Raw genomic sequence first — 57,671 nt, forward strand, 5'->3', positions numbered from 1 at the left:
ATCGGAATTGTATGGCTTGTTTTATGTTGCGCTATTGAATCATTTAAAAATGCGAAGTCAAACTCTCCCATATCCTCATCGTCTATTACAACTGGTGGCTTCCCTCCTTTTGGGCTTGCTACATCCACTTCAAAACCATTGGCGGTAAAGATGTAATACGCTCGAGCCAACTCTGTTAGTTCATAACCTGTACTTTTATCGCTGGTTCCCATGATATCCGTGCTTGTTACCACGGCCAATATCTTTCCCCTGTGAGGAACTATGTTTTCCGACAAATAAGGCAAATCTTTTACCGTTGCCACTTCATCATCATGATTTATAGGTGGCAATAGACTTTTAAACCAAAAGCCAAAGCAAACTACTGCAACAACTAAAAAAAGAATAAAGAGTGATGTCCATTTAAGGACCCGATATTTTTTAAACATAACCTTTCATTTATAATTATCAGCTAAATAAGCGCAGGAAGCCAATAAAAGCTGTCGAAATGATAATTCCGTCAGAGTAAAAGATTATTTCGTAAAAGGTAAATTAGGCTAAACTCAAATTGTTTTGCCTGTATCGATTAGGAGTGCATTTTTCATGTTTTTTAAAAACTGAAGAAAAATACTGGCTTGTGGTAAAGCCGCATCGGTACGCCACTTCGGTCACGGTAAGATTGATATCTTCCAAAAGCATTTTTTTTGCCATTTCGAGACGTCTCATCATCAAATAACGCATAGGTGTAAGATTTGTAATTTGCTTGCAATGATATGTAAATCGAGTTACCCCTACTCCAGCAGACTGCGACATGGATTCTATGGTCCAATTTTCAGTTAAGCTATTCTCCAATTCTTTCAAGAAGAAATTCACACTTCTAGAACTTTCGGTGAGGGATTCGTTCAAAATCATGTCATCCGTATCCAACAGGTCCAAAAGCAATATCAATAAATGATTAATGTGCAGTCTTATTTTGGAGGCATTGCTTCCAGATCTGTCCAGGTCTATTGCCCTACCAATATTTATAAAGCAATTCCGCACCTCTTTATTGGTTTTCAGAATTGACTTTTCATTCTGCCTTAGAATCGTGGTCAGCTTGAACAAATCCCTTTGGGTCATTGTAATCCAATCAGGCCACTTCCAGTCTTGATGGGGTCTTCGTATACCTAAATCGATGATGACCCAATAGAATTTTCCCATTCCAACATATGGATTTCCTACTTTGTGCACTTCCCAAGGTCTTGTAATTGTCAAATAGTCCGGTTTTAGTATGACTTCTTTGTTTTCTTGAGAATAAGGCATGGTTCCAGATTCTAAAAAATGAAATTCGATTCCCTCATTTCTGTGCCAATCCAACCCCCAATCCTGTGGCTCATGAGCATCCCAATAGCCGATGCTATTAAGCCCTAAGGTGTTATCATCCAATCTATCACCGGGATAGGTATGCCTCGACAGCATTTTGGATTTGATTTTTTTACGCTGGGCAGCATCCACCAAGGGCAGGCATTTATCCGCTCTATACACAATCCCTTCAGCTCGATATGGTTGAATTTCCTGTATAGTACCTTTCATTGAAATTTTTTACACAAAATAGATTGAAAAGTAATTAAATTTATAGGTGCAACCAAATACCCATCCTCCGAAGGGTAAAATTGAATTTATGAAAACCCAGAATACATCTTTCTCCATGAAAAAATCCATAAACACCCTGTTATTTATCATTTTTTCGTTGTTTGCCGCTCTTCAATTAAATGATAAAGATGGATGGATTTGGTTTATCGTTTACGGAATTGTAGCCATAGTTCATCTATACGCTGCATTTAAAACCCTAAATCAGATGCTAATTTGGGTATTGGTTTTGGGCCTTTCAATCTATTGCATATTCCATATTCCTTATCTTTTAGAATGGATGCAAGTAGAGGACAAATCAGAGATTTTTGGCGAAATGGTTTATGAAAAACCCTATTTGGAAGGTACCCGCGAATTCCTGGGACTACTGATAGCTATCATCGCATTGTCCTTCAAACTAAAACGCAAAAAATAACCGCCAAAATTCTAGTTGCTTCTTTGTAAGACTGAAACTTATTTTAAAGTGAGAATTCCATAGTGATTGTATAAAATATTTCACTGACCTAATCTACACAATTGGAATTCATTAAATATGTAACTTCCAGTCCCATAGTCCAATCCATTTAGTTATACAACCATGAAATCTGTACAATACCTGTCTATACTTCTGCTATTAATCACAGTGGTTTCCTGTGGAAAAAGTCAAAAAGAAATCTTGGTTTTCAGTAAAACTGAAGGCTTCAGGCATGAATCGATTGAATCTGGACTAATTGCCCTGAAAAAATTAGGACAGGAAAATGATTTCAAGGTCGTAACCACCGAAGATGCCTCATACATCGTTGAAGATTCGCTTCAAAATTATTCTGCAGTTGTATTTCTTAATACGACTGGAAATATCCTGGATGCCATTCAGCAAGCAGATTTTGAACGCTATATACAAGCAGGAGGTGGTTTTGTTGGAATTCATGCTGCTACGGACACAGAGTACGATTGGCCATGGTACAATCAGTTGGTAGGCGCCTATTTTAAAAACCATCCCGAAGTGCAACCTGCTACATTAAATATTGTAAACAAAACCCATTCTACTACTAAAATGTTGGACAGCACCTGGGTTAAAGAGGATGAGTGGTACAATTTTAATAGCATCAATCCTGATATTAACGTACTCATAGAAATTGACGAAAACAGTTATGAAGGCGGCGAGAATGGTGAGCATCACCCCGTTTCATGGCATCACAATTTTGACGGAGGCAAGTCCTTTTATACCAGTATGGGACATACCAACGAAACCTTTATCGATGAGAACTTTTTAAAACATCTATTAGCAGGTATAAATTATGCGTCAAACGGCTCACTTGATTATGACAAGGTCAAAACGGATAGAGTACCCCCAGAGCACAGGTTTACTAAAAAAATTCTGGATTTTAATTTGGATGAACCTATGGAATTGGCCGAATTACCGGGAAGAGGAATTTTATTTATAGAAAGAAGAGGATTACTCAAACTTTATGATTTTAAGACTTCCAAGACCAAAGAAATCTCACAGTTAAATTTGTTTTATGGAAACGAAGATGGTCTTCTTGGGTTGGCGGTTGACCCCAATTACATAGAAAATAATTGGATCTATCTTTTTTATTCGGCGGCAGATAAGGAAGAACAACATATTTCAAGATTCACCCTTAAGGGTGACCAGCTGGATTTTGATTCAGAAAAAATCCTAGTTACCATTCCCCTATTGCGTGAATGCTGCCATAGTGGAGGTGCTCTAGAATTTGGGCCAAATGGCAATTTATTTATAGCAACTGGTGATAATACTAATCCATTTGAATCGCAAGGTTTTGCTCCCATTGACGAGCAAGAAGGCAGAGCACTTTGGGATGCTCAGAAGTCTGCAGCCAACACCAATGATCTTCGCGGAAAAATACTTCGAATAAAACCGGAAGATGACGGTACGTACTCAATTCCAGAAGGAAATTTGTTTGCTGAAGGCACGCCCAATACTAGACCTGAAATTTATATCATGGGCTGTCGTAACCCATTCAGATTCTCAATCGATTCCAAAACTGGCTATGTGTATTGGGGTGATGTTGGTCCAGATGCAGGCAAGGGTGATGAAAATAGGGGACCTAAAGGAATGGGCGAAATTGACCAGGCCAGAAAGGCGGGTTTTTGGGGATGGCCGTATACTCGAGGTAACAATCAACTATACAACGATTACGATTTTGCTAAGGAGCAGCATGGACCCAAATTCGACCCGAACCGTTTAATCAATGATTCACCCAACAACACTGGGATAAAAGAACTTCCGCCGGCACAGGAATCACTTATTTGGTATTCCTACGATCGGTCAGAAGAATTTCCTTGGTTGGGAGAAGGTGGTGTTAATCCAATGGCTGGTATAGTTTTTCATTCTTCAGATTATCCAAATGCACAAGATGGAACGTTCCCTGATTATTTTGAGAACAAGTTTTTTGTGTATGAATGGATGCGGGATTGGATCTATGTTGTTACGCTAGATGAAAATCACAACTATGTAAAATCGGATCCCTTTATGCCAAATACCGAGTTTTCTCATCCCATGGACATGATTTTTGGTTCTGATGGTAAAATGTACATGTTGGAATATGGACAAAAGTGGGTCTCCAGAAACTTGGATGCAAGATTAAGTCAAATATCGTATATAGAAGGAAACCTAAAACCCGTGGCGCAGATTGCGGCAAATACCGAGGTAGGTCCTGCTCCCCTTACTGTTGAATTTTCGGCTTTATCCTCTATAGATTACGATGGTGACAAATTAAGTTACGAATGGTCTTTTTCCAATAACGGCCAAGTTGAATCAACCGACGTTACACCAAGTCATACATTCGAAAAAGCTGGTGTCTATAACGTTCGATTAAAAGTATTAGACCCAGCCGGAAACTTTAGCACAGTACGGACAAAGATTTTGGTAGGAAATACACCTCCAGAACTTCAAATTCAAATTGAACCCAAGGATTCAATATACTTCAATAATAAAAAAGTTACCTATAAGGTCATGGTTACCGATGCCGAGGATGGTAGTTCAGAAAGTGGAACCATTCCTCCAGACAAGGTCAAGGTTACATTTAGTTATATTCCAGAGGGTGAGGATATGATAAAAGCCACTATCGGCCATCAGCAAAATGTGGTTCCCGAAGGGAAAAAACTCATTGATGCCACAGACTGTGCAGCTTGCCACGCTTTGGATGTAAAAGTAAACGGCCCGAGTTATATGGAGATTGCGGAAAAATATTCCAAGGAAAACCGGAATTATCTTATAGATAGGGTCAAAAAAGGAGGTTCTGGCGTTTGGGGAGAATCATTAATGTCTGCCCACCCGCAATTGGAAATTGAGGAAATAGGTAAAATGGTGGATTATATTCTATCGTTAAGCCCGGATGAAAAAGTAGAGGAACAATTATTACCTCTTTCTGGAAAAGTTGAATTTACAGAACATATAAATGGTAATACTGGTGGAAAATATGTGTTGATGGCTTCCTATTTGGATAACGGGCATCCCAAGGTTCCCAACTCTGAATTGGCCTCAAGCTCACAGGTAATTTTTAAAGCTTCAAAACTTGAGGCGGAAAATGCTGATGATAGGAGTGATGATGTTGGGGATTGGAGTAACGAAGGCTTTGAACTCGTAAGCTCCATAAAACATAACAGTTACATCGGGTTCAACAATGTTAATTTCAACGGCTTAAAAAGTATTAGTTTTTCCACTTTCTACATTGCCAACTATGAGTATAAAGGCATACTCGAAGTCAGGGAAGGTTCTCCAACAGGCACACGCATTGGCAGTGCGCCCTTGGGCTATTTCCATAAAACCGAGCAAAGTTTGAAGAGTTATCAGATTCCTGTCCAACCCACAGTGGACCAAAGCTCGCTTTATCTGGTATTTAAGAATACAGCAGACGAAAAGCAATTTATAGCCAATGCCAACTGGATAATTCTAAATTATCAATAGGGACCTGAAGATATATATGGTTCGTCTAGCTCTTTGAAATCAACAGAAATAACCGTTGAAAATTGGGCATTCTTGGCCATGGCACCAGCCAGACAATTATCCCAAGAATATCAGGAGTAAAATATTGGACACTGGATAACTTTCAGCATATATTGAGTATTATATTATTTCTTTTCTTACAAGATTGCAAGATAATTCGTATTTATTGTTAACTTACTGACAATTAACTTCTAACAACACTTCATGTCTAGCACTACTGAATTATCCGACCAACTCACCAAAGATCTTTTGAGCATAGACCAAACAGTTCCTATCGCTGATAACCCACTTCAATCCGATTGGGTTTTTCTTAAAGAAAGTGAGATTCGATTTATCGACTTTATGAAAGACAGGCCATTACCTTCAGATGGTAATCTTGAATATGGCCCCGCACTCTATCTATTACATCAATTTCCCAAGGGTGTTGTGGACATTCTAAAATGGATGGGAATGCCCAATACCGACATCCATAAAACAGATTGGGACATTTGGATGAAAAACGTAACCAATGGCCCCGGTGTTGTGGCCCCCGATGGCACCCTCTATCTGGAAACACTGTACGCACAGCTGGATTATCATTGGACAGAATCCTTGGTGTATTACCTGTATTATAGATGGGACAGAAAAGCGGATGCAACATTTGGCACAACTCCCGTGACCACCAAGATTACGGGTCAAGACCAACTTACCATTGCCATTATGGGAGATTGGGGTACGGGAATCTATAATGATCAAGGATTTCCATCGCCCTCTTCTTTGGTGGGCAATGCCATTAAAAATCTGCCTCCTGAGGAGAAAGCAGACATAACCCTGCACCTTGGCGATGTTTATTACGCAGGCCTGGGCAAAGAAGAGATGAACAAGCTTCTAAAACATTTCCCTAGAAGTAAAATGGCCAATTTCACATTGAACTCCAACCATGAAATGTATGATGGGGCCAACGGATATTTTGATGTTGCATTGGCCAACCCTTTGTTTCTTAAAGACCAGAACAACACAAGTTACTTTGCCATCACCTTTGGTAATTGGGTCGTTATAGGGTTGGACACCGCTTTTTATGATAGTAGTAAAATGTATATGGATGGAGCTTTATACGATACCAATCAAATAAATTTCATCAAAAGTTTGAACATTGGTGCCACGCAAAAAATCATCTTAATGACCCACCATACGGGTATGACCGCCGATGGAAAAGACCTTACCCCACCAACCTATGATGGTACCAACATAAAAAAGCCATTGTTCACCCAGGTAGTCAATGCTCTTGGGCGCGCTCCGGATTACTGGTACTATGGCCATATCCATAATGGTATTGTGTATAACGACCAATCTGTGGCGGGCAAATACAAATGTCCGTCGGGTGAAATCCCTAAACTGCGTTGTGTGGGGCATGGCGCCATACCCTTTGGAAAAGGAACATCATTGCACACCGGTGGCAAGACCAATCCAGAGATAGACTATTTTTCCCAAACGCCAATGCCCAATAGCACTCCCCCAACCAAATTGTTGGAGTTTAGGGTGCTTAATGGCTTTGCCACCATAACACTTGGCCCTAACGGGATCAAGGAACAATTTTATGAAGTTTCGGCCATAACCGGCACCTCCAAAGTTTGGAACAATGGATAGTGGATAATTTTAGGATACTTCTTTTGGGCCTGCCCCACCCTATTGCCCACAAATTGTATATTTGAAATATGAACGTCCGTCTTACCAAGGAACAGAAAATTAAGGTCTTAAATTCTGTTGATATCTACTTTGTAATGCAGCAGATATTGCTGCGCGAAAACAAGATCCGCCGCAACCAAGAACATTTTTGGGTGGTGGGGCTCGATACCAAGAATAAGGTGCTTTTTATAGAACTTATTGGCCTTGGTGCGGTAAACCGGGTAAATGCCGACCCGCCAGATGTATTCCGTATGGCCATTTACAAACTGGCCGTAAAGGTGATCTTGGTGCACAACCACCCCAGTGGCTCGGTAGATGCCTCTAAAGGAGACCATGAGTTTACCGACCGTATGCTAAAGGTGGGCAAGCTGATCAATATTGAAGTGGTGGACCACCTGATCATTACCGAGGACGGCTATACCAGCTTTGCCGACAAGGGGATCATGGACGAACTACGAAAGTCTGGCCTGTTTGAGATCATGGGCCCCGAAAAAAAGGAGCTGGAACAATGGAAGATCGATACCGAAAAGAAAAAGGCCAAGAAGGAAGGGTTAAAGGAGGTTGCCAAATCCTTAAAAGCTAGCGGTATGTCTGATGCTGAAATTAAAAAGCATACGGGGTTGAGTGAGGCTGCGGTGAGGAGGTTGTAGAGTTGAAATTTTTCACATAGTAAATAGGATGTAACCCGGTTTCTGAATATCTATTTTTAAACACTGTGTTGCAATTCAATTTCAGGCATCTCATCATAAGTTCGTCCGTTCAGTTCTCTACCATTTTTCTTTTTGTTCTTTCCTCCCCATTGTTTGAAGAAAAATGCTACCTCAGCGCTTTCACATTGCTCTTGAATATCAATAACCCAATCTGCATCCATAGGTCGAGGATTATGACCACTCTCGCCGCCAACTATCACCCAATCAATCTTATCTAAATTTAAATTTTTTAGAGGCCCAATTAACGGCTCAAGAGATAGAAATTTTACTCTTGCATTAGTATCTCTTAAAAAGTCAATCCTCTTTTCTACTTTTTGTTCTTCAACCGATACGCCCATCCAAATATTGTGTGACCATTTTAATTCTTCGTGCAATTCGTATAGTCTTTCTGCTCTTTTGGTCAAGACTTGAAAAACATGTTGCGGGTTATCATTCATAACCTTAAAAACCTTTTTAATGAATTCCAAAGGAATTTCTTCATGGAATAAGTCGCTCATAGAGTTTACAAAAACAACTTTTGACTTTTTCCAGGTGTAAGGTACCTTTAAAGCAGATTCATGTGTGCGAACTTTGAAATTATCTTTATACTTTTCAACTCCCATTGCTTGAAGTCTTTTAGACATTATTTCAGCATAGCAAAATTTACAACCTTGTGATATTTTTGTACAGCCGGTTGTCGGATTCCAAGTCATTTCTGTCCATTCTATACTCGATTGTGCCATCTTAATTGAATTTAATTTTTGCTGTATAAGTAATTCTTTTTGTTGGATTTCCCTTTTTATCAAATAAAGTAATTTTATTGTTGCTTATAAGAATCTCAATTGCATCTTTATAATTCTGTTTTACATAGTTCGTACTATAGTTGTGTTCTCTATATATTTCTTCAATAGTTTTATGATTAAAATCTGTATGCTTTTTCAAAATAATTTTGCTCAATTTTTTAACTGAATAAACACACAAGGAAGGAAAAAACAGTGGGTCTTGTTTTAGATTTGCCCCAAATAAGGGAACCCCATCTTCCTGCGTGTCACTGTATTTAGTCATTATTTCTTTTGCTCGAGTAATGGCAATATGAACTTTAGAAATAAAGAACAAATAATGACTTGTCTGATTTCTGTTTGGGAAGTTCACTCTAAATTTCAAGATGAAATAACCCCTATCTTCAAAAATCTTTTGAAATGTTTTTATAATAAAATCCTCTCTTTGATGAGGTCTTTCCTCTTTTTTATAGAATTCCAGAATTTTATGGTAATAAGAAGCAAAAATACCTTGCATATTCTGCTTTACTTTTTTATTTCTAATTGCAGCTCGAATCCTATTGAAGTTGAACAGCATAAACAAATCAGAACCCCAATTTTTGACAGAATACAAAAGCATATTCTGAGTATAATTGTAACCAAGTGGGTCTATAAAAGTTAAACTTGGATTTGAAGATTGTAAATATTCTTCGAGCATTTTTTGACTCGCTGGCTCATTAGCAATTACTGGCTTATTTGTAATGTCATTATAATATGTAAGGTTCTCAATATTTCTTTTTAAGTCATTAGCTAATTTTTCACTTTTATCATTAAAAAAGGTTTTAACTGCTTTATCAAAATCGATAAACTGACCTTTACTTTGGTTTATACTGTTTAAAATTTTAATTGGTGTGGAAGGTTTTCCATCATCGTATAATCCTGGACCAGAGAATAAATCAACATATAAAAGGGTGTTAATTTTTCGATATTGTTGCCCTTTAAGAAGAATAGCGGCCCAAGCTTTGAAATATTCATTAAGTATTTCGGATTTGATTTCAGAAGCAGATCGCTTTTCTTTGAAAAAATCGGATAAGTTTATCCCCGGCATAAATTATTGTTTTTCAGTGTAGTGACAACAGTGTAGTGCGCATTTAGCAAGGCTATATTCCACAAATCTCATTAAAACCATCTATTCTTTGTTCACAATATGTATATAGCCTGAACCATTCTTCTCTAGATATATCTTCTTGCCTAATCACTTTGTCTCTAATCGGCCTTAGCTCCAAATCTTCATAATCAAATAAGGTGGATGCAAATATCAAATAAGGTCTGTCTCTTACAAATTCCGACAAATCTATAGAAGGCTTTTGTTGTCCTAATCCCGTTGTTTCTCGAAATTGGTTTCCGAAAAAAATTCTATCAATAATCTGACGATTGAAACTATTCTTTTCAATTAAAATCTCCTCATCAAACTTTGAGATTTCTTCTAAAATTATACCCTCTATGGTTTCTTCATCTGGCAGATTTGACGCAGTGAGTATTTTCTTTACATCTATTTCATGGCCATCAATTTTTCCATAGGTTTCACTATAGTTTGTTAAGAGAAGGTAGAATAAAAACCCTCGGTCGTTATTTCTTAATAAATTGTTTGAATTCTTCACCCAAATTTCACTGGCTTTAAACTCTTTAGGAATCAAAACATCATTAAAAAGAGAATTAGGAATATTTAATGCAATTTTTGCAAATACAGATGAAACTTTATATCCTAAAATAGGGTCCTTTATCTTTAGATAAACAGAGGTAAGATGAACTGCTGCAGAATATAGTGTCAGTTCAGGATGATATAGTTTTTTTTCAATTTTAGAAGAAAGAGCTTCTCCTTGAGTTTCTTTATGAGGTGATTTTAATTTTAATGCTTCATTGAGTAAAAAATTATACTCTGCATAAGTTGCAGTTGTTTCTAAAAGAGAAGCAACGCTTAATGGAACCCTGCTAATTTTTCTTCCATCACTTGAGCTAAAAGTCACGAAAGGAATGGGCTTGTCTTCACTTACATTTCCATTAAAATCAAACCTAAGGCCTACCGTAATCTGAAACTTCCATCTATCAGCATAACTCCCTTCAATTAAGTTATATTGTTCTGTATAATATTCTAAATAATAATCTCTTTGAAGGGTTAGAATTAAGTCTCGGTAGTAATGGAAATCATACTCATTTCCTAAAATTGCAGCATTAAATGCCCTAAAAATTCTGAAGATATTTAATATTCCCCAATAAGTACTTACTTGGTCTATATAGTGCTGGTTTTCGTGTACATATGTACTAAATCTGTTTTTCTCTGTACTAGGATTTGTAACAGCCTTTTTGAATTCGGCTTCATCTTCAAATTCATTAAGCTGAATGTAATTTCCAAGACAATGATAATATCCGAGCGTGTCTACGTTTGGGAATTTTTTCCAACTTTTTATTTCTTCCTGAAATTTCATTTCAATTTTCTGTAGCTGTCTTAATGTGCAAGTTTAATCACTTTACCCAACCAATCTGGAGATTGTTGGAATTCTTATCCTTTTAATCTACATGTGGGGGAATACAAATCCCATTTAGGTTTGAGATAGCTGTACTAATATACCTAAATAATTAATACCTTTTTTTCCTACTTTTTAAGAAATACGTTTTTGTATTTCCCCAAACAATTGTCGGTAAGTTGGAGCATCAACACTAAAGTGTTGTGCTACACTTACTACATAGCCTACTAAAGCCTGAACTTCGGTATTGGTTTTTTTGGCGGTAACATCAGAATGTAGTGAAGAGGTTGCTGCATGGGGCAGGCTTTCCAGTTTGGTCAATACCTGTTCGGCCATATTGTTGGAGATAGTAACCTCTTTTTGCTTTGCAATTTGGGAAACTTCGTTGACCAGGGCAATCACGGTATTTCGCTTTTCCAAATCGGTAACTATGGGACCTACAGATGTATCAAAATATGTAGTGGCCGTAGCCATTACCGAGATAAAGACAAACTTTTCCCAGATCACCTTTTCAATCTGTGGGGTCAAGGTCACCTCTACCCCAGCTTCTTGGAGCAACTTTTCCAAGACCTCCAATCGGGCATCGGAACGGCCTTCTACACCAAAAAACAGTTTTTTTATGTTGCCCAGGTTCTCCACCACTCCAGGTCGAGATAGTCGTGCAATAATGTACACGCAACCATCGCACACCAAGTTGTTGGGCAGCAGTTTTTGGACGCGTTCCCTACAGTCCACCCCATTGAGCAAGGGCAAGATCACTGTTTGCGGGCCAATACAGGGTGCAAGTTGCCGTATGGTCTGCTCCAGATCATAACTTTTGGTGCAAACTATAATATAATCGACCTTGCCAATATCATCAGGATTATCTGTTGAAGACTTTGGAGCAGCCACAAACTCTTCATCACCTTCAATAACCTTTAGTCCTAACTTCTGAATTTGTTCTAGATGCGCCCCTCGAGCCAGAAAATGAACTTCTAAAGCTTTGCTGTCCTCAAATTGTTTGGCGAGCAAGCCTCCAAAAAAGCCTCCCACCCCTCCTATTCCAGCAACCAAGATTTTTGTTATGCTCACAATTAAAGGGCCTTAGGGTTTGGATAATTGTCCGATTGATCTTCGGTTGTCTCATCCATGCACACAAAATCCTTTTCCACCAACAAAAACAATTCATTACCGTTGTTTAATGTCATGGTATGTTCAAAACCTACAAGATTGTTCACATCCCAATTTTTGCTGGTAGCTGCGGGTACATATAAAATAATGGAGTCATCGAGAAATTTAGCATCCATTTCAGTGTTGGCCTCTGATACTTTTAAAGCATAGGTAAAGGTTCGGTCGTTGAACTCAGTAGCTTCCGAAAAATAACCGGTATTGCAAAAAATTTCCACCTCACTTCGGGTGAGACGATAGCGGATGGAATTTCCTTTGATTCTAATTTTCATGATGACTCGCTATTCAAGATGCGATACTTTTTAGAGTACCATCATAAAAATAAGCTTTATTCAATTAAGAATGTCAACCTCCGTTTTCCAAAATATGCTTGTTTGAAAGATACATATACCGAGCATACGGTTTAGATCTCTCGCCAGCATTTTCATAGGCTTTTTTAAAATGAAATGTTGCTTTTTCTTGGTTGTTCTGCTTAATATAATATTCTCCCATAGCCAAGTTTGTAATGTAATTATTGGAATCCGTCGCAAGCATTTCAGTCAATAGTACAAGGGTTTTATCGCTGTCACCTTCTAATAGCATAAAGCTCAAGGGGTAGTAATAGAAGTATGGAAAGCCTTCTCCCATGGTCAAAGCCTCTTCTTTGAGCTTAATGCTTGCGGAGTTCATCCCCTTTTTTGCCAACAAATCGGATTTAAGCATTAGGTTTCTAAATTCCTTCCCTATCGCTATGGATTTGTCCACATATTTTAATGCCTCATCAATATTATCCTCATTTTGAGCAACTGTTAACTGTGCCAGCTTTATATAATCGTCAGATGACTTCTCTTCTTTTGATTTTAAATCTACTAAGACATTAGTGGTTACATCTACTTCTATTTCAATACCGCACTTCACATTGGACCATTGCAATTCCAACCTGGCAGATTCTGGCTTTCGGGTGACGAATTCATAGTTCAGCCACTCCTGATATGGTCCTTTTTCGGGAATAGCTTTTACGCGTAAAGCATCGTCTTCCTTGTTATAGCTGAAACTGCCCCAGCTATCCGAAGTTTTGGAAAAGATAAAAGTCCACTCCTTTTCCTTTACATAAATATGTAATCCATATGTACCCTTAGCAATAAACTTTCCTTGAACTCGGACATCATGAGTGAATTCAATTGTGGTATTTTGGTTTGAACCAGCTCTCCATGGATATTGAATGCCATCTACCTCAAAGTCATAGGGAACTATACCTCCAAATATTTTACGCTGTTTGGCTGAAGGGCTATGGTATACCACGGTAACATCGGTAGTTCCAATGCGCTGCATAACACTTGCCTTGGGACTCACCTTAGTGGCCACCAACATGTCCTGGGCGTTTAAACCCCAACACCCAAGTAGCAGGAATAAATAAGAAACTAATTTAGGTTTGCTGTGTATCAATTTGACTCTGGATTTAAGATGAAACTATTTTATTTTTAATCCTTCAGGGTTTGGAAACTTTCCTGTTACCAACCACCCTCCAAAATCTTCTGAAACAGCAAGTATAAGAGTATTCTTTCCTTTTTTAAGATTCAAATAAACTGCATCAAACAGTCCTATGGTGCCCAAGTATCTATAATCTCTAGATCGAAATCGATTGTTTCCTTTGTAAATAGGTTTGCCATTAAGGATGGCCACTACTCTATCACTATAGCCAAACTCGAATAGTCTCATCATGTCATTATTGGACGTTATAGTAATTTTGGCCAAAACGGTATTGCCAGAAGAATCGTCCCCCAGTTCAACAGCTCTAGAAATATTGGCGGCTACTCCTTCTTCCAAGTATATCTTCTTTCCCCACTTTCTATCAGCTATCACCGATTCAAGTTTGCTGCTGTCATCCAAAAGTTTTTCCTCAAACTTGTCTGACACTTCCCATTGTGCTATAGCACCATCAATTGCCTCACGTTTACCTGGCATAAAATCCTTGATATCATGAACGTCATTGTTAATTTTAATATTAGCGATGTGAATACCACTAGCACCGCCCCCAGTAAAGCTTATCTTTCCTGCTTTAGGTTCATGGAATAATTGCCAAGATAGTCTTGGTTTTTCCTCATTGTCCAGATAAATCTGAGCTCGTTTTCCCTCGACTACTATTTTAACATGTGTCCAAACATCGTGATTATATACATGTGGAAATGAATACTTTGGGCCGAAATATAGCTGCCACGCTGTAAGACCTTTAAAAACACCTATTGCCTGGGTCGCATCCGGATTCCCCGATTGATGTGGTCTAAAATAAAATTGTTCTGCTTCGGAATCATTCACTCTAAAATAAACCGCGGGAAATGCCCTGGTCTTTTTTAAATGAATATCGTATTCAATAGTTCCGTTTAGAAAATTGGCATCCTTTAGAGTAATAGAACCTGCCTGTAAATAAATTGCATCTTTGCCCATATGCGGTTCCAATACATGTGCCCTAGCATCTATATCCCAATGCAATGTATCTAAAGGAATTATTTCTTGGGAAAAACCTAATGTGCAAACAAAGAAGAAAATAATTGTAATCGAAGTTTTAAACATGTCTTTTGATTTTTGATAGTACGAAGTAAACGGTATGGGCCAAAAAAGTCGAAACAAGTTCGTTCAAGTTGATTCATTCCCATTCAGGATATGTTTTTTTTGTGATCTTTGTTTAACAAAGACAATAGATGTATTCAGAATACTCATTGGTTAAAAAATGTTTGTCGCTCATCGAAAAAAAGTTGGGCTGGGGACCTTCAGATTCCTGGCATAATGATATGTTCTTTGAATTGAGTGAACGTATTCAGCAGGAGACCAAAGTTTTGTTGAGCTCAGTGACCCTAAAACGGGTTTGGGGCCGAATAGATTACCAAAGTGCGCCTAGCATAACCACATTGAATACGCTTTCGCAATTTGCTGGCTTTGAAAACTGGAGGGATTTTAAGAGCAAAGTAGTCGCTAAGAAGAAGTCGCGGATTTCAAATATGATTCGACCTAATTTAGGCGTAATCATGTTGAGTGCTTCTGTTATGACCATAATCTTTATTTCATTTTTTTCCTTAAAAGGTCCTGTTGAAAATGGGACATCGGTGGATCTTTCCAAAATTGTTTTCGAAAGTCGGCCCATTGCCAAAGGACTTCCTAACTCTGTTGTTTTTAACCTGGATTTGGAGGGTATCAAGTCCGACAGTATTCATATTCAACAGTATTGGGACCCTACAAAAACTATAAGTTTAAAACCAGGTCAACAGCAAGCTACTGGGCAGTATTATTTTCCAGGATATTTTAGGGCAAAGCTGTTGGTGGATGGGAGTCCAATAAAACAACACGATTTGTTTATTAAAACAGAAGGCTGGTTGGGTACCTTGGATTACAGACCTATTCCGAAATACATCCCATCTTCCAAGATTCATAATGGGAAAGTTTCTTTTTCTTCTGAAGTTATAACCGAAATCGCATCTATGGAGGAGCCTTTCTCTTCGACCTTTCACATGGTAAAGGATTTTGAGCCAATCTCTGGGGATAATTTTGAACTCCGGTCGACAATTAAAAATACATATAGAGATAAATGGGCGGTATGTCAAAAGGCCTATATCATTGTTTTGGGAACAAAAGGAGCTATGGTCGTATCATTTTCTATTCCCGGCTGTATCTCAGAATCGTATGTAATGCTAAATGACATTTATTTCAATGGAAAGGAACATGACCTTTCTGGACTTGGAGTTGATTTAAGTCAAGAAAAAGACATTAACCTGGAGGTCAGAAATAAAAACCTTAGCGTATTTATTGGTGACCAACTTGCTTTTTCAGGCAGCTATAATGAGGACATGGGAAGAATCGCAGGGGTGCGTTATCGATTTTTGGGAGCTGGAGAGGTGTCACTGAGTAAACTCAATGATTCAAGCGGAGAAACTATCATAGACTTTCTTGAAGAAAACGGTAATTCAATCGAAGCTGAGATCCATTGATAATTCAGAGATTTTGAAAGACCTTCTGTAACAATTCGTCTACCAATTCATATCGTAATAGAGGTCCGTTTTGAGACCTGCTCTGATTGTTTAGCATTGCAATGCTAACCTTGCTAGTTGGATCATAGAACATATATGAGCCATATCCTCTCATACCACCCGTATGTCCCCACATGGATCTGCCAACAAAAGTCACTTCTCTTACTCCTAACCCATACCCTGTTGCAATTGGATCACCAAGGGGTGTAAAATTCAACATTAAGTTTTTTGTTTCTTGAGATAATAGAGATCCGTTAAACAGATGTTGTGCCCACATTGAGAGGTCCGATGCTGTTGAGAAGACATCTGCTGCAGTATAGAAAATGCTATGATAAGCCGCTCCAAATTCACTGGATATATCTTGTAAGGTTCCATCGCCATTGCTATCTCTCCATGGGGTAGCAATTGGTCCAACCAAGTTCTCGTTGGCAGGGAAATAGGTATTTCCTAATTGTAAAGGATCAAAAAGTTTTTCTCTAAAAACTTCACCTACGGTCTTTTGGGTAACCGCTTCAATAATCAGTCCTAAAATGAGGTAGTTAGAATTGGAATATTCATATCTATCCCCTGGCATAAACACTGGCTCCCCCACATAATCCACTAACTCTAATGAAGGAATTGCTGTTTCAAGGTTACCTTCCACCCTTGCCCAAATATCAGGATGTCTGAAATACCCCAAGAGTCCCGCAAAATGGCCCAAAAGTTGTTCAACCGTAATGGATTCGTCAATATTGGTTGAATTAAGTGTTAACCATTTGCTTATAGGGTCATTTAAGTCCAATTGACCTTCATCTATCAATTTAAGTGTAGTCGCCGCCACAAAGGTTTTGGTAATACTGGCAATACCAAATCGCATATCACCAGATATTGGACTACCGCCGCTAGAGGTGCCGCCTTGAAGTATCCAACGTTCTTCTCCATCCACGCGAATGGATATAGAAGCACCCACCAACTTGTCCGTGCCGATTTTTGAGTCGACAATACTTTGGAGTTCTGCAAGGAACGCGGCATTCTCATCAACTGGCATCTCATTACTTCCCTCTTCATTGGAGCATGATAGAAATACCAATAAACAAACAATAACTTTAATAAACTTCATTGTAAGGTTATATTTTAACTTTATTTTTCTTTGTTACATCCTTATAAAAGTAATGGTTACGATTTTTTATTTATAAAGATTCGTCGGCTTTTCAACTTTTAATCCAGTCAACCATAAATTTTATAAGGTTGCTATGTATTCCTTCCAATGCTTTATTTAAACAACTCTTCCAGTATAAGGCAATCAACATTGGAGTGCATCCATAAAAAAGATGCTGGACATTGAGGGTCGACTTTTGAAGATAAAAACCGCTGTTTGGCCTTTTCTTTTCCCTTTCCTGATATTAATAGAAGTATTCTTTTGGAATTAAGAATATCTTGAATACCCAATGTCATCCCAAATTCTGGTTTTTTTAATTGGTTCGCAACCATATCATGTTCTTGAGATTGAGCGGTTAAATGTGCTACATGACATTTTTTGGTAGGATCACCGGGAGGTTCGTTAAATCCAAGATGCCCATTCTTACCCAACCCGAGAACGCACATGTCTATTGGGCCATTATTGTCTAGAAGGTCTTGAACACGCTTGCACTCTTCAATAGGATTTTTTGTTTTTTCATCAAATCCGATATAATTGCGTTCTTTTATTCTCAAGGGATTGATAAGTTCTTTTCGCAAATAGGTCTCGCAACTTCCAGCATTACTCTCCAAACTTACCCACTCATCTAACTTAATGATATTTAAGTTCTTATATCGATTTACATGAAGTTTTTTATCATAGACTAACCTTCTGTACACGAGTAATGGAGAATTACCTGTTGCAGCGCACAAAAGCAATTCTGGTTTCCTATCTATCTCCTGAATCAATAAGCCAGCAGCTTTGTTTATAAAGTCTACCTCATTTTCAAAATGTTGAATTCTCATGACATTATTGAGTTTTGACTTTTTCAACAATTCTTAATGTAAACCATCCACTTATTATTCCAACCAATAGTAGCACTATGGCATACATGTATCTCCCAAGAACGGCATGTCCCACACTAAAAAGAATACTATTTAAAAAAATCACGCCAAGTACAAAACCCATCCAACTTCTTTTCACCTCTTCTTTCTCAATATTATTTGTAACTAGCTGAGCTGCTATTGGACCCCACCATCCTTTTGGCCTGACCTTTGTGTAGAATGCAACAAGTGTTTTATTGGCAACTGGTTTGGTAAAATAGGTTACAATTAAGCTAATAGCCGTGCACAATAGCAGAATAATTGTTGCTCGAATCAAAGCGTGTTCATCATTGTACCAAACGTTTACAGTTTTTAAAAGGGACTCATCAATCCATTCTAACTTATACAGTCCGCTAACAATTAAATGACCATTGGCCAATACCAAAGCTGAAATCATTGCAGTTATCTCTGACCAGGCATTAATGCGCCACCAAAACCATCGAAGCATTAAGATAATGGCAATGCCTGAAACTATTTCGATGATGTAAATCCATGCCCCTGCAATGCTATCCATTTGCCAAGCCGCCATTGCGGAAAGCAACAATAAACCTGTTATACCAATCCGTGATACCATCAAATAATGGGCGGGAGATGCTTTCTTTTTTATAAAGCGTTTATAAATATCATTCACAATATATGATCCACCCCAACAGAGGTGTGTGTCAACAGTACTCATGAAAGCTGCCATGAACGCTGCTACCAGAAGACCTTTTAATCCCGATGGCAATACTTCCAATATCATCATGGGATATGCTAATTCTGGATCCGCAACCAAAGCCGCTGATGCTTCTGAAATAGGCAAGATCACTATAGATCCTAAACCAACCACGATCCATGGCCATGTTAGAATCACAACGCCTGCTACGGCAAACCAAAGCGAAGCTTTGATGGCATGTTTTTCCGTTTTAGCAGAAAAAAGACGTTGAACTATATAACCATCCCCCTGCGCCTGTCCCAACCACAAAATTCCAATAAGACAAACAAAGGCAATCATCTCAGTGGGTCCAATATGGGATAAATTTGGAAGCATATCCAACACCCCCGCCGGTGCATCGGGCCTTGCAGCAATTTGAGAAGCCAATTCTGTTGGTCCGCCGATTTGAACCAGGATCAAAATCGCCAAAAGTATGGTACTAATAGTACCTGCCGAAAAGTGTAGCATGTCTAATATGACCACTCCTTTGATTCCAGATGCCAATGTATGAATCAATGCGTAGCCACATGTTACAATCAAAGCAAACTCAGCACTCCAACCCAACATGATCTGAGAAAACTTCAGCATGGCGAGCATAACCCAACCCAGTGTGATGCAATTCTTGAAAATACCAAAGAATGCAGCCGTAAATCCACGTAGAACTGAAGCAGACTTGCCACTATATCGCATTTCAATTAGTTCGGCATCGGTTAAAATCTCGGCTCTTCGCCAATATTTGGCATAAAAAAAGACCATCATCATTATACCAATTCCCAGGTACCACCATAGCCAATTTCCGTAAATACCTTTACTACGAACCAAAGCGGTAACCGCCAACGGAGCATCTGTAGCAAACCAAGTAGCGGCAATTGAAGTGCCCAACAACCACCATGGCAGACTGCGTCCGGCCACAAAGAACTCCGTGATATTTTTGGATTTATGCTTTGCAACAAAAACACCAATTGTAATGGTGATCAGCATATAGATTACAATGACAACCCAATCCAGTGTTTCAAGTCCCATAAGTTGCCCTTTTCAATTTCTGATTTGGATGCATTATTTTAAGGTAGGTAAAACATCTTTTTGTAATTCCAACATTTCATTGCACATATCTATGGCATTTCTGTATGAGTTGACAGTAGGTTCTATTAAAATGGCCTGTAATAATTTATCTTTTGATTTTTCATCATATGCTTCTACCAATAATTGATGGATGCTAGCATGTAACCGAATAGTTGCTGCAATTGCTTCTGGCATGGGTTCGAGTTGAATACCATGAATTCCGGAAGCATCACAAAACGCTGGAACTTCAACTACAAGTTCATCTGGTAAGTTCGGAATATATCCCTTGTTTGGAATATTGACTGCTTCGAGCCACTTTTTTAGCCCTGTCACCTTTGCCTCCATGATTATCGTGGCTATTTCACCCGAACTTTTAAAACTTCCGTCTTCGTTCTCCAAAACAATTTCCTCCGTACTACCCACAGGTAGCAGTTTTTTATTCCAATCCTTGACCCATGGACGGTCATAATTTACTCGGTCTACGGTATACACCCCTTCTGGAACCTGGTCATTTTCCCAAGGATGTCCATCATACGGGTCATAAAAAAATTGTAGTTGAGGAATTACGAATTCCTCTGCCCAACGAATGTATTCACCATAATGGTTTGAAGCTGGCGAAGGCCATTGTCCAAATCTTCGAAAAAGTATTCTCCCCAAAGCCAATTCGTGCCAATTGGCAAGCCAATCCCCTTTTTTTTCTATTTCACGTAACCTTGGGTAAAGGTCTTTTCCGGTAGATTTCTGTAAAATCTCCTGGAACCAGGTAAAATGATTTATACCGCACGCCTTGGTTTGTAAATCATCCAATGGAATCTTCAACAATTCTGACAATTGTTCACGGCCCATGAAAACGCCATGGCACAATCCAACGGCTTTGATTTTTGTTAAGCGTGTTACCGCTTCGCATATTTTATGTTCTGGATTGGAAAAATTCAACAATAATGCATTTGGACATAGTGTTTCCATTGCCTTGGCCAAGTCTATAATGACCTTAATATTGCGCAGTGCATGAAACAAAGAACCCACACCGCCATTTTCTCCATAGACTTGTTTAAATCCATACTTTCTGGGAATATGAAAATCTTGTGACCAGTAAACATTGCGGTCCTTTTCAAGGGCGCATATTACAAAATCCGCATTTCTGATCGCTTCATCCCTATTGGTCCCCGAGCTGATCTTTGCGTTTCGTTGCAATTTCTCATTGACATATTCTGCATGCGATTGGACGTGGTTCAAATGGGATTTTTCAATATCCATAAGATAAATTTCCAATCCCTTGGAACATAGTTCTTCACTCAATAAAATATCTTGAACTATCATCGGGCCAAATTGAAGACTTCCGGCACCTATGTAGGCAATCTTTATCATACTATTGGTTATTTATCGGTTGTTGGTAACCCATGTAAATTACGATTTGATTTAAAATTTAGGATAGCGGAATGAAAATAAGTTCTCAAAAAACAGTTAAACCCTCGCCCTTTATATTCTAAAAACATAAATCTCACCCCTTCATTTAACATACTTGATGAAATCTATTTAGTATATACTCCAAACCATGTTTCTTCAATTCAAAACATGCATTCATCAATTCAACTTCTTAATCAAACAAGAATTATCCTAGTTTTTCTAAAAAAATAGGAAAATGACTACACTAGAACTTATAAGTGGATTACAAATTGTAAGCTTGATACTCTCAGCAATCATATTATACTTGATTGGTTTCTTTCATGGAATGCATTGGAAAAAAAGGAATGGAGTATGAAGGCCTTCCATTTTGTGATGGCAATAGTCCTCCTATCCCATATTTCATGTAATCGAGTCGACCATAAGGGAAAGCTAGATCAGGTAGTGCTGGAGTTAGCCAATGCTCAGGAAGCTCTTAAACATACTGAAAACGAAAGGGATATGAAAACATCACTGATTGAACTATATAAGAATGTAAAAACCAATCTTGTTCTCTGCGATAATTTCGATTTTACCATTCGAGTGGACCGGCTAGTCAATGATTCGTTGAGATACACATGCTGGAAAAAGCCAAAATCAACCTATGATATCCCGGACTTCGTCTTAGATTTTGGAACAAAGCTTGAAAATAGCACTGATAACAGACAAGAATACCTATTTTCCAATGCTGATTGGAACTATTCCGTGGAGAGAATAATTTCTAAGGACGTTTCCAAGACCGTTCATATATTTCTTGAGATAAAGAATAAAGACGGTAAGGAAAACTATGCTTGGAAAATGAGAGACTTAAGCAATTCTTCAGTTCAATGACTTTCCAAGCATGGTTTACTTTCCCTTAAAAAAGGAAGAGCTTCTTGATGATTTTTTTTCGCATTTTATAATATGTTTTCGCATAATCTTTTGAAGCCGACCGTAATCCTGAATTGCAAAATATGGCAACAGTCATGTCCTGTTTAGGAAAATAATAAAGGTCGGTTGTGATGCCTATGCCCCTACCCGAGTGCCCAATTGATAATTTATAAGGAAAACTTTTATCTGCCGAGAGGCCTAAACCATAATCAGGATCTTTTTCATCATTCCAAGTTGTCATCTCTTTCATTGTTTTTTCATTAAGAATTTTGTTCTTAAGTAGCTTTTCCATAAAAATACTTGCTTGTCCGATGGTGGCGTAAATACCATCATCCCCACTATACCAGTTAGTCGTTTCAATAGTTTCTTTTGAAAGGTTTTCGGTAATGTTATTTTCATCAATATCCCCATAATGTTCAACCAATCGCTCAGGGGGTGTTTGCTTGTAATAGGTGTCCTCCATATTGAACTTTGCAATGAGGTCTTCTCGCATGTAAGCTTCATGTCCCTTGGGAACTACCAAATCCATTATCATAGACAAAAGCAAGTAATTTGTGCTGCTGTATTTATATTCACCCAATGGCTTTGTATGTTCGGTTATTCCATAGGCATATCTCCGGAGTGCATTGATATGTGATAGGGTATCCAATTTTAGGTTTCCTGATAAATAAAGTTCGTTCAGTTCTGGATTTCTATTATAATTATATAAACCCGATGTATGTCCGAGTAAATGTCTTATCGTCACATCTTTTGCAGTTGGAAAACCATCTATTATTTCCTGGGGCAGATATTTTTGGATTTTATCATCTAGGTTCAGTTTTCCATCTTCTACCAGTTTTAAAACTGCTACCGCGATATAGGTTTTGCCAATACTTGCAAGACCAAAAATGTCGTTTTCCTTCAACGGTATTCTTTTTTCCAAATTGGAATAACCTGAAGTGCCAATCCATTGACCAAGTTTTGGGCTTTTAATGTACACGGATACTCCCACAAGGTTATTTGATGTGGCTGCATCCATATAACTTTGGATTCTAGCCAATTTTCCACTTTTCGTCTGGGCGCATGCAGAGATAATTATTAAGCTAAAAACTAGCAATGATGTTCCGAATGTGTGTTTTGATAATTTCATGATTTTTATTTTTTGATTTGATCAAAGGAATTATTCAAACGTCAAATCAAAAAGTAAAAAGGGAGATATGTAGCCCAAGTGATATTAAAATCAGCTTGAACTGCTATTATACCATTTCCGAAATGAAGCAGCTTTAAGTCTACTTATAGTAATTGAGTTATTCTCTTCTAGAGAATTTTTAACTGTAAGGTCTATTTTTCCGTAGGTTGACGGGGAAATCGACATAATCCTATCACGATGAATTATTGCATTACGTGTTGCAAGAAAAAACAAGTGCTTTGGAAGTTGGCCCATTAGATTGGTAAGTGTATTCGGAAACACCGCTTTTTCCATATCGTAGTAGACCCAAACCACTCCTAATTCAGCCTTTACAAAGTTGATGTCGGATGCATTTATTTGGAGCATGCTATTTCCCTTAAGAAGTTCAATTCGAGTATTTTTTTTATCGAACTCTGATTTTAATTCGTTTAAATGTTCATGGGTAGTTTCTAAGTTTTGCTCTGCGTGAATCCAACTTTTATAAAAATGCATGGACCATTTGAAAAATGTAAACAAAAGGGCAACAACAAAAAGACAAAGGTTTATAATCATCAACTCCTTTAAAGAATAGAAGTCATTATCAACTAACCAAGTATAAATATTGCCGATTACGTTGAGTAATATCAGTAAGGTTCCAGTTAAATAAATCAATTGATGCAAAAATCGTTTTCCTAGATTATTGGCCCAGCTGATTTTCTTGTCTAATTTTTTATCAATCAAACGATTGATTTCCGTAAGAATGGTCGCAAAGACAACTGCAACCAAAAATTCCTCTAAAATAAAGTCGGGATTGACAGGGTCGAATATGAAATTGACTACAATATTAGTTACCGAACCCAATAAAATGGGTTCTAAAATCCTCCAGTAGTTTATTTTTTTATGATAAGTCAAATTAAATCACTTCTAGAAAACTAAATTAAGGATGGAAAAGAAAACTATTTCAAATTATGTTTACTTCTAAAAAATAATTAGAGAAACCTTTGAAGGTTTTCCTTAAAATAAGCTGCACTGTCCGTAATACTTTGAATTGAATCCTTTGCAAAATTACTACCCTGTTCCAAATAATAGAATTGTAATCCAGATTTGTCCAACTTCGGTAACATATCAATGTAGTCAATGGAGCCGTTGCCCAACTCTGAATAATCCCGGGTCACTTTATCCATATCCTTGATATGCCACATCACATAGCGGTCTGGTTGATTCGCTATAATTTCAACAGGACTCTTTTTAGAGGAATGTTTTACCCAATATAAATCGATTTGAAGCTTCACCAATGAAGAGTCTGTGCCGTTAATAATAATATCATATCCGTTGGTTTCTCCTAAATTATCAAATTCAAAACCATGATTATGGTATGCGAAACCTAGACCGGACTTGGTTACCTGTTCTCCTATACTATTCAATACATCGGTAAGCTTTTTGAACCCATCTTCGTTCCTAAATTTTGGGTCAAGCCAAGGCCAGGTGATATAATCCTGTTTCAACTTTGTAGCACCTTCAATACACTGGTCTACATAGCGCTTTAAATCAGCCTCGGGTTTATCAAAGAAGTTCATCAATCCATAATGCCCGCTCGAAGTGGTCAAATTATGGTCCTCCAAAATCTTTTTGAAATCGGCCGTCTTGTAGCCATAATAGGTGTCTTCTTCACCGTTATAACCATAAATTTCAAGGTCTTGGTATCCAAGGCTTTGAACTGTCTTTAAGCTTCCAATAGGGTCCTTTTCCATAGCATCACGAATGGTAAAAAGTTGAAGCCCCATTTTATACTCAGGTTTCGTTTCCATTGTAAATCCGGATACGGAAAACGGAATGGTTGAACCGGCCATTGCTATTGCGGATTGTTTTATGAAATTTCTGCGTTGCATTTTTAACTAAATTCTGGTTTAATTAGTATAAGTGATTCTGTAGATAGCATCTCCAAAATCATCCGATATAAGCATGGAACCGTCATTTAAGAACAGCATATCTACCGGTCTACCGAAAGCTTCCTGCTTTTCCTCATCGAGCCAGCCATCTATAAATGTCTCATAGCTAACCGCCTTGTTATCCTCAAGCTTGACCAATGAAATCCGATAACCAACTTTTGACGACCGATTCCAAGAACCGTGTTCTGCAACAAATGCATAATCCCTATATTTTTCAGGAAACATGCTTCCCCTGTAGAATTTAACTGCTAACGGAGCAACATGTGCACCCATGGGCTGCACAGGAGCAACAAAGTCAGAACATGGGAATTGATCTCCGAATTCTGGGTCTTTTACGATGCCTCCATGACAATAGGGATATCCAAAATGTTGTCCAGCTTCTGTTGCACGATTCAATTCGCACGGTGGAATGTCATCACCCAGCATATCTCGACCATTATCCGTAAACCAAAGGTCTCCGGTTTCTGGGTGCCAAGTAAAGCCTACCGTGTTCCGTACTCCCTTTGCATAAATCTCTCTATCACTGCCATCGGGGTTCATACGGGTAATGGTTGCAAAACGCTCATCTTCACTGGACCGTTCACAAATATTGCAAGGTGCTCCAACCGGAACATATAGTTTTTCATCTGGGCCAAAGGCAATGTATTTCCACCCATGGTGAAACTCTGTAGGATAATCATCATAGATAACCTCCGGCTCTTGCAGATTGGACAGCTGTGCTTCAACGTTTGGGTAACGAAGTAACCTACCTACCTCAGCCACGTAAAGTGCGCCATCTTTAAAAGCAACTCCGTTGGGCATCTCAAGTGTGGTATCCAAAACCATTACTTTTTCAGCATAAAAGTCATTATCCAAATCTTGGACAGCATAGATGGTATTTTCATTGCGCGTGCCAACAAATAAAGTACCCTTATCCCCCATTGTCATGGAACGTGCCCCATCAAGGCCTTCAGCGAATACCTCAATTTTAAAACCTGGTGGTAGGTTCAGATTCGCAAGTGGTAAATCTGTTTCGTGTGCTACTGCTTTCACTGCATTCACATCTTCATGGTTCTCTTGCTGATCTATTTTACCCTTGCAGGATATAATGAAAAGTGATAAAATAATTAAATAAAGGATTTTTCTTAACATGCTTCTAATTTGAGTATTGTTGTTTTTGGAAACCTCATCAGGGCAATCCTAGGTCGGTAGACAAATTATTTATCCGTTATAAGGCCTTTACATTGATTGAATTGATGCACCTAAAATACGTAAAAACTTGGTCTTGTTTTGGTGATTAAAAGAATCATCCAGTCTTTCCAAAGACAATTCACAAAGAGATGGAACCCTGTTAGATTTAGGTAATGGGTAATTTCATGACTCTCCAATGCATATTCAAGACAAAGCACTTGAACAACACCTTAAAAATCCATCAAATATTCCTTTTTTGTATCATCATATTAAAACGGACAACAATGAATAGAAAAGCATTTATTAAACAAAATTTGCTTCTAGGTGGAGCAATCACTTTAGGTTCCGGGACCATATTAGCTGGAGCTGGAAAGGATCCGGAAGATATTTTTGATCAGGAATTGATTTTAGAATTCGTGTTTGCCGCACACAAGAGTCTAGAGGAAACAAAAAAAATTCTTGACAAATATCCACTTTTGCTGAATTGTACCAGCCAGTTTAAAAAAGGGGATTTTGAAACAGCGGTCGGAGGCGCTTCCCATATGGGGAGAAAGGACATCGCTGACTTTTTGGTAAGTAGAGGTGCTCGCTTGGATATCTTTAACTATGCGTTTTTGGGCTACGATGATTTCGTAAAACAATTGATTACCGATTATCCAAATTTTCTCAACGCACCCGGTCCGCATGGTTTTACTTTACTTCATCACGCCCAAGTTGGGGGACGTACATCATTAGCCGAATGGCTGCAATCCAAGGGATTGACAGAAAAAATGTTTAAGGGAGTTTTTGGTTAAACAGAACTCAAATAAACTCTAATTCATAGGATATTTTGGTATATTACAGTTACGGATTTAAATGCCAATGCGATGCTGGAAATTAGAAACGAAAAAAAATTCCTGTATATATCGACCGTTATTCTGTTGGCAATTTTTGCTATTACCCTGGTCCAAAACATTATCCGTTATAGTAATCATGCCAGCTATAGTATTTGGGTGTCCATAGTTTACCTATGTGTTTCGGTACTTTTCTTTATGCCAGTTGTAGCAATTTCTTTGCGGGCTCAAATTGGGATACAGAAAAAGTATCCGGCAAAATTTTGGGGATTGGTTTTGCTACTGACCCCGATAAGTCTATTTATTTTTTATATCATTTCCAATATTGTATTACATGCACTGGGTTACTTTAACCATTATATTGATGCTAAATACGCCCGTTATTATTTCGGCCGAGAGGCACTTTATCATTTGCTAATGCTCTTAGGATCTGCAGTCTACGTCAATCGTACCAAAGGTAAAGTTCAGACGATTGATGTCTTTAAAGGACGTAAAAAACTGACCATTGAACTGCACAGTGTAGAATGGATAGAGGCTGATGGTCATTACGTAAACTTTTATGTGAACAATGAAACTTATGTAAAACGTGAAAAACTGAGTGCATTGAACAAAATTTTTGGACCTAGTTTTATTAGAATCCATAGAAAGTACATAGTAAATAAAAGTTATATCAAGTCTATTGAAAAGCAGGGAAGGGATGAAAATCTTATCCTTAAATCAGGAAAACGTCTCAAAATAGGGCAATCATTTAGACCAATAGAATGGTAGTCTCATTCCATTGTTAGTTTTTCAACTTCACCACTATACCAAATGGGAGTTCTATGGGAACTATTTACGTTGACTGTGCTGGATAAATCTGGAAATATTTCTGCAATTACAGCAAATGTCTCTGTTCCATTGCCCACATTGAACCGTACGGTATACCCTTGATTTCTATTGTTTTGGGCAATCTCGAAGTCCTCTGGAACATTCTTAAACCGTACTCCAGTATTATTTGCATTATACGTCGTAGGCAATTGTCTTTCCCCATAGTAAGGTATTTCAGCAAATACACTATCATTGGTTACTCTCAAGTAGCTGGACATCCCTGTTAGGTCAATTCTACTCACATTACTGCCGGGAGGCAAAAGTCCAGAATTGGCAATCCTACTCACCGCCCCTGTGGCCAAAGGCCTAGCAACGGTAATATCAATCACAAAAGCTCTATCCTTTACTATAGCGTTTAACGCTTCAACTTGAGTAGCAGACGGAACAGTTTGTTTTTGGGACCCACAACCAAAAACCATCCATAAAAAGATAAAAAAAAGGGGGGTGTGAAATGTCCTCATAGCTATTTTTTCAACCTATACAAGATACGAAATCCCCAAATAATTTCCGATTTAAACAGTATCTTTAACTTTTAACCAGACCAACATTTATGAAAGTTCTGCTTTGCAGTGCTGTCCTTTTTTCAGCCTTATTTTCTACAATAGTATCCGCCCAGAGCGGTACAGCAAAAGATTCTATTCAAGCCAAACCTCAATATACGGCCACGGAGCTCACACAAGAACCGGCTATTGATGGTGACATCCTCAACGACCCTGTTTGGCAGAAAGTGCCAGCTATTGAAAATTTAGTACAGTTAAGACCAAACTATGGTCAATCCGTTTCTGAAAAGACAGAAATCCGTATAGCTTATACCCCGAGCATGTTTTATGTATCCGTTGTATGCTATGATACTGATGCTGCAAATATTGTGGTCTCGGATTCACGACGAGACGCAAGTCTTAATGATGAGGATAGCTTCCTTTTCATAATAGATACTTACAATGACCAACAAAACGGTTTTCTGTTTGGAACCAACGCGCAAGGAATGGAGTATGATGCGCAAATCGATAATGAAGGAAAGGGAAATTTCAATACAAACAGACAACAAGGAGGCGTAATCGGTGGCACAAATCTGAATTGGGATGCCACATGGACCGTGAAATCAGAATTGGGCGACTATGGATGGAGTGCCGAATTTGCCATTCCCTTTAGATCACTCCGATTTGCTTCTGGAAAAAATAGGACCTGGGGGCTTAATTTTAGACGAAACATCAGTAAGAATTCCGAAACCGCTTTTTGGACGTCGCTTCCTTTGGGATTTGACATGAAACGGCTTTCCCTTGCTGGAAAATTGAATGGACTCAACCTAAAAAACCCCGGTAATTTGAAGTTGATTCCATACGTCTTGGGTCAAGTTGTAAATGATAAATCGGTATCCCCAAGCGAAACTGATACCAACTTTGAGGTCGGAGCAGATGTAAAATATAGTGTCACCCCAAGTTTAACCCTTGATCTTACATACAACACAGACTTTGCACAGGTTGAGGTGGATGATCAACAAGTAAACTTAGACCGATTCAATCTATTTTTTCCTGAGAAACGTGCGTTCTTTCTTGAAAATGCCGGACAATTTAGTGTAGGAAGTCCCGGCGAGGTGGACCTTTTTTTTAGCAGAAGAATTGGAATTGGGGATGATGGGAGCTTGGTTCCTATTATTGGCGGGGCCAGATTATCTGGAAAAGTTGGACAAACCAATGTAGGTCTTCTTAGCATGTTTACCGAAGATGTGGAAGCCGCCGGAATTGAAAAAAACAACTTTTCTGTAGCACGGGTGAATCACGATTTCCAGGGAACTAGGTCCTCTCTTGGTGGAATTTTCATCAACAGGGCCGGACTTGGAGGTATGGATGATGATTTTAATCGGGTTTATGCCATGGATGGGAAATGGGGCATTGGAAACAAAGCTGAGATTAACGGATTTGTGGCAAAAAGCAACACACCCGGTATCGACAGCGATGATCATGCATTTAAAATTTTGGGGAATTACAATTGGAACGGATGGGATCTACGCGCTGGATATACCGAAGTGGGCCAAGGTTTCAATCCCGAGGTTGGATTTTTGCAGCGAACCGCCTTTCGCAAACCTGAGTTCTTGATTTTTAAGGCACACCGATTTAAGGATGCTGGAAAACTATTGGAAATTCGACCCCATGTTTCTTATCGAGGGTATTGGAACTTTGATGATGAGCTTATCACTGGTTTTTTGCATGTGGATAATCATTGGGAGTTTAAAAGTGGATTTGAGATACATACCGGAATAAACTTTACCACTGAACGTGTACTCCAAGATTTCAATATTTCCGATGTTACCGTGCCCATAGGAAATTATAGGCATGAAGAACTGCAATTTATCCTAATCACCAATAGAAATAACGCCTTTTCGCTGGATACACGGACAATAATTGGGGGGTACTTTAACGGCAACCGAATTACAAACAGTGGCACAGCCAGATATCGAATTGGTGATAGGTTCAATTCCTCTTTGATATTCAGCCATAGTGACATTAAACTGGACACTGGTAATTTGACCGCATTGGTTGGTGGTTTACGTCTGTCCTATTCCTTTACGCCACGAATGTTTGTGCAGAGTTTAATTCAGCGAAACAATGTATCCGAGATTACCTCGGTCAACGCACGTTTTGGATGGCTTCAAAATGCCAATACAGGTCTTTTTGTGGTTTTCAATATTGTAAAGGACGATAACGATTTAGATTTATTGAACAATCAAATCATAACGGTGAAATATACACACCGGATAGACATCCTTAACTAGTAAAACAATTTGAAACTTATCTTTTAAAACGTGCGAAGAGGGCCAAGCGCTTCTTTGTGTTTATAAAATAAACACCCGTAAGAAGAACCACCGCGGCAACGATTGATTGTGAAGTAATCTCCTCTTCCAAGAAATACCAGCCCAAAATCAGCGCTACAATAGGATTGACATATGTTGAAGTGGCAACTTTCTCTGGAGACACAGATTTTAGAAGATAGTTGAACGAGGTGAAAGCTAAAATGCTTCCGAAAATAACAAGCAATATCATTACAAGCTGAACTTTTCCACTCCAATCTAGAGGTGAAGTCCATTCTTCACCGAATCCAAAGCTCATTAAAGCCAGGATTATACCTCCAGTGAACATTTGATATCCTGTATTTACAAAGTAATTGGATGGAAGGTCCGCTTTACCTACAAATAGGCTTCCATATCCCCAACTAAGCATACATGCAAAAATCATGATCATGCCTAAAATAGAACCTTCTTTAGTAATAATCTGTTTTTGACTTATCAAAAGATAGATACCCACAATACCAAAGATTACCCCAATAATGGACATTGGCTGAATCTTTTTACCCTGTAGCATCCACATCAGCAATAGTATAATTAGGGGTTGGGCAGATATTTCCAACGCTGCAAAACCGGTATCCACATACTTCAGTGCCCATACAACTACCCCATTTCCAAAACTCAAAAACAAAAAACCGGCTATTATGGTATTTCCAAGTTGCTTTCGAGTAATTGAAATCTTAATGCCCATTATTCTAGCCAAAACAAATATTAAGATTCCGGCGGTGGTAAAACGAAAGGACGCCAACATGAATGGAGGTAGCTCCAAAACAGCTATTTTATTGAGTAAATATGTAGACCCCCATATCACATATATGGCGAAAAATGCAAGTACTATCAGTGTGGTCTTAGAGGATTTACCCATTACAATTCTAGGTTACTGATTGCAATATTACGGATGTTTACAGGAGTAAAAAACAGATGACCTTAGTTTTAAATAATCTTACCTAAGGTTATTTGGTTGGAAGTCTAACTAAAAATATTGATTGGTGTCCAAAAGATAAGCTGCCATATCCTTCTCCAACTTTTTGAACAGTTTCAAATGCTGATTGATTTCAATATCTAAAGCTGACGGCACGGTAGATTTGCTCTTTAAAATGCCAACAATTCGATTTTGATGGACCGTAAACTGCTTAAAACTGTGCTTTAAATCGTAGAATTTTTCAAAACAAGAAGAATCATGGGGTTCACAGGTATAGGAGTTCAGTTTTTCCGATAGTTTTTTTATTATGGTATTATTTCGGTCCATCCGAATCAATAGTTCTTGAATTTGAGCAGCATCTTTTTGTTTTAGACCGTCCATACCATTTTGTTTAATGTTTGTATTGATAAAACTTCCCATTAAGTTACTAATTATCCTACAAAGTGATACAAAATTAACGCTAAATTATAGTTCCGAAGCGAAGTTGTTTTTATTACATGTTTAGGTAAACATTTTATAATCAAAAGTTTACAATTAAAGTGTCATTTCCTGTTTGTATTTACCTTATTCCAATTCAATTCATATTGAGGAAGACGAAAAACTTAAACAAACTAGCTTTTTACTATCATTTGTAAGTATCTTGTGGAGTCCATGACTTAATTATCATATGGAAAACATGACGAAAATGAAATCCTTTATCACTTACTTTATATTCCTTGGATTAATCTTGGCGCCAATACGATTTCATGGCCAAAAGGTTGAAATAAGCAAAGCTGAAATTTCCTTTGTATTTGTTTCCAAGGATGTAAAAGGTACTTTTTCTGGATTTGAAAGCGCATCGAAAATTGATCTGGACAATTTGGAAAATTCGATTTTTCAAGGTTCTGTTCTTTCCAAGACAATTGACTCCAATAACCGTCTTCGTAATTGGTCTTTGCGAAGTGGGAAATATTTTGATGTTGACGACTTCCCGAGAATCTCCTTTCAAAGCACTCACGTATCACGGGAGGGCAATCAACTAAAAGTAAAGGGTGAGCTGACCATAAAACAAACTGTAAAGCCCATTACAATTACCTTTACAAAAAGTCAGGACAAGTTGATAGGCACTGCATCTTTATACTCCATCGATTATGGCATAAAAATCAGAAAAAAGCGTGAGGACAACTTGGTGAACATCAAAATGATTTTCGACTTAAATTAACTCAACAGCCCAAGGAAATTTATCCCAAGTCCTTAAGAGGAAATTCTTTGGTAAATATAAAAATCGGCAAAAGAGGTTTTACGCGGTTTCTTTTTGTTATAAGGATAAGCGTTTGGGACATGTTTTATTAACTTAAAATCTTTGACATGAGTTGATACCCATTGGTTGAATTCCCGATGTCTTACATGAGGGTCATTGCTTTCGATTTCTTTGTTATTTGAAGAATAGATGATTACATATTCCATAGAGTTGGCAAAGAGGTTTTGCATATATCCATCAAAGATATCGTCTTCAACCAGGTGGTAAAGCACATCTAAACTCATTACCAATTCACCTTTCTCCAGTTTATCCTGAGGGAGTTTATAAAATTCCTTTGTTTTTTCATTTTTATACATCTCACGGCACATTGCCACGGCATCTTCACTAACATCATACCCTACATACTGCTTGAAATCGAAATATCTTAGCTGATTACCATCGCCACTTCCAAATTCAATAACTTTTTCTATGTTGTTGTCTTTAACAAAATTATTGATGATTTCGGCTTTAAAAGTGGCTAAGTTGTTATAGGAGCCAGCACCTGAATTACCCTTGTTTTTATATCGATTTTGCCAATATTTATCAGAAGTTGAAAATGTTATCTTATTCTTGTCTGATTTTTTGAACAACATTGAATAAATCTTTCCGACGCCCCAATTCCCCAATGGGAAATACAGGGCAAAGAAAAGCGCCATTCCCAAACTAAAATTCCGAATATTGAAAAATTGGTCCAAAATGTTGTCAGGATAGGCATATGATGTCTGTAAGGCATAGCCTCCGAATTCCAACACTCCCATAGCAACTAGACCATATGCGTACTGAGCGTGAAAAGGAAGTCCCCTTAACAGCAATGATATAGGAACCATATATAAAATATAGCACGTGATCACTTGCCACCAATATGTGAATTTTGCAATCTCAACTTGGGCTCCGAACAAATCCATGCCCGTTCCCCATAAAAAATAAACAATGCAATAAATGGCAACAAGTTGTTTATCAACATTTAATTTTTGTTTTGCATACTTTAAAAACTCTTTCATGATTTGGGGTGTGGTTTATTTGTCAGTTATCTTTTTATCTATGATTTCTAGTGCATCTTTTACGGTTTGCATACCATCCATATCCTCGTTTTCAAGCATAATGTCGAAAGCATCCTCTACATCTAGAACAATATCCACCAAATTCGCGGAGTTGATATTTAATTCTTGGGTGAAGTTACTTTGAATGGTAATGGAATCCGCTGAAACATCATCAGGAAGATAGGTTTGAACAATTTCTTTTAGTTTTTGATAATTTTCTTGTTCCATTTAAGTGATTTTCTTATTCATATTTTTTAAAAATAATGCAGGCATTTACATCCCCAAAACCAAAGCTGGCTTTTGCGATAATTTTTGGCACAACATTCAAGGTTTTTCTGGGAATTTTGGAATCTTCAACAATTTCATTGATTTGTGGGTGGATGTCTTCGCAATTTACATTTCCAAAAATCTCATTTTCTTGAAACTGCAGCAAGGTCCCAACGCATTCAATGCTGCCTGCAGCAGCCAAACAATGCCCCATTAACCCTTTAAAAGAGTTGATGTACGGAAAATTGTTGCCTGAACGCCCCAAGGCATTGCTCCAATTCTGCAATTCTATAGGATCCTTACTGGTTGCGGTCAAATGTCCATTGATGACATCAATCTCACTAGCATCTATTTTTGCATCCTTTACTGCATCTTGAATGCATTTAACAACGGCTTTGCTATTTGGGGCTGTCATGGAGCCTCCTCCTCGCTGCCCACCACTGTTGACGGCTCCGCCAATAATCTCGCCATAAATGCTTGCGCCACGTTGCAAGGCACTTTCTAAAGATTCGAGGACCAAGGCACCTGCACCGCTTCCAGGTACAAAGCCAGCTGCGGTGGCACTCATGGGCCTGCTTCCCTTTTCTGGATTATCATTATAATTTCTGGGAAGTATTCTCATGGAATCAAATCCTCCCCAGATATATGGTCCGCTATCGCCACAGCTTCCAGCTAATATTCTTACTGCCTTTCCGGCTCTTATTCGTTCGTACGCCATTAGAATGGCCTCAGTTCCAGTTGTACATGCTGAAGAGTTTGTAGTAACCTGATTGCCACAACCAAGCATTCCTCCAAGATAAGCGCTTATTCCGCTCGCCATGGTTTGAACTACTGAGGTGCTGCCCAAACGTCTCACATTGCCTTCGTCAACTTTGTAGATGGCTTCTCTGAATTTGTCTACTCCAAGAATTCCAGTGCCAAAGATGATACCATTGTCCCAATCTGGGTTTTCACTGTCAGCTCTAGGTAATTTTGCATCATTCCAGGCATCTTGACCTGCAATTACCCCGTAAATTAGTCCGCTTGCGTTCAATCCTTTTAGCTGTACATTGGTAAAGTATTCATTTAAGTTGATAGTATCAATATTCGGTTTTCCAGCTATTTGACATGAAAAGTTTAAAGTTCTTAAATCATCATGAAATTGAATGCCACTTAGTTGACCCTTAAGACTTTTGGTAAATTCAGGAATACCAACTCCATTTGGAGCACACACTCCCATTCCGGTCACCACCACCCTATTCCTCATAAACCTCCGTTTTAATCATGCCGGACAAAACACCTTTGCAGACCAGCTTTTCCTCCTTATTGAACATTTTCACTTTGCATTTCAGCTTATTGAAACGGAAATACACTTTTTCCGAAACCACTTTTACGGTTTCACCAGGAAAAATGGGTAGGTAAAACTCCATTTCCGAACTGGACATTACAATTTGCAGTTTTTCCTGCTTTTTATCTAGTTCCAGGGTTCGGTCCAAAAGGTAAATTCCCAAACAGACCAAACCTATTTGAGCACAGCACTCTGTTAAAATTACCCCGGGGGTCACAGGCGTGTCTTTAAAATGACCCTTATAGAAATCCAATGATTCACTGAATGAATAAGTGCCTTCGACAGAGTTTTCATCAATATGATTTAGCTTGTCAACAAAGCGAAAAGGCTTTGAATATGGCAGTTTTGAAAGTATTTTATCCTTTTCCAGCATTATTGTAGACTTTCACCTCCGTCAACCTTAATCACCGTTCCTGTAATCCATTTAGCCTCAGGCAATGCCAATAAGTACGCTGCATTGGCCACGTCTTCTGGTGTAGTCAGTCTTTTATGTGGATTCCTGGCAAGGGCCTGCTCTTTCAATACATCGCTATCGGGAATCATACGTAACGATTTTGTGTCTGTAACACCAGCTTGGATGCAGTTGGCCGTTATCCCCAAATGGGCAAATTCCAAAGCTACATTTCTCACAATAGCTTCCAAAGCAGCTTTGGCAGCAGAAACTGCGGCATAGTTTTTCCATGCCTTTGCGTTTCCTTCACTGGTATATGCTACAATTCGTGCTTCACGCGAAAACAAGTTTTGGCCAACTAACTCTTTCACCCAGTCGTATAAATTTATGGCCATGGCATCCATTGTCAAATGAAAATCTTGATTAACCAAGGTGTTTGCATCTTCTGCATACATTGGCTTAAGGTTACCTTTGGCCAAGCTATGCACTAATGCACTTATTTTACCCTTCCCAACAAACTCTATAATTTTTCGCGTGATTTCAATTCGCTTTTGAGGATTGATGGCATCGGCATTGAAACTGTAAAAACCATTCGCAGTTTGGGAAATCTCATCAAATTGGGTTTGAATTTTTTCCATGTCGGTTTTTCTGTCTCTGTGGACAACAACAACTCCAAAACCATGAGATACGAATTTTCTAGCGGTGGCCAATCCAAGACCACTACTTCCGCCAATGATTAAAACCCACCTATCTTCCTTGTTCATACAATTACCATTCTAACAACACTCTTTGAGCAGAGAATCCCGGGCCAAAACTCAAAACTAGACCTTGTTCCCCTTCATTGATGCCCTTTTCCAGAAAACGTTCCAGTACATAAAGCACCGTAACACTGCTCATATTGCCATAAGCCCTTAAAACTTCCCTCGTATCATCAATATTCTTTCCCAATTTACCAAACAATTCCTCAACGGTTCTGACAATCTTCTTTCCTCCAGGATGAAAAACAAGATGATTCACTTTTTCGATAGAAGTTCCATGTTTTTCAAGAAATGGATATACAATTTTTGGGAAATGATTGGAAATTACCTCTGGAACAGCAGGATCCAAAATCATTTTCAATCCGGTATTGGTCAAGTCAAAACCCATTAGATGTGTTGCGTTTGGAAAATGATACATTTCCTCACCAAGAATTTTAGGTCCGACAGCGCTTTGTTCCGATGACAGTAAAACACATGCCGCACCATCTCCAAATATCGCAGCACTGACCATATTTGCCATAGAGTAATCATCCAATTGGAATGTTGCCGTTGGACTTTCAACCGCCACAATTGCAGCTCTTTTGCCGGGATTCGACTTCAGAAAATTAGAGGCATAAATCAATCCGGAAACTCCTGCGGCGCATCCCATCTCGGTAACTGGAAGACGTACAATATCATTTTTTAGTCCAATAGCGTTGATAAGGTAAGCATCCAATGAAGGAATCATAATTCCAGTGCAGCTGACTGTAATAATAAAATCAAGGGATTCCGGTAACCAATTAGCTTTTGACAAAGCATTTTGAAGTACCTGCTCTCCCAATTGTTTTACTTCCCTGACATAAATCGTATTCTTTGCCTCGAACGAAGTCGCAGTAAAAACCTCTTCAATATCCATTATTCCATATCGATGGTCCACACCAGCACCTTCAAATATCTTTACCACTTTTCTTCTAAACCGATCTTCTTGACCGGAAAGCCAGAGATTGACAAAAGGGATGATATCCGAGGTTTTCCTATTGTGTTTTGGCAACTGTTTTGAAACTGTTACGATACGTACTGACTCCATCTACTGCTCTGGTTTGAGTTTCATTATCCAAACATACCTGAAAGCCCATTTCCATTTGATTTCATGTATAACGTCTGGTATTTTATTGGAGAGTTCAACCAATTCTTTTCGTTTAAAACCTTTTAGTATGGAAACCAACCCATCATATCGGGCCACCTCGGTTTGAAGAAATAGATGACTGAAAATTTTAAAAAGGTAGTAGGCTAGTCCACTTCGGTGCAGGTCATTAATAACCACTCCAACCTTAGCCAACTGAACGAACTTACTCAAAAAGGCATCGATACGCTCTTCTTCAAAATGATGCATGGTCAATGTATTGATGACTATGTCACATTCGAAGCTTGAATCAGCTTTAAGTATGTCCATTTTCCTAAACTGGATGTTTGGAATATTCTCAGTATTTTCTTTGGCGATTTGCAATACGTCATCCCTTAAATCCACTCCTACCATACGATGCGAAACATGATTTTTAGTGAGAAAATTGGATAATTTCAACAACATGGTCCCATCACCACAACCCATATCCAAAATCGTATACGATTTACTTTTGTCCGCTTTTACCAAATTCCACACGGCATTAATGGTTATATCATCTCCCCCCAGCCATTTGTTACATTTATTGATATCGGTATACGCATTCTTTAACTCCTCAAATTTCATATTTGGGTCGTCCATTCGTTCAAATGCCCTGCTGCGTACTGTTAAATCCATCAATTTAAAATTGGGGTTCCGTGAGTTGTGCGTATCATACTGCTCAGTAAGGTTTTTGATGTGGCCAAAGTGTTCATGCCAAAATTAAACCAGGTGGTATTCAGCATAAGTCCTTGTAATTGTCGCCCCATCCAAAGTCGTCTTTTGAAAGTACCGTACCATAAGGCTTGATACGATTTTTCCATGTCTTGTCGTGAAAAATTCGGATTTTCCAAGAACGGAACAATAGAATCTGCCGCCAGTTTTGCACTATGTATTGCCATAGCCATTCCATTACCACATAAGGGATGGATTAGACCTGCAGTATCACCACACATTAGTATATGATTTTCCACTGGTTGTTTTTTATTAAAGGAAATTTGCGCAATCGCCAACGGTTTTTCAAACAAAGGGGTGGCATCCGATAAAAATTTCTGAAAAAAAGGATTCTTCGAAACTACAGACTCGTTAAACCTGTGAACATCTGATTCCATTCTGAAATTTTCATAGTTGACCAAGTAGCATAGGTTAACAACTCCATTTTCTACTTGTGACAACCCTCCATAACCTCCTTGAAAATTATGCAATGAAACCTTATTGGCAGGTTGACCTGTATTTTGGTAGTGGCATTTTATAGCTAACCATGGAGATTTTTGCTTAATAAAGCTTCGTTCCATCTTCATATCAAGATTTGAACGTTTGCCAAACGCTCCCAAGACAACCTTACTTCGCATAGTTTCTCCATTTAATCTTATTACATTGAATTCATTCCTGCTAAAATGAACATCAACAATGGTTTCATGAAGAAACTCCACTCCTTTAGCCGAAGCGAGTTTGTAGAGTTCAAAATCAAACTTGTATCGACTAATACCAAAACCTCCCAAAGGCAATTTCACCTCAATCGTGCTTCCTTTGGATGAACTAAGTTCTAATGTATCTATTTGAGGAAGGTTAAAACTATTAAATCTTAGTCCTAATCTTTCTATGTAGGGAATCACTTCGTTGGAAACATATTCGCCGCACACCTTATGATTAGGGTATTGGTTTTTTTCCACGACTAGGACCCGCTTTCCTCTTTCGGCCAAATCCAACGCTGCCGTTAACCCCGCAAGTCCTCCACCAACTATAATTACTTCAAATTGAATCACTCTTTGAAGATAGTCGATTAGAAACAAAAAAACCGACATAAATATGTCGGTTTTAACAAATCGTCTTTAAAGCGTACGATTATCCTTTTGTTTTTTCGTAAGCTTCCTCTTTGAGCTCATCACTTGCTACGATAGCCAATTCAACTCTTCTGTTCTTAGCTTTTCCTTCAGATGTTTCGTTGCTTTCTCTTGGTTGGGTTTCTCCATACCACTTTGTGGTAAACCTACCGCTTGAAATTCCTTTACTTACCAAATATTTGGTGACTGATTCAGCTCTTTGCTGAGATAGGCTCAAATTGTACTCTTCACTTCCAGCGCTATCGGTATGTCCTTCGACCAAAATGATGGAATTTGGATACTCTTTGAAGATTCCGGCCAACTTATCCAAGGTAGAAGCTGAAGTTCCTTTAACATCCGATCTATTGGTGTCAAAATACACACCAGCATCTTCATTAAAGGTGACGTTGATTCCTTCACCTACTCTTTTTACTTCAGCTCCAGGAATTTCTTCCTCAATACGTTCTGCTTGTCGATCCATTCTATTCCCAATGTATCCACCGGCAGCTCCTCCAACAACGGCTCCTATAATAGCGCCAAGTGCTGTATTACCACCTTTGCCAACGTTGTTTCCTATTATTCCTCCAATTACAGCCCCACCTGCAGCACCTATTCCTGCACCTTTCTGGGTATTATTTGCATTTTTAACCGCATTACAACTTACAATTAGGCTAAGAGCCATTAAGGATGCGATACTTTTGATTAGTATGTTTTTCATATTCTTATTTTTTTGTGAATTGGTAAACGATGGTAACTAGTTCTCCATCGACAGATACATTGGACTTAAGGGTCATTGATTGTTCATTGATATTTGCGATGGTCAAACGATAACCCGTTCCGCCAGAAATATCTTTTCGTTTTTCATCAATAAACTTGAATTGCAACTGACTGCTGTAATTCTGGGAAGGTTCCACAACAGACCATCTAAAAAAACGATCTCCGCCTTGACATAAAGTACTTTGGGATATCGTATACCTTCCAGTACTATTATTGTCTCTAAAAAACCAGTCACTGCCCTCAAAACAGATATCCTCCGCATCGTTGAATATTACGGATTTAAAATTCCCTGTGTTGTTCTCGTAAGATACATCGTTCAGGGTCCAAGAACCGCTGAAAAGATTTCGTTGTGACCTTGCGCTTTTGGAAACAGAGCAAGACATCAATAAAACCCCAATCAATGCAGTAAAAATTAGTGTTTGTTTTGCCATAAGAATTGGTATTAAATTTTAGTATATACGATTGAGACACCATATCAACCGTTTCGTTTTGTTAAAAATTTGTTAAAATGAAAAATTAATAGGCAATAAGCTCCAATAAAATGGCTTCGAATCTTTGTTTTGGAAGGTAGTTCTCCTCGAGTGCCTTAGCAAAAGGGACAGGGGTTTCCAAACTTCCTACTCGCCGGACCGGTGCATCCAGACATTCGAAGCAGTTTTCCATGACCATTGCTGCAATATCGCTCGCGATACCTCCGAAAATCGTGTCTTCATGTAAAACAATTAATTTTCCTGTCTTTTTCACCGATTGGTAGACAGTTTCAATATCTAGAGGTTGAAGTGTACGCAAATCTATAATATCCGCATCAATTTCTGGGTGTTTTTCCAAAGTTTCCAAGGTCCAGTGAACTCCAGCACCGTAGGAAACCACGGAAATAGCAGTGCCTTCTTTTATAACGCTTGCCTTTCCAAACGGCAGAGTATAATAGTCCGTCGGGACATCTCCATAGACACTTCTATATAGCCCTTTATGTTCAAAGAAAAGAACAGGGTTTGGATCATTAATTGCCGTATTTAAAAGTCCTTTGGCATCATTTGGAAAGGCCGGGTAAGCTACTTTGAGACCAGGAGTTTTGGTGAACCACGCTTCGTTGGTTTGTGAATGAAAAGGTCCAGCACCCACTCCACCTCCACAGGGCATTCGAATAACTACATCAGCATTTTGTCCCCATCGGTAATGCACTTTGGCCAAATAATTTACTATCGGATTAAATCCGGAGCTGACAAAGTCGGCAAATTGCATCTCCACAACCGCTTTCATCCCATTTATAGAAAGGCCCATGGCGGCTGAAACAATAGCTGATTCACAAATAGGTGTGTTCCGAACCCTGCTTTTACCAAATTTACTTGTAAACCCATCTGTTATTTTAAAAACCCCTCCATATTCTGCAACATCTTGCCCCATAATAATAAGCTCGTTGTATCGCTCCATGGATTGTTCCAATCCTTCAGAAATAGCATCTACAAGCCGAATATTCTTTGAATTTGAATTTTTATCAAAATGTTGATAATTAAATACTTGAAATATCTCTTCTAATTCTTTTGTTTCATTGGATTCAATAAGCGGTTGGTCAAAGGCCATCTTCAAATTGGAATTGATTTCCTCTGTGATTTCCGCTTTGAGGTTGTCGATTTGTTCTTGAGAAATCACTTTCTCTTTCAATAAAAAAGCTTCGAAGTTTGAAATGGGGTCTTTTTTAGCCCATTTCTTCATCAATTTCTCGGGAACATACTTGGTGCCACTCGCCTCTTCATGTCCGCGCATACGGAATGTTTTAAACTCAATAAGAACTGGACGAGGTCGCTTTCGAATAGATTTGCACAACTCGTCAATTTTGGAAAACACTTCTAAAATGTTATTACCATCAATAATGCGGGATTCCATCCCATACCCTCTGGCCCTATCAGCCAAATGCTTGCAGTTGTATTGCTCATTGGTTGGCGTAGAAAGCCCATAACCATTGTTCTCAATACAGAAAAGAACGGGAAGATTCCAAACGGAGGCCACATTTAATGCTTCATGAAAATCCCCTTCACTTGTTGCTCCCTCTCCAGTAAAAACTGCAGTAACCCTTTTCTTTCTGCGCAACATATCGGCCAAAGCAATGCCATCGGCCACTCCCAATTGCGGACCCAAATGGGATATCATGCCAATAATTTTATAATCCTGTGTGCCAAAATGAAAACTACGGTCCCTACCCTGGGTAAAACCTCCTGACTTACCCTGCCATTGCTTAAATAGCTGATGAAGCGGAATGTCCCTTGACGTGAATACGCCCAAGTTACGATGCATTGGTAAAATATACTCTTCGGTTTTCAGAGCTTGGGTGACTCCTACCGAAATAGCCTCTTGCCCAATACCGCTAAACCATTTGGAAATTTTGCCTTGACGCAGCAAAACCAACATTTTCTCTTCAATCATTCTAGGTTTTAGCATTCCAGTATATAAGCCTAGAAGCTTTTGTTGGTCAAATCCGCCAATGTGATATCTCATTCAATACATATTCAATAGGGCTAAATGTAATAAAAAAGCTAGCGATGATATGCTATAATTTCCGAAAGATTTGGCAATATTCTGTACTTTTGATGTAAAGTAAATTTGATGTTATGAGTGCAATACCAAGTGTTGATTTAAGGGATTTTGTTTCCGGCGATTCGGACAGAAAAGAAAAGTTTATTCAAGAAATAGGCGGTGCGTTTGAAAATATTGGTTTTGTTGCACTCAGCGGGCATTTTCTTTCTGATGAACTTGTAGAGCAATTGTATGCGGAAATAAAGAAGTTCTTTCAATTGCCCCAAGATGTCAAAGATAGTTATGAAATCGAGGGTATTGGTGGACAAAGGGGCTATACATCCTTCGGAAAAGAACATGCCAAGGGAAGAAAAGAGGGTGATTTGAAGGAATTTTGGCACTTTGGTCAATATGTGGAAAACAATCCGAAATTAGAAGCTGAATATCCCGATAATGTTTCAGTAAGTGAGCTTCCGGACTTTGATAAAGTTGGGAAAGAAACGTATAAGATGCTCGAAAAAACCGCGCAGTTTGTGCTTCGAGCACTTGCTTTGCACTTAGATTTGGATGAAAATTACTTCGATGAATGGATTAAGAACGGAAATTCCATTTTAAGACCCATCCACTATCCTCCCATTACAAACGAACCTAAAAATGCGGTAAGAGCCGCAGCACACGGTGACATCAACCTAATTACATTGCTTATGGGAGCTCACGGAAAAGGCTTGCAGGTTCAGAACCACCATGGAGAGTGGGTTGACGCCATAGCAAGACCCGACCAACTGATGATCAATGTGGGCGATATGCTTTCAAGACTCAGCAATAACAAATTAAAATCCACAATACATCAGGTCGTAAATCCACCAAAAGAGCTTTGGGGAACATCTCGCTATTCCATCCCATTTTTCATGCACCCAATTAGTGAAATGCCGCTAAACTGTTTGGAAAACTGTATTGATGAGGAGCATCCTAAAGGTTTTGAAGATACAACTGCAGGAGCCTATCTTCATGAGAGGCTTATCGAACTTGGACTAGTAAAGAAATAGTCAATGGACCTTCAAGACCAACTTAAGAACCTCTTCCCAGGTCATGTCCCAGATGAAACGGATAACTCCGAGGAGACAAAGCCCGACTATTGGATGCAAGATGCGCCCATAATCTGCAAATACGAAAAGAGAAAAGGCAAGCCAGTTACCATTTTGGAGGGCTATACCGGCGCCGACAACGACTTCAAAAAACTTACTAAAGAGCTCAAAACACTTTTAAGCGTAGGTGGCAGCTATAAAAATGACACCATACTTATCCAAGGAGATTATCGTGATAAGATCATGGATTTCTTGAAGGATCAAGGTTTTGCGGTAAAAAGGGTCGGTGGATAGCGTATTTTTTCAGATAATTCCACTCAGATTTTTCATACATTGTTAAAATTAGACATTGACAACCAATGTTTTATGAAAAAATTTTTGTGTTCTTGGTTTAAATCTTACATTTAATCTTTCTAACCGACGAAAACTGAACTGAAAATGAAATCACTGTTGCATATCACCAACGGGGACAATTTCACGTCAAAACTTCAATCATTACATCTTAAGGGAGATATTATTACATGGCGCGAGATGCTTTGCGAAGGAAAAACCCTTTGCAACGTTGGAAGTGAATCTTTTTGGAAGACACGTTTTGAATTTTTGAACAAGAACTACAAAGTATCCAAATCGTGGTTCGTTGAAAAAACCTTGAAAGAATACAGATCACTTTGCAACCACAAGCAGCAAGATCAAATTGTGCTTTGGTTTGAATACGACCTTTTTTGCCAAATCAATATGCTTGCGGTACTGAGCTGGCTCAAAACGCATAGAAGGCACGCAGAAATATCATTGGTGTGCAGCGGAAATGAAGATGAAAGCGATAAACTGTATGGATTGGGAGAGCTTAGCGATGAAAAGTTGATGGAGCTATATGAAAATAGGACCATTTTATCCCAAGACGATATCGAGTTTGCCGATTATGCCTGGCAATTGTACTGCAGCGATAATCCAATACGACTAGAGAACCTCATAAACCATAACAGTTTTCAATTTGAATACCTTTCAGATGCCTTAAAAGCCCATTTGAGACGTTTCCCAACCATTAAAAATGGCCTGAACGAGCTAGAGAATCGTGTTTTGGAAACAGCATTGACCAAAAAACCTAGTTCTCGAAAGGAATTATTGGGTGAAGTCTTGACTGACCAAGGATATTATGGTTTCGGAGATACACAACATGACCGAATCATTACCTCGCTAAAACCACTTTTTGGTTCTTTCAATCCCGTTAAGCTAACTAAAAAAGGGAAGGAAATTTTGGAAAATAAAGCGAATTATTATTCACAAATACGTGACAATCAATTATATCTAGGTGGTTCTTTAAAGTATAACTTTTTATATAATACTGCTACAGACCGTATCTTAAAACTCTAATATGTCAACATTAGGTGAGTCAGAATTAATTCTGAATCCTGATGGCAGTATTTACCATCTCAATCTTTTACCAGAAGATATTTGCTCCACTATTATTACCGTGGGAGACCCCAGTAGGGTCCCTATGGTCACCAAATACTTTGATAAGGTCCATATTGAGAAAGGAAGACGTGAGTTTTTCACACAAACTGGCTCCTATCAAGGGAAAAGCATTACCGTTATATCCACGGGTATAGGTACGGATAATATTGACATTGTTCTGAATGAGCTTGATGCCTTAGTGAATGTCGATTTTAAGACCCGAAAGGTAAAAGAAGACAAAACTCAACTAGATTTTATTAGAATAGGAACTTCAGGTGCGATACAGCCGGACATTCCTGTTGATTCTTTCTTAATGAGTAAATCTGCAATTGGTTTTGAGGGTCTTTTGCACTTTTATGAGAGTGGACAAGCAAGAAACGCCGATTTGGAAGAACAGCTTAACACCTTTTTAGGGTGGAGTGACCGAAATATTACCGCATATGCGGTAGATTCCAATGAGCAATTACAAGAAAAATTTAACTCTAATCGTATACGATTTGGCATAACAGCAACTAATTCAGGGTTTTACGGGCCACAAGGCAGAACTTTACGTCTAACGCCAAAAGTTCCAGATTTTAATTCCAAGTTAGCTGCCTTTACTTACAAGAATCAACCAATAACCAACTTAGAAATGGAAACGGCTGGCATCTATGGGCTTGCAAAATTGCATGGACATCGGGCAATTTCCTTAAATGCAATTCTGGCTAACCGTGCTACTGGGGAATTTTCTGAAAATGCATTCAAAACTGTTGATAACCTCATACAATACACCCTAGATAAGATTGTTTCCCAAAAGGAAACTTAAAAATTCATATACATTCAAACTAATACTTCCGCAACTCTAAAATTTTAAATGAAAACAGTTAAGATAATTGGCGTTCCAGAGCACTTTAACCTTCCATGGCTCTTAGCTATTGAGGAAGGTGCTTTTGAAGATCGAGGAATTCGGTTGGAATGGACCGACATTCCTGAAGGTACAGGAAGAATGAGCCAGATGCTTCAAAATGGAGAAACGGATTTAGCCATTATTCTGACCGAAGGCATCGTTAAGAGCATTTCCCAGGGGAATCCAGTAAAAATTGTTCAAGAATATGTTTCATCTCCATTACTTTGGGGGATACATGTTGCAGCTGATAGTTCAAAGGAATCCATTTCAGAACTAAAAAATGATAAAGTGGCCATAAGCCGCATGGGTAGTGGAAGTCATTTAATGGCCTATGTACATGCCCAAAACCAAGAATGGGATACCGATTCATTGGAATTTGAAATCATCAATAATCTAAAGGGGGCCATTGACAACCTTACTTCGGGGTCGAATGCCTATTTTATGTGGGAACATTTTACCACCAAGCCCTGGGTGGACAATGGAACCTTTAAAAGACTTGGCGACTGCCCTACTCCATGGCCCTGCTTCGTTATTGCGGCTACAGATTCCTTTTTAAGCTCAAATTCCTCTCTTTTAATGCACATTTTGGAAGTAATAAACATCTACACCTCAGAATTTAAAAACATCCCAAGCATAGACCGAACATTATCCAATAGATACGACCAAAAATTAGAGGATATACAAGATTGGCTTTCAAAGACTAGATGGGGACAATCACAACTGCCAGAAGCCATAGTGCAAGAGGTTCAAGAAAGGCTGATCAGTCTTGATTTAATATCCAAAGTTCACCTTCCTGCAAAGTTTTTGCATCAACACTAAGAAAAGTACTTATTGATCAATACCCTGAACTTTAAATCCGATAATGGTTTTTGTGCAGTATCAGTTACATTTGGATTGGCCAATGCCAGCGCCGTTGTTTCCTCCGTATCCAAGGCGGTTAGCATGACAACAACGATGTTCTTCTTAAAACTATCATCAAATTTATCCTCATATGCATCAAGAAACTCCCAACCATTCATCTCCGGCATATTGGTATCCAGAATAAGAAGACATGGCATGTTTTCTTCGGCTGGAACATCTTCTAAAAATTCAATAGCCTCTTTACCATTACTGGCAGTATTCACTGTCAGGTTGTTATCCAACTGTTTTACAAAAAATCTGTTCAGAAAATTTGTGGTGTCATCGTCATCCACAAGAAGTACCGATTTCAGTCTGCGCAAAATATAAGAATTTTCCTATAAGGGGGTTATTTTCTTAAACGTACGAATTCTTATTATATTTTCAGAATTTACTTTCAAAAAATAATTCACCAACTTATCAACGGCTTTCCCATTTGAGCAAGAAGAGTATTGGTTTTGCTAAAATGTTGATTTCCAAACCAAAGACCTCTATTGGCACTTAATGGCGAAGGGTGACCTGACATTAACACATGGTGTTTTGTCTTGTCAATCAATGAAGATTTTTTCTTAGCGAACCCACCCCACAACAAAAAAACAATCCCTTCAAGCTCCGAGGAAATTGTTTTGATTACTGCATCGGTAAACTGCTCCCAACCTTTTTTTTGATGGCTACCGGCCTGATGTGCCCTAACTGTTAGAGTGGCATTCAACAATAATACACCTTGCTGGGCCCATCGTTCCAAATTGCCGCTTTTGGGATACGGTTTCTCAACGTCAACCTTGATTTCTTTGAAGATATTAACCAATGATGGTGGATGCGGAATATCATCTTGCACAGAAAAACATAATCCATTGGCTTGGTTAGGCCCATGATAGGGGTCTTGACCAATCACAACCACTTTAGTGTCGTAAAATGGACAATGGTCGAATGCGGCAAAAACATCTTTGCCGTTCGGATAACAGACATGTTGCCTATATTCCTGCTTCACGAATTGCACAAGCTGCTGAAAATAAGGCTGGTCGAATTCTCTTTGCAAATGAGGCTTCCAACTTGGGTCTATGTTTACATTCATTAATATGGGTGTGATTTCTTCGGATAAATCTAAAAAGAATATCTTTCCTATCCATTAAATATTGATGCCAACCTATGTCAATTCTAAAAAAGCTGAAATTTCCAACAGCACATACCATACTCTTCATTATTGCTGCTGTAGTTTGCCTATTCACCTGGATAATTCCCTCTGGTCAGTATGACCGATTATCTTATGATGATGAAAACAAAGTGTTTATTGTTGAATCTGACGAAGATTCCAAAACATTCACTGCCATCCAAGAAACACTGGACAAACTGGCCATTCAAATACCTTTGGAAAAGTTTACCAACGGCGCTATTTCCAAACCGATAAGTATTCCAAACACCTATAAAAACTTGGAAGGGCAACCACAAGGGTTTGTTAGTTTCATCCAGGCACCTTTAAAAGGAATCATGCAATCTGCTGATATAATTTTGCTGGTATTGATCATTGGAGGGCTTATCAGCATTGTAAATGCTACCAAAGCTTTTGAAGCAGGGATAGCATGGCTGGCCGAAAAACTAAAAGGCCGAGAATTTGTTCTCATCATTATGGTAACAATCTTAATTGCGCTTGGTGGAACCACTTTTGGCCTTGAAGAAGAAACCGTTGCTTTTTACCCTATATTAATTCCGATTTTTTTGGCCGCCAAATACGATGCTTTGGTTTGCGTTGCCTCTATTTATGTTGGCACCTCAATTGGTACTTTGGCATCAACAGTAAATCCATTCAGCACAATTATAGCTTCAGATGCCGCTGGCATCAATTGGACAGTAGGTCTTAATAGTCGCATAATCATGCTTGTTCTCGGACTTGTTTTATGCATTACCTATATCGTCCGATATGCACAACGTGTTAAAAAAGACGCTTCGCATTCCCTCATTCATGATCAAAAGGAGGAAATTGAAAAAATGTTCATGGGCCCAGTTGCATCGGGTACCACAAAACTTAATACAAAACTCAAATTAGTGCTGCTTGTTTTTGCCAGTACTTTTCTGATAATGGTTTATGGGGTTTCGCAGTTGGGCTGGTGGTTTTTGGAAATGACCTCAGTCTTTTTGGCTGGTGCACTTTTGATTGGACTCATTGCGAGAATAAACGAGAAACGATTCGTTACCGAGTTTATGTCCGGGGCTAAAGATCTACTTAGCGTAGCATTTATTATTGGCATCGCACGAGGTATTACAGTATTGATGGAAGACGGTCAAGTTAGTGATACTTTATTGTTTTATGCCTCTGAATTGACGTCAGGTATGCACAAAGGGCTTTTTATCAATGTTACTTTTGTGCTGTATAACGGATTGGCCTTTTTTATACCTTCTTCTTCCGGAATGGCTGTTTTAACCATGCCAATCATGTCTCCCCTGGCCGATAATGTAGGCATTGGACGTGAAGTTATGGTAAACGCCTATCAATTCGGAGTTGGCCTTTTCAAATTTATAAGTCCAACGGGTATTCTTTTGGCTTCTTTGGCTTTGGTTAATGTCGGTTATGATAAATGGCTTAAGTTTATTATGCCTCTGGTCATATTACTTGCAGTTTTGGCCATGATTATGTTAACCATAGGAGTATATTTCTAAAAATCAAACAACACTATGAAGATTTTAATAATCGGAGGAAATGGAACCATAGGAAAAAGAGTAAGTAAGCACTTTGCTGAAAGCCATGAAGTTTTAATTGCGGGAAGAACAAACGGGGATGTCACTGTGGACATTTCAGATAGTTCCTCAATTGAGAAAATGTTTCAACAAACAGGTAAATTGGATGCCATAATTTGCATTGCCGGTGAAGCAAAATGGGCCGAGTTCAATCAACTTTCGGAGGACGACTACTACATTGGCATAAAAAGCAAATTGATGGGGCAGGTTAACCTTGTTCGTATTGGACAACACTTTTTACAACCTGGTGGCTCGATAACCTTGTCCACAGGAGTTCTTGCTGACAATCCAGTGCCAAAAACAGCCAGTGCAGCCATGGTAAATGGCGCCTTACACAGTTTTGTGCAAGCCGCTGCCTTAGAAATTGAGAACGGTATTCGGTTAAATGTGGTGTCCTTGGAGTTAGTAATCGATGCGTATGAGAAATACAAAGACTATTTTCCTGGACACAATCCTATTTCTATGGAGAAAAGTGTCAATGCCTATGTTCGAAGCGTTATTGGACGCAGAAGCGGGGAGGTCATTCGCATTTATAACTAATCAGATTATATTTCTCTTAACCTTATTGTGATAAAACTTCCTGTTTTGAAAAAGTGCATACAAATGCTATTGGTGTTAGGGGTAGTTGCCTTTTTTAGTGGATGTAAAGGTCCGCGCTCTAAGGAAGTTTCAGTCGCAACTGTATCCAAGGAGTTACCAACCGTCGATGCTTTGCCCATTCATGTTATACATCCTAAAGAAAATCCAACTTCCAAGGCTAAAGAAACACTTGGGAAATTGTTGTTTTATGATCCCATTCTATCCGGCAATAAGGATGTGGCCTGTGTAACTTGTCATCATCCAGATATGGGATATGCTGAGTTTCTTGATATCTCCATAGGTACCAATGCTAAAGGACTTGGGAGCAAAAGAGAATTCAACACACCCAATACTATCCCTTTTGTAAAAAGAAATGCACAGACGGTATTAAACTCTGCGTTTAATGGACTTCAAAATCATAAAACTTATAAGCCCGAAAATGCCACAATGTTCTGGGATGACAGAGCCAAAAGTTTGGAGAAACAGGCACTGGAACCGATAAAAGCTCTCGAAGAAATGAGGGGCCACAGTTTTAATGAGAATGAAATACTTGATGAAGTTATTCAAAGATTGAGACTCATTCCAGAGTATGAAAAACTGTTCAAGGAAGCTTTTAACGAAGCTGAGCCCGTAACCATTGAAAACCTTGGTAAAGCCATTGCCTCCTTTGAAAGAACCCTTATTGCCAATAACTCCCGATTTGATCAATATCTTCGAGGAGATAATCGCGCAATTTCTATCAGTGAAAAGGAAGGTTTTGAGCTATTCCAAAAAGTAGGTTGCATCAATTGCCATAACGGACCAATGTTTTCAGATTATAAAATGCATGTTTTGGGCGTTCCAGAAAATTCCAAATTGCCAGCTATGGATGTTGGCGTTGCCGATATAACTCTCCGGGATAGTTTTGCGTTTAGAACCCCTACCCTTCGCAATCTAAGATTTACGGCACCTTATATGCACAATGGCAGTTTTATGTCTTTACGCAGGGTATTGGAGTTTTATGAAGATATCTCAAGGAATATTCAGCGTAACCCCAACGTGAATCCTGACCAATTTGACCCTTTTATCCGTGATTTAGAGTTATCGGTCAAAGAAATGGCCTTGATCATTTCTTTTTTGAACACTTTGAACGATGAGGAATTTGACAAATCAATACCAGAAAATGTACCAAGCGGTTTATCAGTTGGTGGACTTATAAATTGATGAAGTACAAACCTTGTCAACTGAATTGAATACCTATCTTTGCCCCGCTAGCAAAGGAAAATGCAGAATATTCACCCGAAAACACTTCAAGATTTAGAATTTCCAACCGTTTTGGAACAAGTTGCTGCGCGTTGCAATACCGAATTGGGTAAAGAAAAGGCATTGGAAATTCAGCCAGTTGCAGACAAGGAACTGTTGATGAATGTATTGGGACAAACTTCTGAATATCTGGCTTCATTTTCCAACGATAATCGGATACCAAACCATGGCTTTGACAGCATCAATAGTGAGTTGAAGTTGTTAAGAATTGAAAATACCACTTTGGAAATTTCAGGTTTTCGAAGAATCGGAAATATTTGCAAAACGGTTGAGCTGCATCAAAAGTTCTTTAAAAAATTCAAGGAATATTACCCCTTGCTCTTCGCCAAGACGGAAGAATTTGAAACAAATGCCGAGATTCCAACGGCCATTGATCAAGTGATTGACAAATTTGGAGAAATCAGGGATGGTGCTTCCGATGAATTACGCAGTATAAGGATGCAAATCAATGAGGTGCGCTCTAAAATCAATCAAAGCTTTGCTGCTGCGCTTACACGCTATCATTCCTCAGAGTTGCTTGATGAAATAAAGGAGTCCGTGATGGAAAACCGCAGGGTCTTGGCCGTTAAGGCCATGCATCGGAAAAAAGTCAAGGGTACAGTAATGGGCAGTTCCAAAACTGGTAGTATTGTATACATCATTCCCGAAGCTACGCTCTCTTATACTCGTGAATTAGGCAACTTGGAATTTGAGGAGAAAGAGGAGATTCAACGTATTTTAAATCAATTAACAGATACCGTACGTCCCTACGATTACCTGCTTTCCTCCTACCAAGACTTTTTAACGCATATTGATATTACGTCTGGAAAGGCAAAATACGCCTCGGACATGAATGCGTTGTTGCCAGAAATCAACGATAAAAAGGAAATGTTCCTGCGGGATGCCTACCACCCGCTACTCTATTTGACCAATAAGTTCAAAAAGGAAAAGACCTGGCCGCAGACCATTCAACTGCATACCGAAAACAGGATTATTGTGATATCGGGGCCTAACGCCGGCGGAAAAAGTATCACCTTAAAGACTATTGGATTACTTCAAGTAATGCTTCAATCAGGGCTTCTAATTCCCGTTCATGAAAGGAGTTCTGTTTGTTTGTTTGATAAAATATTGACAGATATTGGTGATAATCAATCCATAGAAAACCATCTGAGCACCTATAGCTATAGATTGAAGAACATGAATCAGTTTCTAAAGAAATGCAATAGCAAAACCCTGTTCTTGATCGATGAATTTGGTACTGGTAGTGATCCTGAATTGGGAGGTGCTTTAGCAGAGGCATTTCTGGAAGTTTTTTATGAGCGGGAAGCTTACGGTGTTATCACTACGCATTATGCCAACCTTAAGGCGCTTGCAGACGAACTCCCGCATGCCACCAATGCCAATATGCTCTTTAATTCCAAAACCTTGGAACCTACATTTCAATTGATTTTGGGCGAAGCAGGTAGTTCTTTTACGTTTGAAGTAGCCCAAAAGAATGGAATCCCATATTCCCTTATAAATAAAGCGAAGAAAAAGATTGAACGCGGGAAGGTGCGTTTTGATGCTACCATTGCAAAATTGCAAAAAGAGCGTTCCAAAATGGTCCAGACGGGTTCTCGATTGCAAGATGAAGAAACCAAAGCCCGTGAAGAGGCAGATCGTTTAGAGAAATTGAATGCTAAAATAAAATCCAAACTGGAAAACTATCAAGAGTTGTATGACCATAACCAGCGGATGATAAACCTGGGGGATAAAGTGAATACAGCTGCAGAGCGCTACTTTGTGGACAACAAAAAGCGTCCCTTGATTTCGGAATTGCTACGCATTGTGGAAACCGAAAACAGCAAACGCAAAAAGACCACTGCAAAGCAGTCGAAGGCCAAACAAGCTCAGAAAAAACAAGTGGCTCAAGAACTGGAAAAGAAAATCGTTAAAGTCCGGCAGGAGAAAAAAGTCGAGAAGAAAAAGGCCATCCAAAAAGAAAGGAACAAACCCAGGCCTGTCTTTAAAATAGGTGATCGAGTCCGTCTGTTTGATGGAAAAGCAGTTGGTACTATTGACACTATAGAGAAAAACAAAGCTGCTGTCAATTACGGAATGTTCATGACCAATGTAAGCATAGACCAGCTGGAACTAGTAGAAGCTAAGAAGTGATTATTTATCCTTTTTGAACAATTCTATCTTAAATCATAATAGGATTCAGTTGAGAACTTATTACTTTTAGATAAAAATACGAGGAACCGTATTTCATACCGCTTTACCCACAATTAAATCATTTCCCAATGAAACAAAGAATCATCATTTTTGCCGTAAGCCTTCTATTTATAATTTCTTGTCGTACCAAGTCAGAGTCCAATTCGGAGTCAGATACTACAACCAAAGCTTCTCAAGAAATGGAAGTTCAAACACCTGACTTTCAAATCTCATTGGCCCAATGGTCTTTTCATAAAGCATTTTTAGGACCTCAGAAAGAAGGATATTGGGAGTGGTTTGTAAAAACACTTCAAGAATCACCTGATGACATATTGCTGGGTAGCGCAGATCCAAAGGATTTTCCGGAAATGGCCGCAAAGTTCGGTGTCTCTTCCATTGAATTGGTAAATACCTTTTACTATGGAAAAGTAGATGACCAAGCCTTTTGGAACGATTTTAAAAAACGATGTGAAGAGGCCGGCCTAAGTGTTGGATTGATTATGTGTGATGCATTGGGCAATCTTGGAGATGCAGACCCCGAAGCCAGAAAAAGAACCGTGGAAAATCATCATAAATGGGTGGATATTGCAAAGTTTTTAGGAGCACACTCCATCCGAGTAAATGCTGCGGGAGAAGGAAGCGCTGAAGAAGTGGCCTCCAACGCGGTGGACGGTCTAAAACAATTAGGAGAGTATGGTGCCGCCCAAGGTATCAACATTATTGTGGAAAACCATGGAGGGTATTCTTCAAATGGCGCTTGGTTGGCCGGAATCATGGCCGAAGTGAATATGGACAATGTGGGTACACTTCCCGATTATGGTAATTTTTGTATTGAACGCAGTTCTGATGGTTGCGCCGACGAATACGATCGCTATAAAGGAATGGCTGAATTAATGCCCTACGCCAAAGGAGTAAGTGCAAAGTCACACGATTTTGATGAGAACGGAAATGAGACCCATACCGATTTCTATAAAATGTTGAAAATCGTGAAAGATTCAGGCTTCAAAGGATATATCGGTATAGAATACGAGGGCAATGTTCTCTCTGAAGAAGAAGGAATTGAGGCCACCTATGCCCTATTAAATAAAGCTATAGACAGTATACAGTAAGTGGGCTTCTGAGAATCTATTTCGTCTATATCAATAACAGCCGGCATCAGGTTGTTGAACCCAACCTGAGCGGCCGACTGCATAGCTAAATTATTTAAAGCGCATATGGACCTTCATCTTCACCTACCAAATTATTTATGGACATTAGTCCATCTGTGGTGAAATATAATATACGCTGTATGGAATTTCCATTGATATTCATTTTACAAGCTGCTTCCACTGACCCTCTCACTTCGCTTAGATCTTTTTCAGACTCCCAACAATTAAAGTCACCAAAACCTATGGTTCCACTGGGTAATGATACTGAGTAAGGGTTGTAATAATTCCTTCTGCTATAGGTAGTGCCATTAGTGTCCAACGGGAAAAAATAGGCTGAGGTTACCTCACCGTTAATTATCCTGGTAGAAAAATCCTCTGTATAAATACCTACGGGCTGTATATATCTATCGCGTCTTGCAGCAGCCTTTATACCTTTACCAAATAAAGGAAAAGATACACAATCCACATCTCGTCCTTCAGGGCCGACAAATGAGCCATCAGCAAAGTTACTGTTTACCTCATTTTCACTCGAAAAACTATCATTCACTACCCATCTCCTATTCGTCCCATCACGTTGTCGGTAAGTACCAATCGGTGTTGTTGGCATGCTCTGGACGCCATTATAATCATACTCCAAAACTTCAAACTCAGTTCCCTGTTCATTAAAAATGTAGATTTCATCCAAGAACTGTCGTAAAGCGGCACCAACGCTATCAAAAGTTGTAACGCCTAAAGGGGCACTAGCGTCTTTAATACTGTAAGGGTCAGAGACAGCTCCACTAGATGCATCAAATATCACATATTCAGTTCCAGCGCCATTGAAGATAGCGGTGTATTCATTTTGAATTTGTGTGGCCGCACCAATTCCATCCTCAAAAAGATCCACCAAGTTTGAATACAGAACTGGGGGTAAAACACCTTTCAATTGACACTCCACAACCTCCATTTCAGTAGAAATATTGGTTCCAACTTGTTTAGAAGGGTCCTCTAGAGAGTAGATTTCATAAGATAACGGCAACCCGGTTCTAATATCAGTACTCGCAGCTAGCATATCGGCCAATTCCGAAATATTTGTTTCTCCCAAACCGGAAAAAGTGTTTTGAGAATCACCTCCGTAGGCAATTACTTTTAGTTTGAGGTCTTCCATTTTCTCCATACTATCTGTTTCCAAGCTCCCTTCGATTTCTTTGTCAAAACTTTTATATGAAGCGTCAATTTGCGTGTTCATTACTTCCAAAGAAGAAGTGGATTCAACAAGCATATAAAAGATTCTACCATAGGTTACCTTTTTAATATAGGTAGCAGGATTATCTGGCTGTATATATCGGTCCAAATCATCTGGAGTTACACTAGCATCAAAAACATCGTCATAACTGGTCGGGAAATCATAACTGACATCATAGTACGACTGATAGAGTTTTATCAAAACCCGATTATAGGTTTTATCTTGACTAAACGATAATTTACCCTCGGCCTTTACTCCATATCCTTCAAATGAGAGGCCCATTTGCAACGCAACTTGTTTTTCGGAGAAAACGTTCTCGTAGTCCAAATCAAAATTGGCGGGCACTACACCAGTGCTTCCTGCAATAATATCGTTCATCGCTTGACGAACTTGCGACTCACTCATTTCCGTAAGATCTTGCGATGCTTCTGGGTTCCCGTCATTTAGATTATACGAGATACTACCTCCGGCTCTTTTAAGCGGGATGCCTTGTGGCTTTACATTGTTTATAGTTTTTCCCTGCAATAATGCTCCAGGAAATATTTCACTGGCAACACCGCCCAATGTTTGAAATTCTCCGGCACCATCCGTCACACTCACTGTTCTTGATTTACAGATAAATCGTAGCGTCTCAGCATCCGAACCACTACCAGAGGTATAATCATCAG

54 protein-coding genes (2 of these 54 only partly in view) are annotated in these 57,671 nt (G+C 38.8%); 20 read left to right on the top strand and 34 right to left on the bottom strand.

Annotation, left to right across the window (positions count from 1 at the left end; all coding sequences use genetic code 11):
• Positions 1–425, bottom strand: the 5' portion of a protein-coding gene (locus tag ACOKFG_RS11810) for a type 1 glutamine amidotransferase domain-containing protein (protein ID WP_422861334.1). It extends 679 nt beyond the left edge of the window; only the first 425 of its 1,104 coding nucleotides appear in the window; it begins with the start codon at positions 423–425; its stop codon lies beyond the left edge, outside the window.
• A gap of 103 nt (positions 426–528) precedes the next feature.
• Positions 529–1,548, bottom strand: coding sequence for a helix-turn-helix domain-containing protein (locus ACOKFG_RS11815; RefSeq protein WP_422861335.1), 1,020 nt, complete (start codon positions 1,546–1,548; stop codon positions 529–531).
• Positions 1,549–1,636: 88 nt separating this feature from the next.
• On the opposite strand from ACOKFG_RS11815, the gene ACOKFG_RS11820 reads away from it, so the two are divergent.
• The 4 genes from ACOKFG_RS11820 to ACOKFG_RS11835 all read left to right on the top strand — a co-directional run bounded on the left by ACOKFG_RS11820 (position 1,637) and on the right by ACOKFG_RS11835 (position 7,887).
• A complete protein-coding gene (locus ACOKFG_RS11820; RefSeq protein WP_298789769.1) occupies positions 1,637–2,020 on the top strand; it encodes a transmembrane 220 family protein in 384 nt (127 codons plus the stop codon).
• A 162-nt stretch (positions 2,021–2,182) separates the two neighbouring features.
• Positions 2,183–5,533 carry a ThuA domain-containing protein gene (locus tag ACOKFG_RS11825; RefSeq protein WP_422861336.1) on the top strand — a complete coding sequence of 1,117 codons (3,351 nt, stop codon included), beginning with the start codon at positions 2,183–2,185 and terminating at the stop codon, positions 5,531–5,533.
• Positions 5,534–5,776: 243 nt separating this feature from the next.
• Positions 5,777–7,198, top strand: coding sequence for a metallophosphoesterase family protein (locus ACOKFG_RS11830; protein WP_422861337.1), 1,422 nt, complete (start codon positions 5,777–5,779; stop codon positions 7,196–7,198).
• A 68-nt stretch (positions 7,199–7,266) separates the two neighbouring features.
• Entirely contained in the window at positions 7,267–7,887 is a 621-nt protein-coding gene (locus ACOKFG_RS11835) for a JAB domain-containing protein (protein WP_299485385.1), read from the top strand.
• Positions 7,888–7,943: 56 nt separating this feature from the next.
• Here the strand turns inward: ACOKFG_RS11835 and ACOKFG_RS11840 are convergent, their stop codons facing one another.
• The 7 genes from ACOKFG_RS11840 to ACOKFG_RS11870 form a co-directional block, all read right to left on the bottom strand.
• Positions 7,944–8,732, bottom strand: coding sequence for a phage Gp37/Gp68 family protein (locus ACOKFG_RS11840; protein WP_299485387.1), 789 nt, complete (start codon positions 8,730–8,732; stop codon positions 7,944–7,946).
• Positions 8,671–9,792: a three-Cys-motif partner protein TcmP gene (tcmP, locus tag ACOKFG_RS11845; RefSeq protein WP_299485389.1), complete on the bottom strand. Its 1,122-nt coding sequence runs from the start codon at positions 9,790–9,792 to the stop codon at positions 8,671–8,673. The genes ACOKFG_RS11840 and tcmP overlap by 62 nt, the downstream gene beginning before the upstream one ends.
• A 52-nt stretch (positions 9,793–9,844) precedes the next feature.
• Positions 9,845–11,170 (bottom strand): hypothetical protein, encoded by a 1,326-nt coding sequence (locus ACOKFG_RS11850; RefSeq protein ID WP_299485391.1) that lies wholly within the window; start codon positions 11,168–11,170, stop codon positions 9,845–9,847.
• Between the two features lie 174 nt (positions 11,171–11,344).
• Complete coding sequence (locus ACOKFG_RS11855; RefSeq protein WP_422861338.1) at positions 11,345–12,280, bottom strand: ketopantoate reductase family protein; 936 nt, start codon at positions 12,278–12,280, stop codon at positions 11,345–11,347.
• A 2-nt stretch (positions 12,281–12,282) separates the two neighbouring features.
• On the bottom strand, positions 12,283–12,648 hold the full coding sequence (locus ACOKFG_RS11860; protein ID WP_299485395.1) for a DUF7009 family protein: 366 nt from the start codon (positions 12,646–12,648) through the stop codon (positions 12,283–12,285).
• Positions 12,649–12,721: 73 nt separating this feature from the next.
• On the bottom strand, positions 12,722–13,726 hold the full coding sequence (locus ACOKFG_RS11865; RefSeq protein ID WP_299485396.1) for a DUF2911 domain-containing protein: 1,005 nt from the start codon (positions 13,724–13,726) through the stop codon (positions 12,722–12,724).
• 99 nt (positions 13,727–13,825) lie between these two features.
• Positions 13,826–14,926 (bottom strand): hypothetical protein, encoded by a 1,101-nt coding sequence (locus ACOKFG_RS11870; protein WP_299485398.1) that lies wholly within the window; start codon positions 14,924–14,926, stop codon positions 13,826–13,828.
• Positions 14,927–15,054: 128 nt separating this feature from the next.
• Here ACOKFG_RS11870 and ACOKFG_RS11875 point away from each other — a divergent pair, with 128 nt between their 5' ends.
• Entirely contained in the window at positions 15,055–16,335 is a 1,281-nt protein-coding gene (locus ACOKFG_RS11875; protein ID WP_298789780.1) for a hypothetical protein, read from the top strand.
• Positions 16,336–16,339: 4 nt separating this feature from the next.
• Here the strand turns inward: ACOKFG_RS11875 and ACOKFG_RS11880 are convergent, their stop codons facing one another.
• The 4 genes from ACOKFG_RS11880 to ACOKFG_RS11895 all read right to left on the bottom strand — a co-directional run bounded on the left by ACOKFG_RS11880 (position 16,340) and on the right by ACOKFG_RS11895 (position 21,538).
• Entirely contained in the window at positions 16,340–17,473 is a 1,134-nt protein-coding gene (locus tag ACOKFG_RS11880; protein WP_422861339.1) for a serine hydrolase domain-containing protein, read from the bottom strand.
• A gap of 152 nt (positions 17,474–17,625) precedes the next feature.
• On the bottom strand, positions 17,626–18,336 hold the full coding sequence (locus ACOKFG_RS11885; RefSeq protein ID WP_422861340.1) for a galactosamine-6-phosphate isomerase: 711 nt from the start codon (positions 18,334–18,336) through the stop codon (positions 17,626–17,628).
• Positions 18,337–18,340: 4 nt separating this feature from the next.
• Positions 18,341–20,131: a sodium:solute symporter family protein gene (locus ACOKFG_RS11890; RefSeq protein ID WP_299485407.1), complete on the bottom strand. Its 1,791-nt coding sequence runs from the start codon at positions 20,129–20,131 to the stop codon at positions 18,341–18,343.
• A 33-nt stretch (positions 20,132–20,164) separates the two neighbouring features.
• Positions 20,165–21,538, bottom strand: coding sequence for a hypothetical protein (locus ACOKFG_RS11895; protein WP_299485409.1), 1,374 nt, complete (start codon positions 21,536–21,538; stop codon positions 20,165–20,167).
• A gap of 390 nt (positions 21,539–21,928) precedes the next feature.
• Here ACOKFG_RS11895 and ACOKFG_RS11900 point away from each other — a divergent pair, with 390 nt between their 5' ends.
• Complete coding sequence (locus ACOKFG_RS11900) at positions 21,929–22,444, top strand: hypothetical protein (protein WP_422861341.1); 516 nt, start codon at positions 21,929–21,931, stop codon at positions 22,442–22,444.
• Between the two features lie 25 nt (positions 22,445–22,469).
• Here ACOKFG_RS11900 and ACOKFG_RS11905 read toward each other — a convergent pair whose 3' ends face one another.
• From ACOKFG_RS11905 to ACOKFG_RS11920, 4 genes are all read right to left on the bottom strand, one after another.
• The gene (locus tag ACOKFG_RS11905) at positions 22,470–23,612 is read right to left on the bottom strand and encodes a serine hydrolase domain-containing protein (RefSeq protein ID WP_422861342.1); all 1,143 of its coding nucleotides are present in this window, start codon (positions 23,610–23,612) and stop codon (positions 22,470–22,472) included.
• Positions 23,613–23,702: 90 nt separating this feature from the next.
• Positions 23,703–24,542 (bottom strand): LytTR family transcriptional regulator DNA-binding domain-containing protein, encoded by an 840-nt coding sequence (locus tag ACOKFG_RS11910; RefSeq protein ID WP_422861343.1) that lies wholly within the window; start codon positions 24,540–24,542, stop codon positions 23,703–23,705.
• Between the two features lie 77 nt (positions 24,543–24,619).
• Entirely contained in the window at positions 24,620–25,519 is a 900-nt protein-coding gene (locus tag ACOKFG_RS11915; protein ID WP_422861345.1) for a sugar phosphate isomerase/epimerase family protein, read from the bottom strand.
• A gap of 18 nt (positions 25,520–25,537) precedes the next feature.
• Complete coding sequence (locus ACOKFG_RS11920) at positions 25,538–26,710, bottom strand: PQQ-dependent sugar dehydrogenase (RefSeq protein WP_422861346.1); 1,173 nt, start codon at positions 26,708–26,710, stop codon at positions 25,538–25,540.
• 323 nt (positions 26,711–27,033) lie between these two features.
• Here ACOKFG_RS11920 and ACOKFG_RS11925 point away from each other — a divergent pair, with 323 nt between their 5' ends.
• Both ACOKFG_RS11925 and ACOKFG_RS11930 read left to right on the top strand, forming a co-directional pair.
• Complete coding sequence (locus ACOKFG_RS11925) at positions 27,034–27,543, top strand: hypothetical protein (protein WP_422861347.1); 510 nt, start codon at positions 27,034–27,036, stop codon at positions 27,541–27,543.
• Positions 27,544–27,615: 72 nt separating this feature from the next.
• On the top strand, positions 27,616–28,350 hold the full coding sequence (locus ACOKFG_RS11930) for a LytR/AlgR family response regulator transcription factor (RefSeq protein ID WP_422861348.1): 735 nt from the start codon (positions 27,616–27,618) through the stop codon (positions 28,348–28,350).
• Between the two features lie 2 nt (positions 28,351–28,352).
• Here the strand turns inward: ACOKFG_RS11930 and ACOKFG_RS11935 are convergent, their stop codons facing one another.
• Positions 28,353–28,910 (bottom strand): DUF4251 domain-containing protein, encoded by a 558-nt coding sequence (locus tag ACOKFG_RS11935; protein ID WP_422861349.1) that lies wholly within the window; start codon positions 28,908–28,910, stop codon positions 28,353–28,355.
• An 89-nt stretch (positions 28,911–28,999) separates the two neighbouring features.
• On the opposite strand from ACOKFG_RS11935, the gene ACOKFG_RS11940 reads away from it, so the two are divergent.
• The gene (locus ACOKFG_RS11940) at positions 29,000–31,222 is read left to right on the top strand and encodes a DUF5916 domain-containing protein (RefSeq protein WP_422861350.1); all 2,223 of its coding nucleotides are present in this window, start codon (positions 29,000–29,002) and stop codon (positions 31,220–31,222) included.
• Positions 31,223–31,238: 16 nt separating this feature from the next.
• Here ACOKFG_RS11940 and ACOKFG_RS11945 read toward each other — a convergent pair whose 3' ends face one another.
• Both ACOKFG_RS11945 and ACOKFG_RS11950 read right to left on the bottom strand, forming a co-directional pair.
• Complete coding sequence (locus ACOKFG_RS11945; RefSeq protein WP_299173367.1) at positions 31,239–32,156, bottom strand: EamA family transporter; 918 nt, start codon at positions 32,154–32,156, stop codon at positions 31,239–31,241.
• Positions 32,157–32,264: 108 nt separating this feature from the next.
• Positions 32,265–32,594, bottom strand: a complete 330-nt coding sequence (locus tag ACOKFG_RS11950; RefSeq protein WP_299173370.1) for a hypothetical protein — start codon at positions 32,592–32,594, stop codon at positions 32,265–32,267.
• 304 nt (positions 32,595–32,898) lie between these two features.
• On the opposite strand from ACOKFG_RS11950, the gene ACOKFG_RS11955 reads away from it, so the two are divergent.
• A complete protein-coding gene (locus ACOKFG_RS11955) occupies positions 32,899–33,414 on the top strand; it encodes a YceI family protein (protein ID WP_299173373.1) in 516 nt (171 codons plus the stop codon).
• A gap of 32 nt (positions 33,415–33,446) precedes the next feature.
• On the opposite strand, the gene ACOKFG_RS11960 is transcribed toward ACOKFG_RS11955, so the two are convergent.
• The 11 genes from ACOKFG_RS11960 to ACOKFG_RS12010 form a co-directional block, all read right to left on the bottom strand.
• The gene (locus ACOKFG_RS11960; protein ID WP_299173376.1) at positions 33,447–34,493 is read right to left on the bottom strand and encodes a class I SAM-dependent methyltransferase; all 1,047 of its coding nucleotides are present in this window, start codon (positions 34,491–34,493) and stop codon (positions 33,447–33,449) included.
• Between the two features lie 15 nt (positions 34,494–34,508).
• Complete coding sequence (locus ACOKFG_RS11965; RefSeq protein ID WP_299173379.1) at positions 34,509–34,760, bottom strand: phosphopantetheine-binding protein; 252 nt, start codon at positions 34,758–34,760, stop codon at positions 34,509–34,511.
• Between the two features lie 13 nt (positions 34,761–34,773).
• Positions 34,774–36,045, bottom strand: a complete 1,272-nt coding sequence (locus ACOKFG_RS11970; RefSeq protein ID WP_299173382.1) for a beta-ketoacyl-[acyl-carrier-protein] synthase family protein — start codon at positions 36,043–36,045, stop codon at positions 34,774–34,776.
• On the bottom strand, positions 36,035–36,499 hold the full coding sequence (locus tag ACOKFG_RS11975) for a FabA/FabZ family ACP-dehydratase (RefSeq protein WP_313819522.1): 465 nt from the start codon (positions 36,497–36,499) through the stop codon (positions 36,035–36,037). The genes ACOKFG_RS11970 and ACOKFG_RS11975 overlap by 11 nt, the downstream gene beginning before the upstream one ends.
• Positions 36,499–37,281 carry an SDR family oxidoreductase gene (locus ACOKFG_RS11980; RefSeq protein WP_299173385.1) on the bottom strand — a complete coding sequence of 261 codons (783 nt, stop codon included), beginning with the start codon at positions 37,279–37,281 and terminating at the stop codon, positions 36,499–36,501. Before ACOKFG_RS11980 ends, ACOKFG_RS11975 begins: the two co-directional genes overlap by 1 nt.
• 4 nt (positions 37,282–37,285) lie before the next feature.
• Complete coding sequence (locus ACOKFG_RS11985) at positions 37,286–38,341, bottom strand: type III polyketide synthase (RefSeq protein ID WP_422861351.1); 1,056 nt, start codon at positions 38,339–38,341, stop codon at positions 37,286–37,288.
• Positions 38,342–39,052: a methyltransferase domain-containing protein gene (locus ACOKFG_RS11990; RefSeq protein ID WP_299173388.1), complete on the bottom strand. Its 711-nt coding sequence runs from the start codon at positions 39,050–39,052 to the stop codon at positions 38,342–38,344.
• Positions 39,052–40,218: an NAD(P)/FAD-dependent oxidoreductase gene (locus ACOKFG_RS11995; RefSeq protein ID WP_422861352.1), complete on the bottom strand. Its 1,167-nt coding sequence runs from the start codon at positions 40,216–40,218 to the stop codon at positions 39,052–39,054. Before ACOKFG_RS11995 ends, ACOKFG_RS11990 begins: the two co-directional genes overlap by 1 nt.
• 40 nt (positions 40,219–40,258) lie before the next feature.
• A complete protein-coding gene (locus ACOKFG_RS12000) occupies positions 40,259–40,954 on the bottom strand; it encodes an OmpA family protein (RefSeq protein WP_298789826.1) in 696 nt (231 codons plus the stop codon).
• Positions 40,955–40,958: 4 nt separating this feature from the next.
• The gene (locus tag ACOKFG_RS12005; protein ID WP_298789829.1) at positions 40,959–41,444 is read right to left on the bottom strand and encodes a lipocalin family protein; all 486 of its coding nucleotides are present in this window, start codon (positions 41,442–41,444) and stop codon (positions 40,959–40,961) included.
• 85 nt (positions 41,445–41,529) lie between these two features.
• Entirely contained in the window at positions 41,530–43,506 is a 1,977-nt protein-coding gene (locus tag ACOKFG_RS12010; protein WP_422861353.1) for an alpha-ketoacid dehydrogenase subunit alpha/beta, read from the bottom strand.
• 113 nt (positions 43,507–43,619) lie between these two features.
• On the opposite strand from ACOKFG_RS12010, the gene ACOKFG_RS12015 reads away from it, so the two are divergent.
• The 5 genes from ACOKFG_RS12015 to ACOKFG_RS12035 all read left to right on the top strand — a co-directional run bounded on the left by ACOKFG_RS12015 (position 43,620) and on the right by ACOKFG_RS12035 (position 47,766).
• The gene (locus tag ACOKFG_RS12015) at positions 43,620–44,570 is read left to right on the top strand and encodes an isopenicillin N synthase family dioxygenase (protein ID WP_422861354.1); all 951 of its coding nucleotides are present in this window, start codon (positions 43,620–43,622) and stop codon (positions 44,568–44,570) included.
• Positions 44,571–44,573: 3 nt separating this feature from the next.
• Positions 44,574–44,903: a translation initiation factor gene (locus tag ACOKFG_RS12020; RefSeq protein WP_422861355.1), complete on the top strand. Its 330-nt coding sequence runs from the start codon at positions 44,574–44,576 to the stop codon at positions 44,901–44,903.
• 144 nt (positions 44,904–45,047) lie between these two features.
• On the top strand, positions 45,048–45,980 hold the full coding sequence (locus ACOKFG_RS12025) for a DUF1835 domain-containing protein (RefSeq protein WP_298789837.1): 933 nt from the start codon (positions 45,048–45,050) through the stop codon (positions 45,978–45,980).
• Between the two features lies 1 nt (position 45,981).
• A complete protein-coding gene (locus tag ACOKFG_RS12030) occupies positions 45,982–46,866 on the top strand; it encodes a nucleoside phosphorylase (protein ID WP_422861356.1) in 885 nt (294 codons plus the stop codon).
• A 48-nt stretch (positions 46,867–46,914) separates the two neighbouring features.
• Entirely contained in the window at positions 46,915–47,766 is an 852-nt protein-coding gene (locus ACOKFG_RS12035) for a substrate-binding domain-containing protein (protein WP_422861357.1), read from the top strand.
• Here the strand turns inward: ACOKFG_RS12035 and ACOKFG_RS12040 are convergent.
• Positions 47,763–48,167, bottom strand: a complete 405-nt coding sequence (locus ACOKFG_RS12040) for a response regulator (protein ID WP_298789843.1) — start codon at positions 48,165–48,167, stop codon at positions 47,763–47,765. The two genes, ACOKFG_RS12035 and ACOKFG_RS12040, sit on opposite strands and share 4 nt — an antisense overlap.
• Positions 48,168–48,253: 86 nt before the next feature.
• Entirely contained in the window at positions 48,254–48,919 is a 666-nt protein-coding gene (locus ACOKFG_RS12045) for a uracil-DNA glycosylase (protein ID WP_299173410.1), read from the bottom strand.
• 74 nt (positions 48,920–48,993) lie between these two features.
• On the opposite strand from ACOKFG_RS12045, the gene ACOKFG_RS12050 reads away from it, so the two are divergent.
• The 5 genes from ACOKFG_RS12050 to ACOKFG_RS12070 all read left to right on the top strand — a co-directional run bounded on the left by ACOKFG_RS12050 (position 48,994) and on the right by ACOKFG_RS12070 (position 55,739).
• A complete protein-coding gene (locus ACOKFG_RS12050) occupies positions 48,994–50,499 on the top strand; it encodes a YfcC family protein (RefSeq protein WP_299173413.1) in 1,506 nt (501 codons plus the stop codon).
• 15 nt (positions 50,500–50,514) lie between these two features.
• Positions 50,515–51,117, top strand: a complete 603-nt coding sequence (locus ACOKFG_RS12055; RefSeq protein ID WP_422861358.1) for a short chain dehydrogenase — start codon at positions 50,515–50,517, stop codon at positions 51,115–51,117.
• Positions 51,118–51,162: 45 nt separating this feature from the next.
• The gene (locus ACOKFG_RS12060) at positions 51,163–52,359 is read left to right on the top strand and encodes a cytochrome c peroxidase (protein ID WP_299485440.1); all 1,197 of its coding nucleotides are present in this window, start codon (positions 51,163–51,165) and stop codon (positions 52,357–52,359) included.
• Between the two features lie 60 nt (positions 52,360–52,419).
• Positions 52,420–54,591 carry an endonuclease MutS2 gene (locus ACOKFG_RS12065; RefSeq protein WP_422861359.1) on the top strand — a complete coding sequence of 724 codons (2,172 nt, stop codon included), beginning with the start codon at positions 52,420–52,422 and terminating at the stop codon, positions 54,589–54,591.
• 128 nt (positions 54,592–54,719) lie between these two features.
• Complete coding sequence (locus ACOKFG_RS12070; RefSeq protein ID WP_298789854.1) at positions 54,720–55,739, top strand: sugar phosphate isomerase/epimerase family protein; 1,020 nt, start codon at positions 54,720–54,722, stop codon at positions 55,737–55,739.
• 94 nt (positions 55,740–55,833) lie between these two features.
• On the opposite strand, the gene ACOKFG_RS12075 is transcribed toward ACOKFG_RS12070, so the two are convergent.
• On the bottom strand, positions 55,834–57,671 hold the 3' portion of the coding sequence (locus tag ACOKFG_RS12075; protein ID WP_298789856.1) for a thiol-activated cytolysin family protein. 241 nt of this gene lie beyond the right edge of the window; only the last 1,838 of its 2,079 coding nucleotides appear in the window; its start codon lies beyond the right edge, outside the window; its stop codon occupies positions 55,834–55,836.

Origin of the sequence: Flagellimonas rhodophyticola, assembly GCF_049332665.1 — a bacterium.
Classification (GTDB): Bacteria; Bacteroidota; Bacteroidia; order Flavobacteriales; family Flavobacteriaceae; genus Flagellimonas.

Excerpts from the sequence above, each read along its gene's own strand:
- ACOKFG_RS11815 (WP_422861335.1), bottom strand. The coding sequence starts at position 1,548 with ATGAAAGGTACTATACAGGAAATTCAACCATATCGAGCTGAAGGGATT.
- ACOKFG_RS11820 (WP_298789769.1), top strand. The coding sequence starts at position 1,637 with ATGAAAACCCAGAATACATCTTTCTCCATGAAAAAATCCATAAACACC.
- ACOKFG_RS11825 (WP_422861336.1), top strand. The coding sequence starts at position 2,183 with ATGAAATCTGTACAATACCTGTCTATACTTCTGCTATTAATCACAGTG.
- ACOKFG_RS11830 (WP_422861337.1), top strand. The coding sequence starts at position 5,777 with ATGTCTAGCACTACTGAATTATCCGACCAACTCACCAAAGATCTTTTG.
- ACOKFG_RS11835 (WP_299485385.1), top strand. The coding sequence starts at position 7,267 with ATGAACGTCCGTCTTACCAAGGAACAGAAAATTAAGGTCTTAAATTCT.
- tcmP (WP_299485389.1), bottom strand. The coding sequence starts at position 9,792 with ATGCCGGGGATAAACTTATCCGATTTTTTCAAAGAAAAGCGATCTGCT.
- ACOKFG_RS11850 (WP_299485391.1), bottom strand. The coding sequence starts at position 11,170 with ATGAAATTTCAGGAAGAAATAAAAAGTTGGAAAAAATTCCCAAACGTA.
- ACOKFG_RS11860 (WP_299485395.1), bottom strand. The coding sequence starts at position 12,648 with ATGAAAATTAGAATCAAAGGAAATTCCATCCGCTATCGTCTCACCCGA.
- ACOKFG_RS11865 (WP_299485396.1), bottom strand. The coding sequence starts at position 13,726 with ATGTTGGTGGCCACTAAGGTGAGTCCCAAGGCAAGTGTTATGCAGCGC.
- ACOKFG_RS11870 (WP_299485398.1), bottom strand. The coding sequence starts at position 14,926 with ATGTTTAAAACTTCGATTACAATTATTTTCTTCTTTGTTTGCACATTA.
- ACOKFG_RS11875 (WP_298789780.1), top strand. The coding sequence starts at position 15,055 with ATGTATTCAGAATACTCATTGGTTAAAAAATGTTTGTCGCTCATCGAA.
- ACOKFG_RS11880 (WP_422861339.1), bottom strand. The coding sequence starts at position 17,473 with ATGAAGTTTATTAAAGTTATTGTTTGTTTATTGGTATTTCTATCATGC.
- ACOKFG_RS11885 (WP_422861340.1), bottom strand. The coding sequence starts at position 18,336 with ATGAGAATTCAACATTTTGAAAATGAGGTAGACTTTATAAACAAAGCT.
- ACOKFG_RS11890 (WP_299485407.1), bottom strand. The coding sequence starts at position 20,131 with ATGGGACTTGAAACACTGGATTGGGTTGTCATTGTAATCTATATGCTG.
- ACOKFG_RS11895 (WP_299485409.1), bottom strand. The coding sequence starts at position 21,538 with ATGATAAAGATTGCCTACATAGGTGCCGGAAGTCTTCAATTTGGCCCG.
- ACOKFG_RS11900 (WP_422861341.1), top strand. The coding sequence starts at position 21,929 with ATGAAGGCCTTCCATTTTGTGATGGCAATAGTCCTCCTATCCCATATT.
- ACOKFG_RS11905 (WP_422861342.1), bottom strand. The coding sequence starts at position 23,612 with ATGAAATTATCAAAACACACATTCGGAACATCATTGCTAGTTTTTAGC.
- ACOKFG_RS11915 (WP_422861345.1), bottom strand. The coding sequence starts at position 25,519 with ATGCAACGCAGAAATTTCATAAAACAATCCGCAATAGCAATGGCCGGT.
- ACOKFG_RS11920 (WP_422861346.1), bottom strand. The coding sequence starts at position 26,710 with ATGTTAAGAAAAATCCTTTATTTAATTATTTTATCACTTTTCATTATA.
- ACOKFG_RS11925 (WP_422861347.1), top strand. The coding sequence starts at position 27,034 with ATGAATAGAAAAGCATTTATTAAACAAAATTTGCTTCTAGGTGGAGCA.
- ACOKFG_RS11930 (WP_422861348.1), top strand. The coding sequence starts at position 27,616 with ATGCTGGAAATTAGAAACGAAAAAAAATTCCTGTATATATCGACCGTT.
- ACOKFG_RS11935 (WP_422861349.1), bottom strand. The coding sequence starts at position 28,910 with ATGAGGACATTTCACACCCCCCTTTTTTTTATCTTTTTATGGATGGTT.
- ACOKFG_RS11940 (WP_422861350.1), top strand. The coding sequence starts at position 29,000 with ATGAAAGTTCTGCTTTGCAGTGCTGTCCTTTTTTCAGCCTTATTTTCT.
- ACOKFG_RS11945 (WP_299173367.1), bottom strand. The coding sequence starts at position 32,156 with ATGGGTAAATCCTCTAAGACCACACTGATAGTACTTGCATTTTTCGCC.
- ACOKFG_RS11950 (WP_299173370.1), bottom strand. The coding sequence starts at position 32,594 with ATGGACGGTCTAAAACAAAAAGATGCTGCTCAAATTCAAGAACTATTG.
- ACOKFG_RS11955 (WP_299173373.1), top strand. The coding sequence starts at position 32,899 with ATGAAATCCTTTATCACTTACTTTATATTCCTTGGATTAATCTTGGCG.
- ACOKFG_RS11960 (WP_299173376.1), bottom strand. The coding sequence starts at position 34,493 with ATGAAAGAGTTTTTAAAGTATGCAAAACAAAAATTAAATGTTGATAAA.
- ACOKFG_RS11965 (WP_299173379.1), bottom strand. The coding sequence starts at position 34,760 with ATGGAACAAGAAAATTATCAAAAACTAAAAGAAATTGTTCAAACCTAT.
- ACOKFG_RS11970 (WP_299173382.1), bottom strand. The coding sequence starts at position 36,045 with ATGAGGAATAGGGTGGTGGTGACCGGAATGGGAGTGTGTGCTCCAAAT.
- ACOKFG_RS11975 (WP_313819522.1), bottom strand. The coding sequence starts at position 36,499 with ATGCTGGAAAAGGATAAAATACTTTCAAAACTGCCATATTCAAAGCCT.
- ACOKFG_RS11980 (WP_299173385.1), bottom strand. The coding sequence starts at position 37,281 with ATGAACAAGGAAGATAGGTGGGTTTTAATCATTGGCGGAAGTAGTGGT.
- ACOKFG_RS11985 (WP_422861351.1), bottom strand. The coding sequence starts at position 38,341 with ATGGAGTCAGTACGTATCGTAACAGTTTCAAAACAGTTGCCAAAACAC.
- ACOKFG_RS11990 (WP_299173388.1), bottom strand. The coding sequence starts at position 39,052 with ATGGATTTAACAGTACGCAGCAGGGCATTTGAACGAATGGACGACCCA.
- ACOKFG_RS11995 (WP_422861352.1), bottom strand. The coding sequence starts at position 40,218 with ATGTCGGTTTTTTTGTTTCTAATCGACTATCTTCAAAGAGTGATTCAA.
- ACOKFG_RS12000 (WP_298789826.1), bottom strand. The coding sequence starts at position 40,954 with ATGAAAAACATACTAATCAAAAGTATCGCATCCTTAATGGCTCTTAGC.
- ACOKFG_RS12005 (WP_298789829.1), bottom strand. The coding sequence starts at position 41,444 with ATGGCAAAACAAACACTAATTTTTACTGCATTGATTGGGGTTTTATTG.
- ACOKFG_RS12010 (WP_422861353.1), bottom strand. The coding sequence starts at position 43,506 with ATGAGATATCACATTGGCGGATTTGACCAACAAAAGCTTCTAGGCTTA.
- ACOKFG_RS12015 (WP_422861354.1), top strand. The coding sequence starts at position 43,620 with ATGAGTGCAATACCAAGTGTTGATTTAAGGGATTTTGTTTCCGGCGAT.
- ACOKFG_RS12020 (WP_422861355.1), top strand. The coding sequence starts at position 44,574 with ATGGACCTTCAAGACCAACTTAAGAACCTCTTCCCAGGTCATGTCCCA.
- ACOKFG_RS12025 (WP_298789837.1), top strand. The coding sequence starts at position 45,048 with ATGAAATCACTGTTGCATATCACCAACGGGGACAATTTCACGTCAAAA.
- ACOKFG_RS12030 (WP_422861356.1), top strand. The coding sequence starts at position 45,982 with ATGTCAACATTAGGTGAGTCAGAATTAATTCTGAATCCTGATGGCAGT.
- ACOKFG_RS12035 (WP_422861357.1), top strand. The coding sequence starts at position 46,915 with ATGAAAACAGTTAAGATAATTGGCGTTCCAGAGCACTTTAACCTTCCA.
- ACOKFG_RS12045 (WP_299173410.1), bottom strand. The coding sequence starts at position 48,919 with ATGAATGTAAACATAGACCCAAGTTGGAAGCCTCATTTGCAAAGAGAA.
- ACOKFG_RS12050 (WP_299173413.1), top strand. The coding sequence starts at position 48,994 with ATGTCAATTCTAAAAAAGCTGAAATTTCCAACAGCACATACCATACTC.
- ACOKFG_RS12055 (WP_422861358.1), top strand. The coding sequence starts at position 50,515 with ATGAAGATTTTAATAATCGGAGGAAATGGAACCATAGGAAAAAGAGTA.
- ACOKFG_RS12065 (WP_422861359.1), top strand. The coding sequence starts at position 52,420 with ATGCAGAATATTCACCCGAAAACACTTCAAGATTTAGAATTTCCAACC.
- ACOKFG_RS12070 (WP_298789854.1), top strand. The coding sequence starts at position 54,720 with ATGAAACAAAGAATCATCATTTTTGCCGTAAGCCTTCTATTTATAATT.